This window comes from Streptomyces sp. JHA26, assembly GCF_002005565.1.
In the GTDB taxonomy this organism is placed as follows: Bacteria; Actinomycetota; Actinomycetes; order Streptomycetales; family Streptomycetaceae; genus Streptomyces.
In genome coordinates this window covers 1-56,033 of sequence record NZ_BDJC01000044.1, presented here as the reverse complement: position 1 = coordinate 56,033, position 56,033 = coordinate 1, and the positions used below count along the sequence as shown (strand labels likewise).

Genomic DNA, 56,033 nt, shown 5'->3' with positions numbered 1-56,033 from the left:
GTCCCTCCACAAGGCGATGCCGGAGACGACGAAGGAGACGGCACGGGCCGTCGTCCGCAAGGTCGTCGAGGACCTGGAGAAGCGGCTCGCCACCCGCACCCGGACCGCCCTCACCGGCGCCCTCGACCGCAGCGCGCGGACCGGCCGGCCCCGCCACCACGACATCGACTGGAACCGCACCATCGCGGCCAACCTCAAGCACTACCTGCCCGAGCACCGGACGGTGGTGCCGGAGCGGCTCGTCGGCTACGCGCGGGCGTCGCGCTCGGTGAGGAAGGAGGTCGTCCTCTGCATCGACCAGTCGGGGTCGATGGCGGCGTCCGTCGTCCACGCCTCCGTGTTCGGGGCGGTACTGGCCTCCATGCGGTCGATCGACACCCGACTGGTCGTCTTCGACACGACGGTCGCCGACCTCACCGACCGGCTCGACGATCCGGTGGACGTGCTCTTCGGCGTGCAGCTGGGCGGCGGGACGGACATCAACCGGGCGCTGGCCTACTGCCAGTCGCAGATCACCCGGCCCTCGGAGACGGTGGTCGTGCTGATCAGCGACCTGTACGAGGGAGGCATACGCGACGAGATGCTCAAGCGCGTCGCGGCGATGAAGGCGGCGGGGGTGCAGTTCGTGACGCTGCTGGCCCTGTCCGACGAGGGGGCGCCCGCGTACGACCGGGAGCACGCGGCGGCGCTCGCCGCACTGGACACGCCGGCCTTCGCCTGCACGCCGGACCTCTTCCCGGAGGTGATGGCGGCGGCACTCGAGAAGCGGCCGCTGCCGATACCGGATGCCGGCTGACGACTCGTCGATGCCCGGCGGCTCTTTTCCGTGCAGCAAAACGGACATGACTACCCATCGGTAACAGGGGGCTTGCGCGACCTTGGGAGTGTCGTGCGAGGATCTCGCGTCCGTTCGGTGCACGAAGGAAGCTTCCCCTTGACGTCCTCAGCCGCCCTGCCCGGTGCCGCTCTGCGCGTGATGCGCACCGCGGCCGGGTGGCGTGCGCTGCGGCTGGTGCTGCTGGTGGGTGGGTTGTTCCTGCTCGGCGTGGTCTGCGGGGAGCGTGCGCAGGCGGCCGAGGAAGCGCCGGCGGTGCCGGATGCCGTGGGCAGGGTGCTGGACGTCGTTCCGGTGGAGCGGGTACCGGCGTCCCTGGCCCTCAAGGCGCCGCCCGCCTCTCAGGTGCCGCCCGCCTCCGAGATGCCGCCCGCCTCCGAGGCGTCCCCCGCGGCACCGGACACCCGCCCCGGCCGTGTCGTCGGTCCGTCGGTGCTGGACGCCGTCCGCCCGGTGACGGGTCTCGTCGTCCGCACCGTGACGGACCAGGTCGTGCGGCCGGCCGGTGACGTGGTGGGGACGGTGACCGAGGAGCTCGACGAGGTCGTGCGGGCGGAGGTGCCGCTGCTGGAGGTTCTGCCGCAGCTGCCGACGTCGCTCTCCCTGCCCCCGGTCCCTTCGTCGCCCTCGCTGCCGACGCTGCCCGACGCCTCCGACTTTCCCGGCGCCTCCGACCTGCCGGGTGTCTCCGAGCTGCCCGACGGCTCCGACCTGCCGGAACCGCCCGGTGGGCCGATTCCGGACGACCGGGGGCCCGCCCCCGCGACCGCGACCGCGCCGCCGACCGCTCCGGACGCCGGCGCCTCCGGGGCCACCGGCCCCCGGGCCGTCTCCGGCGGCCCGGCGACCAGGGGTCCGGCGGACGCGGTGACCGTCGCGTACGGGCCGGAACCGGACGGGAACGGCGGGACGCGCCTCACGACGGCGCACGACGACGCCCACGGGGTCACGTCAGGTCCCCCCACTCCCGCACCGGCCCACCACGCGCCCGCCGGCGGCGCCGACGGTGTGCTGGGGAGCGGCACGGGTGCCGACGGCGGCTCGCCGCGCCACGGCGACGCCCACGCGATCGCCCCGCTCCACCAGGTACCGGTCCGGCTCGTGCCCGGCGCCGTGGCGCACTCCGACGCGCCCGAGCCCCGGGAGCGCTACCGGGACATCCCCGTCTCCCCGGCCTAGCACGCGCGTCGCACGTCGCGCGCCATACGCCCGGGCGGCCCTTGCCCGCCGGATGGACGGAAGCACCCGGAGCCGTACCCGGAGCCCCTGACCACCGGTCGTGAGCCGGCCGTCTCCGACGCCCCGACCGCTTCCGGCACCCCGGCCTCTCCACCGACCCGTCCGTGGCGTCGGCTGGTCACCCGGCAGGTCACCTGACCGGTCACCCGACCGGTCGCTCCGGGCCGGGCTCGGGACGCGCGACGAGCAGCCGCACCGCACCGCCTCCGCCCCCTCCGCCCCGCCCCCGCCCGCACGCCGATCCGCCGTGACGGCAGCGGCACCGGGGAACGGCGCTGGGGAACGGCACCGGGGCGGACGAAGACCCCGCGAGGTCTCGGGACCCGGACGGACGGCCGAAAGCCGTCGGCGGTCCGTCCGGGCCGTCACCCCGCGGATGTGCCGGAGGTCCCCATTGGGGTGGGGACCAGCCGGCCCGCGCCCCGCAGGAACCCACACACGGCACCCGCGGAGCGCGACGACGGACCTCACCGGGCCAACCCCAACCCGGTGAGGTCCCCCTCCCCCCTCCCCGGACGACGCCCAGGCCGCACCCCCGTCCACCCCGTCCACCCCGCCCACCCCCCATCCGCACCCCCTCACACACGGCACCCCGTGCCAGTGAGCGCGGCATCATGTGACAGGTATCACCGCTCAGGTGTGACCCGCGATTTAGAGACCCCCCGCAACCGGCGATAACCTGCGAGACGGACATGCCGCGCGCTCGGACACCGTGTGCGCCCCCCTTGTGACTCAGAGCGGACGTCACGTTGCCCTCGCGGCACGCCCACGCATCCAACGAACCGCGAGATCACTGATAGGGACGGAAGCGCGTGGACCTGTTCGAGTACCAGGCGAGGGACCTCTTCGCCAAGCACGATGTACCGGTGCTGGCCGGTGAAGTCATCGACACGCCTGAGGCGGCGCGCGAGATCACCGAGCGTCTGGGCGGCAAGTCCGTCGTCAAGGCTCAGGTGAAGGTCGGTGGCCGCGGCAAGGCCGGTGGCGTGAAGCTCGCCGCCACCCCGGACGAGGCCGTCGCCCGCGCGACGGACATCCTCGGCATGGACATCAAGGGCCACACGGTCCACAAGGTGATGATCGCCGAGACCGCTCCGGAGATCGTCGAGGAGTACTACGTCTCCTTCCTCCTCGACCGTGCCAACCGCACCTTCCTCTCCATCGCCTCCGTCGAGGGCGGCATGGAGATCGAGGAGGTGGCCGCCACCCGTCCGGAGGCCGTCGCCAAGACCCCGATCGACGCGATCGACGGCGTGACGCCCGAGAAGGCGCGCGAGATCGTCGAGGCCGCGAAGTTCCCGGCCGAGGTCGCCGAGAAGGTCGCCGACGTCCTGGTCAAGCTGTGGGACACCTTCATCAAGGAGGACGCCCTCCTGGTCGAGGTCAACCCGCTGGCCAAGGTCGCCTCGGGCGAGGTCATCGCCCTGGACGGCAAGGTGTCGCTCGACGACAACGCCGAGTTCCGTCACCCCGACTTCGAGGCCCTCCACGACAAGGCCGCGGCCAACCCGCTCGAGGCCGCCGCCAAGGAGAAGAACCTCAACTACGTCAAGCTCGACGGCCAGGTCGGCATCATCGGCAACGGCGCGGGTCTCGTCATGAGCACCCTGGACGTCGTCGCGTACGCCGGTGAGAAGCACGGCAACGTCAAGCCCGCCAACTTCCTGGACATCGGTGGCGGTGCCTCCGCCCAGGTCATGGCGAACGGCCTCGAGATCATCCTCGGCGACCCGGACGTCAAGTCCGTCTTCGTCAACGTCTTCGGTGGCATCACCGCCTGCGACGAGGTCGCCAACGGCATCGTCCAGGCGCTGAAGCTCCTGGAGGACCGCGGCGAGAAGGTCGAGAAGCCGCTCGTCGTCCGCCTCGACGGCAACAACGCCGAGCTGGGCCGCAGGATCCTCACCGACGCCGACCACCCGCTGGTCCAGCGCGTCGACACCATGGACGGCGCGGCCGACAAGGCCGCCGAGCTGGCCCACGCCGCCAAGTAAGCACTCAGGACGAGGACACCAACACACCATGGCTATCTGGCTCAACAAGGACAGCAAGGTCATCGTCCAGGGCATGACCGGCGCCACCGGCATGAAGCACACCAAGCTCATGCTCGGCGACGGCACCAACGTCGTGGGCGGCGTCAACCCGCGCAAGGCGGGTCAGTCCGTGGACTTCGACGGCACCGAGGTACCGGTCTTCGGCACCGTCAAGGAGGCCATCGAGAAGACCGGCGCCGACGTCTCCGTCATCTTCGTGCCGGAGAAGTTCACCAAGGACGCCGTCGTCGAGGCCATCGACGCCGAGATCCCGCTGGCCGTCGTGATCACCGAGGGCATCGCCGTGCACGACTCGGCGTCGTTCTGGGCGTACGCCGGCAAGAAGGGCAACAAGACCCGGATCATCGGCCCGAACTGCCCCGGCATCATCACCCCGGGCCAGTCGAACGTCGGCATCATCCCGGGCGACATCACCAAGCCGGGCCGCATCGGCCTGGTCTCGAAGTCCGGCACGCTGACGTACCAGATGATGTACGAGCTGCGTGACATCGGCTTCTCGACCGCCGTCGGCATCGGTGGCGACCCGATCATCGGCACCACGCACATCGACGCGCTCGCCGCGTTCGAGGCCGACCCCGAGACCGACCTGATCGTCATGATCGGCGAGATCGGCGGCGACGCCGAGGAGCGCGCGGCCGAGTTCATCAAGGCCAACGTGACCAAGCCGGTCGTCGGCTACGTCGCGGGCTTCACCGCGCCCGAGGGCAAGACCATGGGCCACGCCGGCGCCATCGTCTCCGGTTCGTCCGGCACCGCCCAGGCGAAGAAGGAGGCCCTGGAGGCCGCCGGCGTCAAGGTCGGCAAGACGCCGACCGAGACGGCCAAGCTCGCCCGCGAGATCCTCGCCGGCTGAGCGACCCGCACCGCACGAGTGGGCCCGCCCCCCGCACAAGGGGGCGGGCCCACTCGGCGTTCCGGCCGGTCTCACCCCGCTCGGTCTCACCCCGGCAGGTCTCATCCCGGCCGGTCTCACCCCGGCCGGGGCACCAGCCTCTCCGGCCCGTCCTGCAACTGGTCCCGCAGCTTCCGGCGCAGCTCCAGCTCCCGGTCCGACAGCGCGCCCGGCGCCACCCGGGTCGGCACGCCGCGTACCGCCTGTCCCGAGGGCACGGACGGTTCGTAGTGCGTGGGAGCCGTGCGCAGCGTCAGGGCCGTGGTGCCGATCAGGGCGGCCGTGAAGGCGATCGCCGCCCGCGTCCAGAGCCGTGCCCGGCGTTCGCCGCCCGTCCGCACCGTCGGCGGCCGGGACGCCCGCAGCCGCTCGGTGGACGCCAGTTCGGCCAGTCGCCGGTGCAGCGCCTGCGGGTCGCCCAGCTCGGGCAGCCGGTCCGCGACGGCCTCACGGGCGCGCAGCAGCCGGCCGGCCGCCGTCGGGGTGCTCGCCTCCGTCTCCGCGGCCGTCTCGGGCAGGCCGAGGCCGACGCCGTCGTACAGAAGGAGCGTGCGGCGGCGCGGCGGGGGGAGACTCAGCAGGACGTTCAGCAGGGTGCGGTCGCCGGGCTCGGCGGGCGGCGGCTCCGGCTGCCGGTGCCGCCGCCGGAACCGGTGCCAGGGGGAGAGGGCGTACTCGTGCGCCGTCGCCCGCACCCAGCCCACCGGGTCCCGGTCCCGGGCCACCTCGGGCCAGTGTTCCCAGGCGAGTTGGAAGGCCCGCTCCACCGACTCGCGCGCCAGCTCGCGGCGGCCGGTCAGCAGGTACGTCTGGCGGACGAGAGCGGGGGCGCCGAACTCGTACAGCGCGTCGAAGGCCTGAGCGGGCGTCAGCGCGGCGGTCTCGCGCGGGTGCCGGTGCGCCGCGGGAGGAGGGGGCGGGGGCGCGGCGCTCCTCTTCACAGGACACCCTTTCGTACGAAAAAGTACATAAACATATATTGAACGACACAACGGTGCTTTGCCCGTTACGCCGCGAAAGCGCGTGTCGTTGGGAGCATGGCGGGCGTGATCCAGACGACCGCTCGCCGAGCCCCGCTGTCCCTGCTCCGCACCCGGTGGCACGACCGGGCGCCCGGGATGGCCGCCGGCCTCCTGGGCGGTGCGTTCGCGGCGGCCCTGGGACTGGCCGCGATCGCGGTGCTGGTGACGGTGCTGTGGATCAGCTCGCCGTACCCCGACCGCGGGCCCGGCGACGCCCTGCACGTCGCCGCGGCGCTGTGGGTGCTGGCGCACGGCGCCGAACTGATCCGCACCGACACGCTCTCCGGCGTCCCCGCGCCCGTGGGCGTCACCCCGCTGCTGCTGCTCGTGCCGCCCGTGTGGCTGGTGCACCGGGCGGCACGGGACGCCACGGACCCCGGGGACGGCGTGGGGGTGGCCGTGGGGGCGGGCGCGAAGGCGGGTGTCGGCGTGCGCCTGGGCGGCGCCGGGGGGCGGGACGACGGGCCGCACCCCCTCTCCGCGCGCCTCGCCTGGGCGGGGGTCGTCGTGGGCTACCTCTCCGTCGCCGCGCCCGTCGTGCTGTACGCGGCGGGCGGCGGACTGCGGCCCTCCCTGGGCCGGACCGCGGTGTGCCTGCCGCTGGTCACCATGGCGGCGGCGGGCGCGGGCGCCTGGACGGCGTTCGGCCGCCCCGGCGGGCCGGTGGGACGGGCGTTGCGCGTGCTGCCCCGGAACCTGCGGGACCTGCTCGTGGAACCGGACACCCGCCTGGGCGTCGCGACGCGCGCCGCGGCCGCGGGGGTGGCGACGCTCGTCGGGGGCGGGGCGCTGCTGCTCGCGATCTCGCTGGTGTGGCACGGCGGCGCCGCCCGCGGGGCGTTCCTGCGGCTGAGCGAGGGGTGGTCGGGGCAGTTCGCCGTGCTGCTGCTCTGTCTGACGCTGGTGCCGAACGCGGCCGTCTGGGCCGCGGCGTACGGCCTCGGACCGGGCTTCGTGCTCGGCACCGGGCACGTGGTGGGGCCCCTGTCCTCCGCGCCGGCTCCGCTGCTGCCGCCGTTCCCGCTGCTGGCGGCGGTCCCGGAGGCGGGGGTCGGTACGCCGCTGCACTGGGCGGCGGGGGTGGTGCCGCTGGCGGCGGGAGCGGCGGTGGGGTGGTTCACGGCGCGGGTCGCCGCGGCGGGGGGCGGGCCGTCGGGGTTCGCGACGACGCAATTCGTGACGGCGGGGTTCGCCACGACGGGGACGGGCCGGGAGAGGTCCCGGGACGGCGGCGGGGAGGGCGGCGGGGACGCGGGCGACGACGGTGCCGGCGAGCCGTGGACCGTGCGACGGACCGCTGTCGCGGCCTGGACGGCCGCGCTCCTGTGCGGGGGGACGGTCGCCCTGCTGGCCGCGTGGGCGGGCGGGCCGCTCGGGAGCGCGGGGCTGGCGCGGTTCGGGCCGGTGTGGTGGCAGGCCGGGGGCGCGGCGGTGGCGTGGGTGGGGGTGGTCGCCCTACCGGTGGCGGTGCTGGGACGGTGGTGGCTGTGCCGGGGGGGCGGGGGCGGTCGCGTCCTCGAGCGCTGGACGGGCTGGTGGGAACGGGCGGTCGCGTCCTCGAGCGCTCGACGGGCTGGTGGGGTCGGGGGCGGTCGCGTCCTCGGGCTCCTCCGGCGGAACACCCCCGGGACAGGGCGGTGAGGGGGGTCAGTCCTCCGTGCCCAGGACGTCGCGCAGGGGTTCCGGGAGCAGCTTGCCGCAGGTCTGCTCCGCCTCGTGGGTCAGGGCGTCGTCCTGGCAGGTGTAGTAGTCGCTGTAGACCAGCTGCGCGGTGAAGGACGTGGCGACGAAGAGGAGGGCCAGGGAGGACGTGACCAGGCCGCTGATCGCGGCGGTCCGCTGGGGGCGGGTGTCCTGGGGGGCGGCCGGGGCCGGGGTGTCCGGGTCGGTGGCCGTGCGGGGCTTGGCGCGCAGGGAGCTGATGCCCCAGTACAGGGCGAGGGCGCCGAGCAGCAGGGCCACGTACTGCCAGGTGAAGAGCGCGAAGAACAGGGCCCACATGCCGCACAGCAGGGCGTAGCGGGCGCGTCGCTGGGCGGGGTCCGTCGGGTCCCAGCGCGGGCCCCCGCCGCCCCCCGGGCCCTCGGGGCCGGAGCCGCCGGGCCGCTCGCCGAAGCCGCCGGAGGAGCGCCCCGGCTGGCGGTCGCTCCACTGACGGCCCCACGAGGAGTGCCCGCCGCCCTGCGGACCCTGCGCGCCGTCGCCGCCCGACGGGTGCCGCGGCTGCCAGGGGCGGTCCGGCGAGCCCTCCGGGGGCGGGGCGAAGGGATTGTCGTCCTGGGGGGTGCCGTCGCCCTGCCCGTCGCCGTTCTTCCGGTCCGAGGGCGCGTCGGACGGCGTGGAAGGGCGTTCCCGCAGCAACACGGAGCTGCGCTGGTCTGGCTGCGCCGACTGCTGGGGGAGCGTGAGCAGTCGCAGGCTGCGGTCCGGCATCAAGTGAGCGTCTTCCCCTTGGCGATAACGAACGGGCGGCAACGGAGCGGAGGGCACGAACGGGACGGTACGACCGGTGAACGTGCGGCACGTGGATCCCGTTCCCCGTCCGGCTCCCCGCAGACGCTACCTGTCGGCCCGGCCCCCGTCCCGAGGGGGCCGTCCGGTGTGCCGGTATCGTTGCTGACGGTCGGCCGCTTCGTAGACTTCCCCGTATCCCGGGGCGCGAAGCATTCGTAGGTTCGTATGAACCGGCGGATGCGGGGCCGACCGCACAGACCCGCTCCCCCGAGAAAGGCCCCCACCGTGGCCGCCAAGCCCGTGGCCCAGCGAGCCAAGCGCCTCGTCGTGCTGGTCTCCGGATCCGGTACGAACCTGCAGGCGCTCCTCGACGAGATCGCCGCCACCGGCGTCGAGGCCTACGGAGCCGAGATCGTGGCCGTCGGCGCCGACCGCGACGGCATCGAGGGCCTCGCGCGCGCCGAGCGCGCCGGGCTGCCGACCTTCGTGCGGAGGGTCAAGGACTACGGGACCAGGGAGGAGTGGGACGCGGCGCTCGCCGAGGCCGTCGCCGCCCACGAGCCGGACCTCGTCGTCTCGGCCGGGTTCATGAAGATCGTGGGGAAGGAGTTCCTCGCGCGGTTCGGCGGGCGGTTCGTCAACACCCACCCCGCCCTCCTCCCCAGCTTCCCGGGAGCCCACGGCGTGCGGGACGCGCTCGCGTACGGCGCCAGGGTCACCGGCTGCACCGTCCACTTCGTCGACGACGGCGTCGACACCGGGCCGATCATCGCGCAGGGCGTGGTGGAGATCCGGGACGAGGACGACGAGAGCGCTCTGCACGAGCGCATCAAGGAAGTCGAGCGAAGGCTGCTCGTCGATGTCGTGGGGCGGCTCGCCCGCAACGGCTATCGCATTGAGGGACGAAAGGTAGTTATCCAGTGACCGCCACCGCCGAGAGCAACAAGCGGGCCATCCGTCGCGCGCTCGTGAGCGTCTACGACAAGACCGGGCTCGAGGACCTCGCCCGCGGGCTCCACGAGGCCGGCGTCGAACTCGTCTCCACCGGCTCCACCGCCGGCCGCATCTCCGCCGCCGGCGTCCCCGTCACCAAGGTCGAGGACCTCACCGGCTTCCCCGAGTGCCTGGACGGCCGGGTCAAGACCCTGCACCCGAAGGTGCACGCGGGCATCCTCGCCGACCTGCGCCTGGAGAGCCACCGCCAGCAGCTCGACGAGCTGGGCGTGGCGCCGTTCGACCTGGTCGTGGTGAACCTCTACCCGTTCCGCGAGACCGTCGCCTCGGGCGCCACGGCCGACGAGTGCGTCGAGCAGATCGACATCGGCGGCCCCTCCATGGTGCGCGCCGCCGCCAAGAACCACCCCTCCGTCGCGGTCGTCACCAGCCCCGACCGGTACGCGGACGTGCTCTCGGCGGTCAAGGACGGCGGCTTCGACCTGGCCGCCCGCAAGCGGCTGGCCGCCGAGGCGTTCCGGCACACCGCCGAGTACGACATCGCCGTCTCCTCCTGGTTCGCCTCGTCCTACGCGCCCGCCGACGACTCGCAGTTCCCGGAGTACCTCGCCACCAGCCTGGAGCGCGCCCACACCCTGCGCTACGGCGAGAACCCGCACCAGCCCGCCGCCCTCTACACCGCCGGCACGGGCGGCCTGGCCGCGGCCGAGCAGCTGCACGGCAAGGAGATGTCGTACAACAACTACACGGACACGGACGCCGCCCGCCGTGCCGCGTACGACCACGCCGAGCCCTGCGTCGCGATCATCAAGCACGCCAACCCGTGCGGCATCGCGATCGGCGCGGACGTCGCCGAGGCGCACCGCAAGGCGCACGCCTGCGACCCGCTGTCCGCCTTCGGCGGCGTGATCGCCGTCAACCGCCCGGTCTCCAGGGAGATGGCCGAGCAGGTCGCCGAGATCTTCACCGAGGTCATCGTCGCGCCGGACTACGAGGACGGCGCCCTCGAAGCCCTCACCAAGAAGAAGAACATCCGCGTCCTGCGCTGCCCCGAGGGCCCGTCGCACCCCGTCGACGTCAAGCCCATCGACGGCGGCGCCCTCCTCCAGGTCACCGACCGCCTCCAGGCCGAGGGCGACGACCCCGCCACCTGGACGCTGGCCACCGGCGAGGCCCTGTCCGAGGCGGAGCTGGCCGAGCTGGCCTTCGCCTGGAAGGCCTGCCGGGCCGTCAAGTCCAACGCCATCCTCCTCGCCAAGGACGGCGCCTCGGTCGGCGTCGGCATGGGCCAGGTCAACCGCGTCGACTCCGCGAAGCTCGCGGTGGAGCGGGCGGGCGCCGAGCGCGCGCAGGGGGCGTACGCCGCCTCCGACGCCTTCTTCCCCTTCCCGGACGGCCTGGAGATCCTCACCGCGGCCGGCGTGAAGGCCGTGGTCCAGCCCGGCGGCTCGGTCCGCGACGAACTGGTCGTGGAGGCCGCGAAGAAGGCCGGTGTGACGATGTACTTCACCGGGACGCGGCACTTCTTCCACTGAGCGGCGGCACGAGGGGCCCGTCGGCGTCGGCCGACGGGCCCCTCGTCCGTGTCGTGCGGCGGGTGGCTTCGGCGGCCGCCCACGCCGTACGAGGGCGACGCGCCAGGGCCGTGTCCCCCTCGTACGGGTGGGACACGGCCCTGGGAAGTGGTCGGCGCGGACGGTTCGGCCGCCGCACGGCCTTCAGTAGCGCGGGCGGCTGAACCAGGCCGTGCCGCTGGAGACCACCGGCGCGGCGGTGATGATGGCGCCGAAGACCACCCAGATGAGCGGGAAGATCACCATGCTGGCCAGCCCGGAGTCCAGGCCGACGAAGAGCAGGAGCAGGCCGGCGATGGTGCCGAGAGCGCCGTAGACGACGGTGGTGATCCGCACGCCCTGGCCGCCGCGGCCGAACTTGACGCCGAGCGTGATGGACAGGGCGGCCAGGCCGAGGGCGATCAGGGCCAGGATCACGAAGGCGCCGGTCGCTATGTCACTGCCGTCGCTGAACGCGCTGAACGGGTCGTCGGAGGAGGAGCTCAGGTCGTCGGCGGCGTCCGAGACGTCGCTGGCGAACGCCGCGAGGTACAGGTAGACCAGGCCGAAGAGGATCTGGACGGCCGAGATGATGAAGAGGAAGACCCGGGCCGTCACCAGCAGCCCCGGCATCGACTGCGGCAGCATCGGGTTGCCACCCGGGTAGCCCGGGTAGGCCGGCTGCTGAGGGAAGCCGTAGCCCGGCTGGGGAGCGGCGGGCGGCTGCTGGGGGAAACCGTAGCCCGGCTGGGGAGCGGCGGGCGGTTGTGCGGGCGGGGGCCCGTAGGGATTGTTCGGGTCGCCGAAACTCATGGCGGTCCTTCCTCCGATGTGCTCCGTGTGCGGGGACGCGCGGCACGGCTGGGAGGAATTTCTCCAGATGGTTGCGGTCCGTCCCCCCGGTACTGCCCGCGGCACTGTGCCGCACCATCGTTCTCGACCGTCACGGGCTTGTCCAGCCGGATTCGCCAGGCGTTGTGCAAGTGCAACATCGCTGATCAAGGCCGGACACGGCGGGGCCCGTCCCCCGTGTCCGGAGTCCTGCGGCAGGCGCCCGCGGGCCGGACGGATTGGAACCGGGGGCCGGTCATCCGCGAGGATGGGGGCATGACCGCCCAGATTCTCGATGGCAAGGCCACCGCAGCCGCGATCAAGTCCGAACTGGCCGCCCGTGTGGCGGCGCTGAAGGAGAAGGGCGTCACGCCCGGCCTCGGCACCGTCCTGGTCGGCGACGATCCCGGCAGCCAGAAGTACGTCGCGGGCAAGCACCGCGACTGCGCCCAGGTCGGCATCGCCTCCATCCAGCGCGAACTGCCCGGCACGGCGACCCAGGAGGAGATCGAGGCGGTCGTCCGCGAGCTGAACGAGGACCCGGCCTGCACCGGCTACATCGTCCAGCTGCCGCTGCCCAAGGGCATCGACGAGAACCGCATCCTCGAACTGATGGACCCGGACAAGGACGCCGACGGCCTCCACCCGATGAACCTCGGGCGCCTCGTCCTCAACGAGCCCGCCCCGCTGCCCTGCACCCCCAACGGCATCCTCACCCTGCTGCGCCGCTACGGCGTGGAGATCAAGGGCGCCGAGGTCGTGGTCGTCGGCCGCGGCGTCACCATCGGCCGCCCGATGCCGCTGCTGCTCACCCGGCGCAGCGAGAACGCCACCGTGACCCAGTGCCACACCGGCACCCGCGACCTGTCCGCCCACCTCAAGCGCGCGGACATCATCGTCGCCGCGGCCGGCTCCCCGCACCTGGTGCGCGCCGAGGACGTCAAGCCCGGCGCGGCCGTCCTCGACGTCGGTGTCTCGCGCAACGCCGAGGGCAAGATCGTCGGCGACGTCCACCCGGACGTGGCCGAGGTCGCCGCCTGGATCTCCCCGAACCCCGGCGGCGTCGGCCCGATGACCAGGGCCCAGCTGCTCGTCAACGTGGTCGAGGCGGCGGAGCGCAGTGCCGGCTGAGGGACGCAGCGCGGTGCCGGCCGAGGAGAGGAAGGGGACCGGGGGCGACGACGGGCGTCCGGAGGACGAGCTCACCGTCCGGGACCCCGTCAGCGCGCCCGACGCCGAAGGCAGGCCGCGGCGCGTCACCCGGCGGTTCCCGCTCTTCACGCGGGACACCGCGCGTCCCGAGGGCGGCGGCCGGGCCGCGCCCCGTGACGCCCCGGCGCCCGCCCGGCAGTGGCCGGTGCTCACCGTGGTGGGCCTCGTCGGGATCGGCCTGCTGCTGACCGCGCTGGACGTGTTCCGCTGGGGGACGCTGCTGATCGGCGTCGCGCTGCTGGTCGGCGCCGCGCTGCGCTGGGCGGTGCCCGACGTCGGCATGCTGGCGGTGCGTTCACGCTTCACGGACATCGCCACCTGTACCGTCCTCGGTCTCGCCATCGCCCTGCTGGCGTTGATGGCACAGCCCGATCCGGTGCTGCAGATCCCGTTCCTGAAGGACGCCCTGCACTTCACGGTCAGCCGGTAACCGGCCCGCGTACGGCGGCCCGTCCTCCACCCCCGTGGGAGAAAGGGCCGCCGTCGTGATCAACCCTCCTGCACGCGGAACGCCCTGTTCAACGCCTGGCGGGACGCTGTGGCACGGAAGTGACCGTTCCGCTACGGAGTACGTGAAAGACGGGACCCTCGTGCCCGGCGTGACCGCACATGTGCGTTCCGTGTGCCGAAGTGTCGACAAATTCGCGGATGTGCCCCAAGCCGTGCGACGACGGGGCTAGCGTGGCCGAACGGGTCGATCCGGGCGTTCCGTACGACGGCCGGGGTGTCCCGTGCGGCGGCCGGGGGGTGTTCCGCGCGGCGATCGGGGGCGTTCCGTACGACGCTGGGCGTTCCGTACGGCGGCGGGGGTTCCGTTCGATGCACGGGAACGCCGATGGGACACTGGACCGCGGACCAGCGCGTGCGACGGTGCGTGTTCGCGACCTCCGTGTTCCTGTGCGCCCCCACCCCGGGAACTGGGATCCTGACCCGGCGCATCCCCGTGGGTAGCCGGAACGGGGACGCGCCGCGGGACGCCGCGCGCGAGGACCACGGGGACCGAGCGGGGAAAGAAACAGCACGTCACCGGGGGAAGAGGGGGGAAGTGATGCCTCGTTGGAAGGCTCTGCCGGAGGAACTCGATCCGCAGATCGGGGAGTTCGTCGGCCAGTTGCGCCGACTCGTGGACCGCAGCGAGCTGAGCATCGCGTCGCTGGCCGACGCGACGGGCTACAGCAAGACGTCCTGGGAGCGCTATCTGAACGGCCGGCTGCTCGCGCCCAAGGGCGCGATCGTGGCCCTGGCGGAGGTCACGAGGACCAACCCCGTCCACCTGACCACCCTGTGGGAACTGGCCGAGCGCGCCTGGAGCCGCTCGGAGATGCGTCATGACATGACCATGGAGGCCATCCGGATCTCGCAGGCGCGTGCCGCGCTCGGCGAGCTGGGCGCGCCCGCGACCGGTTCCAAGGGCGGCCGGGGCGGCAAGTCGGGCCGGCACGGCGGCGGTGCGGCGCCCAAGCCGGGGATCGCCGGGCCGGGCGGTGTGGCGCCCACGCTGCCGCCGGCGTCGGTCCCCGCGCAGCCGACGGCCGCCGACAGCCCCGACTCGGCCGCCGGCCCGGTCCGGGGCGGCGGTGCGCCCGGCGGGCCCCCGGCCACGTCCTCCGGCGGGCCCTCCGACGGCAACTCGTGGGGGCTCGCGGGATACCGGGGGCCGTCGCCGACCGGCGAGCGCGCGGCGCGCCAGGGCGCCGGGACCGGAGCGGGGGCGTACGCGGGCGGCGGGGCCGCCACCGCGCCGGTGCCGGAGCGGCACGGCGCCGCGGACGCGTACGGCCTGCCCCCGCGGGGCGGTTCCGGGACGCGGAACGGCGCCCCGGGGGGCGGCAAGCGGATGGGGACGTTCGTCGCGGGTGCCGTCGGCGTGCTCGTCGTGGCCGCCGGCGCGTTCTTCCTCCTGAACGGCGGCGACGACAAGGAGACCGAGAGCGCCAAGCCGTCCCCGTCGCCCACCGTCAGCGCCAGCACCCAGCTGCCGCCCGGGGTGAAGTGCGCCGGGGACCAGTGCACCGGCAAGGACCCCGAGGCCATGGGCTGCGGCGGCGACCTGGTGACCACCGCCGCGAAGGCCACCGTCGGCACGGCGTCCGTCGAGGTCCGCTACAGCAAGACCTGCGGCACCGCGTGGGCCCGCGTCACCCAGGCCGGCCAGGGCGACGAGGTCCACGTCAGCGCGGGCGGCGGGAACGAGCAGACGGGCAGGATCACCGGCGCCGGCGTCACGGCCGCGTACACCCCGATGGTGGCGGTGAGAACCGCGGACGAGGCCAAGGCGTGCGTGACCCTGGCGGCGGGCGGCCGGGGCTGCACGGACTGAGGCACCGGCCCCGCCGGAGCCCCGACCACCCGGAGGCGGAGCCCCGACCGCCCCGAGGTGGCCCCCCTGGGACCGGAGCGGGGACGCCGGCGGTGCACCCACCCGACGACGGCCGGGTACCCCGCGCCGCGGTCGCGCCGGGATCCGCCGACACCGTCGGGCCGGGCGCGGCAGGCGCCGGACCGCGGCGCGCGCGGCGAGGCGTTGGGCCGTTCGGTGGAGATCGCGAAGATGCGGAAGAAAAACTTCCCGGCACAGGCATGGCCGACGCCCCCGGGGGCACGCGACAGATGTCCCCCCACGGGAGTCCGGCAACGGTCCCCGAACGGCGGTCGCCCCAGTCCCTCCCTCTCCCGGACGGGCGGCCGCCTCTCCCTGTCCGTACCGGCGTGCGGCCCGTGCCCCCTCCGGACGACGGACGACCGGACCACCGGACGCCGCCCTGTGGGCCGGGCCACACCGACCCGGACGTGCCGGACACCGCGGGCGCGATAGCCTGACCGCTGGATCTCTCTTGACGCCAAGAGATCGATCATCCGTCGGTGATCCATCCGTACCGGCGATCGATCATCACGGCGGTCCGGTCACGAGCCGGAGCGGGATCCCGCACCCCGGGGCAGGGACGCCCCACCGCCAGCTGTCATACGGAGAACGCCATGACCCGCACTCCCGTGAACGTCACCGTCACCGGCGCGGCCGGCCAGATCGGTTACGCCCTGCTCTTCCGCATCGCCTCCGGCCAGCTGCTCGGCGCGGACGTGCCGGTCAAGCTGCGCCTCCTGGAGATCACTCCGGCGCTCAAGGCCGCCGAGGGCACCGCGATGGAGCTGGACGACTGCGCGTTCCCGCTCCTGCAGGGCATCGAGATCACCGACGACCCGAACGTGGCCTTCGACGGCGCCAACGTCGCCCTCCTCGTCGGCGCCCGCCCCCGCACCAAGGGCATGGAGCGCGGTGACCTCCTCGAGGCCAACGGCGGCATCTTCAAGCCGCAGGGCAAGGCCATCAACGACCACGCCGCGGACGACATCAAGGTCCTCGTCGTCGGCAACCCGGCCAACACCAACGCCCTGATCGCCCAGGCCGCCGCCCCGGACGTCCCGGCCGAGCGCTTCACCGCGATGACCCGCCTCGACCACAACCGCGCGCTGACCCAGCTCGCGAAGAAGACGGGCTCCACGGTCGCCGACATCAAGCGCCTGACCATCTGGGGCAACCACTCCGCCACCCAGTACCCGGACATCTTCCACGCCACGATCGCCGGCAAGAACGCCGCCGAGGTCGTCAACGACGAGAAGTGGCTGGCCGACGACTTCATCCCGACCGTCGCCAAGCGCGGCGCGGCCATCATCGAGGCCCGCGGCGCGTCCTCCGCCGCCTCCGCCGCCAACGCCGCCATCGACCACGTGTACACGTGGGTCAACGGCACCGCCGAGGGCGACTGGACCTCCATGGGCATCCCGTCCGACGGTTCCTACGGCGTCCCGGAGGGCCTGATCTCCTCCTTCCCGGTCACCTGCAAGGACGGCTCGTACGAGATCGTCCAGGGCCTGGACGTCAACGAGTTCTCCCGCGCCCGCATCGACGCCTCCGTCAAGGAGCTGTCGGACGAGCGCGAGGCGGTCCGCGGTCTCGGCCTCCTCTGATCCGACCTGGTGTGCCCGGCGCCGGTGCGCTACAGTTGATCACGCACCGGCCGCCGGAGAACGGCACCAGGTGATGCGTTGGTGGTCCAAGGAAAGACGCCCCGCTTCCTGCGGGGAAATGCAGGTGCAAGGCCTGCCCGGCGCTCCAGCACGAGGCCCGTCCCGCTCACGCGGGGCGGGCCTCGTCCCGTTCCACGGGCCCGTCGACCGGACGCGGTGTCTTCCGCTCCCCGGGCCGGAACTCGGCACCGTCCGCCGCGTCCCGGCCGGAGGCGTCGGTGTGTCCCGGTCGGGCGGAGGTCAGGCCGCCGGTTCCTTCACCGGTGGCGCGGGCGTGCCGGGAGCCGGGGCGCCGGGGGCGGGGCGGCCGGCGCCGCGGTGGCCCGCCACCACGACCGCCGTCGCGACCAGCACCGTCAGACCGACCGTGCGCAGGGCCGGGCCCATGCCGGTCGCGAACCCGGTGTGACCCGCCAGGGCCGTGCCCGCCACGGCGACGCCCAGGGCCGCGCCGATCTCGCGGGCCGCGGTGCCGAGGCCGGAGCCCAGCCCCGCCTGGTGCGGCGGAAGGGACACCACCACGCCCAGGGTGAGCGCCGGCATCGCCAGGCCCGTCCCCGCCGAGATGACCAGCAGCCAGCACGCCCACAGCGGGTAGGGCGTGCCCGCGTCCGCCGTGGACGCGGCCAGCAGACCCAGTCCGATCAGCGCGAGCCCGGCGCCGACGACCGGACGGGGACGCGCCGACCAGCGGGCCGCGAACTTCGGGACCAGGGCCATGCCGGCGATCAGCGGGACGATCGCCACGCCCGTCACCGCCGGGGCGAACCCCTTCACCTCCTGCAGGTACTGCGAGTTGACGTAGAACAGCGCGAACAGCCCGAAGAAACCCGTCGCCAGGCCCAGCGTGGTGGCCCGCAGCCCGCCGGAGCGGAACACCCGCGGGTCGAACAACGGGGCACGGGAGCGCAGGGCGTGGACCGCGAAGCCGGCCACCAGCAGGAGGCCGGCGCCGAACGCCGACAGGATGCGCGGCGAGGTCCAGCCGTGACCGGGGCCCTCGATGATGCCGAAGAGCACGGCGACCAGTCCCGCGGTGAGCAGCGCCGTGCCCAGCGGATCCGGACTGCCGGTCGTGGAACGGGCCGTGCGCGGGGTCGTGAGCGACACCGCCACGGCGAGCACGGCCGCCAGCGGCACCATCACCCAGAACAGGGCCCGCCAGGACAGGAACTGGCCGGCCAGGCCGCCGCCCAGATTGCCCGCCAGGCCGCCCACGCCGATGGCCAGCGTCCAGGACGCCATGGCCTGGGCGCGGCGTTCGGGCCCCGCCAGGTGGACCAGGATCGACATCGTCGCCGGGGTGATCAGCGCGGCCCCGGCGCCGGACACCCCCCGGCCGGCGATCAGCAGCGCCGGGGCGGACGCGAGCGCACTGGTCGCGGCGCCCGCGGCGAAGAGGGCCAGCCCGGCGAGCAGGGCGCCCTTGCGGCCGTGCCGGTCGCCGAGCGCGCCCGCCGGAACGAGCAGACCCGCGAAGACGATGACGTAGGCGTCGACCGTCCACAGGACCTCGGTGCGCGAGGGGTGCAGGGACGACGAACCCAGTTGCGGGATGAGGAGGTTGACGGCGGCGACCATGCTCTGCGCGACCAGTACGCAGGCGCACAGGGTCAGCAGGGTCGAGCGTTTCAGGGCGTGCGCGGGCACGGCTCCTCCCGGGAGCTGGAAGACGAGTGGGATGCGCATGCTGGGATGCGCTGTCACCGTAGGCTCGGGGCCGTCCTGTACTCCAGTGCAACCTTCGCAAGGAATGAATGCGCGTGACGCAATCCGCGGGGATCGACCTCAACCTGCTGCTCGCCCTGGACGTGCTGCTGGAGGAGCAGAGCGTCCAGGGCGCCGCCCGCCGACTGCACCTGTCCGAACCCGCGATGAGCCGCACGCTCGGCCGTATCCGCAAGGCGCTCGGCGACCCGGTGCTGGTGCGGGCCGGGCGGCGGATGGTGCCGACGCCGCGCGCCCTCGCCGTGCGCGCCGAGGTGAGCGCCGTGGTGGAGCGGGCGCGGGCGCTGTTCGCGCCGGCCGCCGACACCGACCTGCGGACCGTCAGCCGTACGTTCACGATCCTGTGCCACGACACCCTGCCCGCCGCCCGGGGCGCGGTCCTCTTCGCCCGCGCGGCCGAGGAGGCGCCCGGCATCCGGCTGCGCTTCCTCAACGAGAGCCACGTGGACGCACCGTTCCTGCGCGAGGGCACCGCCGATCTGGAGGTCGGGATGGTCGACTCCACCGCGCCCGAGGTGCACGTGGAGATCGTGCGCGAGGACCGGATGATGGGGGTCGTGCGCGCCGGGCACCCGCTGCTGGCGGGGGAGTTGACCGTCGAGCGGTTCGCGGCCGCCGATCACCTCATCGTCTCGCGGCGCGGAAGGCTGCAGGGCCCCATCGACACCGCCCTCGCCGAGCGCGGGCTGCGGCGTCGGGTGACGGGCACCGTCGGCACCTTCCCGTCCTCGCTGTTCGTGCTGCGGGAGACGGACCTGGTGGGGCTGATCACCTCCTGGAGCATGCCGCTGGCCGACACGCTGGGCCTCGTGCCCTTCGAGATCCCGCTGCCCCTGCCGCCGCTGCGGCTCGGCCTGGCCTGGCACCCCCGCCACGACGCGGACCCGGCGCACGCCTGGCTCCGCGCGACGGTGGGCGACCTGCTGTCCCCCTGAGCGGCGTCCGTCGCCCGAGACCCGGCTCCGCCCGGCGCACCGGCGCCGTCGCGCCCCGTTTGTCCGTTGATATCCCCGATTTCCGTGAGGCAGCGCACTTTCGGTGACGGATTCCGCATGGCTCTGGGGGGTACGGGCATGCGCTCACGGTCCCCGTGGGTGACACGGATGTGACACACGGGCACCGAACGGAACGGAAGGCACATACCGATCATGGCGGACCACACACAGCAGTACGCGGGGCGGACCCACCACGTGGGAGGGGAATGGCGGGGCGCCGTCTCGGGGGCCACGCGCGAGATCCTCGACCCCGCGGACGGCTGGCCGTTCGCCGTGGTCGCGGAGGGCGACGAGAAGGACACCGACCTCGCGGTGGCCGCCGCACGGCGCGCCTTCGACGCCGGCGACTGGCCGCGCACCCCGGTCGCCGAACGCGCCGCCCTGCTGCGCCGCGTCGCCGACCTCCTCGTCCGCGACCGCGAGGAACTCGGCCTGCTGGAGAGCCGCGACGCGGGCAAGACCGTCGAGGAGGGCCGGGTCGACATCGACTGCGTCGCCGACGCCTTCCGCTACTTCGCGGACCTGGTCGCCGGCGAGGCCCCCGGCCGGGTCGTCGACGCGGGCTCACCCGAGATCCACAGCGTCGTCGTGCACGAGCCGGTCGGCGTCTGCGCGATGATCACGCCCTGGAACTACCCGCTCCTCCAGGCCAGTTGGAAGATCGCGCCCGCGCTCGCCGCCGGCAACACCTTCGTGATCAAGCCCAGCGAGATCACCCCGCTCACCACCGTCGCCCTGATCGACCTGCTGGTCGAGGCCGGACTGCCCGCAGGCGTCGCCAACATCGTCACCGGCCCCGGCCACACCGTCGGCGCCCGGCTCGCCGAGCACCCCGACGTCGACCTGGTCTCCTTCACCGGCGGCCTGGTCAGCGGCACCAAGGTCGCGCGGGCCGCCGCCGTCACCGTCAAGAAGGTCGCCCTGGAACTCGGCGGCAAGAACCCGAACGTCGTCTTCGCCGACGCCTGCGAGACCGAGGAGGGCTTCGACACCGCCGTCGACCAGGCCCTCAACGCCGCCTTCATCCACAGCGGCCAGGTCTGCTCCGCCGGCGGGCGCCTCATCGTCGAGGAGTCGGTGCGCGAACGCTTCGTCGCCGAACTCGCCCGCCGCGCCGCGCGGATCCGCCTGGGCCGCGGCACCGTGGACGGCGTCGAGTGCGGTCCGCTGGTCTCCGAGCAGCAGCGCGCCAGGACGGAGGACTTCGTCGCCTCCGCCCTCGCCGAGGGTGCCGTGCTGCGCTGCGGCGGCAAGCGCCCCGAGCCGTCCCCCGAGCGGCCCGAGGGCGGCTACTTCTACGAGCCGACCGTCCTCGACCAGTGCCACCGCGAGATGCGGGTCGTGCGGGAGGAGGTCTTCGGGCCGGTCCTCACCGTGGAGACCTTCCGCACCGAGGACGAGGCCGTCGCCCTCGCCAACGACACCGAGTACGGGCTCGCCGGCGCCGTCTGGACCGCCGACGCGGGCCGCGCCCGCCGGGTCGCCGGCCGGCTGCGCCACGGCACCGTCTGGATCAACGACTTCCACCCCTACCTGCCGCAGGCGGAGTGGGGCGGCTTCGGCAAGAGCGGCGTCGGCCGCGAACTGGGCCCCGCGGGCCTGGCCGAGTACCGCGAGACCAAGCACGTCTACCAGAACCTCGCACCGAAGCCCGTCCGCTGGTTCGCCGGCTGACCCTTCCGCACCACCCGTCGCATTCCGTCCCCACGCCCCACTGGAGTACCTCCATGCCCGAAACCACCCAGGTCTACGACTACGTCGTCATCGGCGGCGGCACCGCGGGCTCCGTGATCGCCGCCCGCCTCACCGAGAACCCGGACGTCACCGTCGCCGTCATCGAGGGCGGTCCCAGCGACGTCGGCCGCGACGACGTGCTGACCCTGCGCCGCTGGATGGGCCTGCTCGGCGGCGAACTGGACTACGACTACCCCACCACCGAGCAGCCACGCGGCAACTCCCACATCCGGCACAGCCGCGCCCGCGTCCTCGGCGGCTGCTCCTCCCACAACACCCTCATCGCCTTCAAGCCGCTGCCGTCCGACTGGGACGAGTGGGAGGCCGCCGGCGCGAAGGGGTGGGGCGCGGTGCAGATGGAGGCGTACTTCGCCCGGCTGGAGAACAACATCGTCCCGGTCGACGAGAAGGACCGCAACGCCATCGCCCGCGACTTCGTCGACGCCGCGCAGAAGGCCCTCCAGGTCCCCCGGATCGAGGGCTTCAACCAGAAGCCGTTCACCGAGGGCGTCGGCTTCTTCGACCTCGCCTACCACCCCGAGGACAACAAGCGCTCGTCGGCCTCGGTGGCGTACCTGCACCCGGTGATGGACGAGCGGCCCAACCTCACGATCATGCTGGAGACGTGGGCGTACAGGCTCCGGTTCGACGGCACCCGCGCCGAGGGCGTCCACGTCCGCACCAAGGACGGCGAGGAGATCCTGGTCCAGGCCCGCAACGAGGTCGTGCTGTGCGCGGGCGCCGTCGACTCGCCGCGCCTGCTGCTGCACTCCGGCATCGGCCCCCGCGAGGACCTCGAGGCCCTCGGCATACCCGTGGTGCACGACCTGCCCGGCGTCGGCGAGAACCTGCTCGACCACCCCGAGTCGGTGATCGTGTGGGAGACGAACGGCCCCATCCCGGAGAACTCCGCGATGGACTCCGACGCCGGTCTGTTCGTGCGCCGCGACCCCGAACACGCGGGCCCCGACCTGATGTTCCACTTCTACCAGATCCCGTTCACGGACAATCCGGAGCGACTGGGCTACGAGCGGCCGGAGTTCGGCGTCTCCATGACCCCGAACATCCCCAAGCCCAGGAGCCGCGGCCGCCTCTACCTCACCAGCGCCGACCCGTCCGTGAAGCCCGCCCTGGACTTCCGCTACTTCACCGACGAGGACGATTACGACGGCCGCACCCTCGTCGACGGCATCCGCATCGCCCGCGAGATCGCCCGGACCGAGCCGCTCGCGACCTGGCTCAGGCGCGAGGTCTGCCCCGGCCCGGACGTCACCGGCGACGAGGAGCTGAGCGAGTACGCCCGCAAGGTCGCCCACACCGTCTACCACCCGGCGGGCACCTGCAAGATGGGCGCCGCCGACGACGAGACGGCCGTCGTCGACCCCGAGCTGCGCATCCGCGGCCTGGACGGCATCCGCATCGCCGACGCCTCCGTCTTCCCGACCATGCCCGCCGTGAACCCGATGATCGGCGTCCTCATGGTCGGGGAACGCGCCGTCGAGCTGATCGGCGGTGATGCCCGATGACCGCCACCACCGCCACCGCCACCGTCGACGGCGCCGCGGCCGAGCGTCCCCCGGTCTTCTCCGTGGACGGCCTGTGGAAGGTCTTCGGCCCGAAGGCCGCCCGCGTCCCCGCCGACCCCGAGCTGACCGCCCTGACCCCGGCCGAGCTGCGCTCCCGCACCGGCTGCACGGCCGCCGTCCGCGACGTCTCCTTCGACGTCCGCAAGGGCGAGGTCTTCGTCGTCATGGGCCTGTCCGGCTCCGGCAAGTCCACGCTGGTGCGCTGCCTGACCCGGCTGATCGAGCCGACCGCGGGCACCATCGCCATCGACGGCGAGGACGTCCGCGCCATGGACGGGTCCCGGCTGCGCGAACTGCGCCGCCACCGCGCCGCGATGGTCTTCCAGCACTTCGGCCTGCTCCCGCACCGCACCGTCCTCGACAACGTGGCGTACGGCCTGGAGGTCCAGGGCGTGGGCCGCGCCGAGCGCCGCGAGCGCGCCGCCGCGATCGTCGCCAAGGTCGGCCTGGAGGGCCTGGAGCAGCGCCGCCCCGGCCAGCTCTCCGGCGGTCAGCGCCAGCGCGTCGGCCTCGCCCGCGCCCTCGCCGTCGACCCCGAGGTGCTGCTGTTCGACGAGCCGTTCAGCGCGCTCGACCCGCTGATCCGGCGGGACATGCAGGAGGAGGTCGTCCGGCTGCACCGCGAGGAGGGCCGCACGATGGTCTTCATCACCCACGACCTCCAGGAGGCCCTGAAGCTGGGCGACCGCATCGCCCTGATGCGCGACGGCCGCGTCGTGCAGCTCGGCACCCCGGAGGAGATCGTCGGCTCGCCCGCCGACGACTACGTCCGCGCGTTCGTCCGCGACGTCCCGCGCGAGCAGGTCCTCACCGTCCGCACCGCGATGCGCCCCGCCGCCTCCGCCGACGAGGCGGGCACCGGCCCGGCGATCCGCCCCGAGGCCACGGTCGCCGAGGCCATCGAGGCCGTGGCGCGAGCGCATTCCCCGGCCCGCGTGATGGACGACGGCCGCTGCCTGGGCGTCGTGGACGCGACCGACCTGCTGTCGGTGGTGGCGGGCACGGCCGAGGCCCCCGCCCCGGCCACGGCGGACGATGCCGCCACAGCCGGCTCGGCCGCGGGCAGTCGTGCCGCTGGGGCGGCACGGGTGGGCGCGGCACCGGCCCAGCGCCGTGAGCCGACCACCCCGCCCCCCGCCCCCACCGAGGAGCCGGCGTAATGGCAACGATCACCGCACCGACGTCGCGTAAGGCCGCCCCGCCGGGCATCCTCACCCACCCCGCGACCCGCAAGCTCCTCGCCCTGGCCCTCGCGGCAGCGATCCTCGCCCCCATGGCCGCCACGCAGTGGCCCGGCACCACCTGGCCCACCGCCCTCACCGTCGACGTCTCCGCCCCCCTCGGCAGCGCCAGCGACTGGATCATCGACAACCGCGACAGCCACCCCCTCTTCCTCTACTTCTTCGGCCACGTCAGCAACGCCGTCACCATCGCCGTACGCGCCGTCTACCTCGCCCTCCTCGCCGTCGGCTGGGCCGGGGTCACCGCGATCGGCGCCCTGGTCGCCTGGCGGGCGGCCGGCGCGAAGCTCGCGCTCGGCACCGCCGCCGCGTTCCTCGCCTGCGGCCTGCTCGGCATGTGGGTGCCGACGATGCAGACCCTCGCCCTGATGGTCGTCGCCGTCCTCGCGTCGGTCGCCGTGGGCGCCCTGCTGGGCCTCGCCGCCGGCCTGTCCGACCGGATGGACCGCGTCCTGCGCCCGGTGCTCGACACCATGCAGGTGCTGCCCGCCTTCGCCTACCTCCTCCCCGTCGTCCTGGTCTTCGGCATCGGCGTCCCCGCCGCCGTCCTGGCCACCGTCGTCTACGCCGCCCCTCCCATGGCCCGGCTCACCGCCCTCGGCCTGCGCGGCGCCGACAAGGAGGTGCTGGAGGCCGTCGAGTCCCTCGGCACCACCGCCCGCCAGCGGCTGCTGACCGCGCGCATCCCGCTGGCCCGCAAGGAACTCCTCCTCGGCGTCAACCAGACGATCATGATGGCGCTGTCCATGGCCGTCATCGCCTCCGTCATCGGCGCCGGCGGCCTGGGCGACCGCGTCTACCAGGCGCTCGCCTCCGTCGACGTCGGCGCCGCCCTCGCCGCCGGCATCCCGATCGTGCTGCTCGCCGTCGTCCTGGACCGCGTGACCGGCGCGGCGGGGGAGCGGCTCGGCGAGGCCGGGAAGTCCCCGGTGACCTGGCTGTACGTCGCGGCTACCGCCGTCGCGGTGGCGCTCGCCGGACGTCTCGCCGGCCTCCTCGACTGGCCCGAGGCGTGGGAGGTGGACATCGCCGAGCCCGTCAACCGGGCCGTCGACTGGATGACCGCCCACCTCTACTCCGGCGTCCCCGTCGTCGGCGGCACCGCCGACTGGGCCGCCCACTTCACCAGCTGGGTCCTCAACCCGCTGCGGGACGGCCTCCAGTGGCTGCCCTGGTGGTCGGTGCTCCTGATCGTCGCCGCCCTGGCCTGGCTGATCGGCACCTGGCGCACCGCGCTGACCGCCGTCCTCGCCATGGCCGCGATCGGCGTGCTCGGTGTGTGGAAACCGTCCCTGGACACGCTCTCCCAGGTGCTGGCGGCCGTCGCCGTCACCCTGGTCATCGGCTTCGCGACCGGCGTCGCCGCCGCCCGCAGCGACCGCTTCGACCGTCTGCTGCGGCCCGTCCTGGACGTCTGCCAGACGATGCCGCAGTTCGTGTACCTGATCCCGGTCGTCGCCCTGTTCGGCGTCGGCCGCGCCCCCGCGGTCGCCGCCGCGGTCGTCTACGCCCTCCCGGCCGTCGTCCGCATCACCGCGCAGGGGCTGCGCCAGGTCGACCCGGCCGCGCTGGAGTCGGCCCGTTCGCTCGGCGCGACCAGCGGGCAGCAGCTGCGCCAGGTCCAGCTCCCGCTGGCCCGCCGGTCCCTGCTGCTCGCCGTCAACCAGGGCGTCGTCCTCGTCCTCGCCGTCGTCATCATCGGCGGCCTGGTCGGCGGCGGCGCGCTCGGCTACCAGGTCGTCTTCGGTCTCGCGCAGGGCGACCTGGCGACCGGTCTGGTGGCGGGAGCCGCCATCGTCTGCCTCGGCCTGATGCTCGACCGGGTCACCCAGCCGACCGGACGCCATACGAGGAAGGGAGCCTGAGATGTCCCGCAAGCGGATCACGGCGGCCGCCGCCGTGCTGGTGCTGGCCACCGGCTGCGGCGCCGCCGACATGACCAAGCAGGCGTCCCCGTTCGCGAACGCCCGGGGCGCGAAGACCGTCACCCTGTCCGTGCAGTCCTGGGTCGGCGCCCAGGCCGACGTGGCCGTCGCCCGGTACCTGCTGGAGCACGAGCTCGGCTACCGCGTCGACACCGTCCAGGTCGACGAGGTCCCCGCCTGGGACGCGCTCAGCCAGGGCCGGGTCGACGCCATCCTGGAGGACTGGGGCCACCCCGAGCAGGAACAGCGCTACGTCGCGGACAAGAAGACCATCGTCCCCGGCGGCGACCTCGGCGTCACCGGGCACATCGGCTGGTTCGTCCCGACGTACTTCGCGGAGAAACACCCGGACGTCACGGACTGGAAGAACCTGAACAAGTACGCCGAGCTGCTGCGCACCGCCGAGAGCGGCGGCAAGGGCCAGCTGATGGACGGCTCCCCGTCCTACGTCACCAACGACAAGGCGCTGGTGAAGAACCTCGGCCTGGACTACCAGGTCGTCTTCGCCGGCTCCGAGGCCGCCCAAATCACCCAGATCAAGCAGTTCGCCAAGGAGAAGAAGCCCTTCCTGACCTACTGGTACACGCCCCAGTGGCTGTTCGAGAAGGTCCCGATGACCGAGGTGAAGCTGCCGCCGCACCAGGAGGGCTGCGACGCCGACCCGGCGAAGGTCGACTGCGCCTACCCGGTCACCCCGCTGCAGAAGTACCTCAACGCCGGCTTCGCGAAGAACGGCGGCGAGGCGGCGGAGTTCCTCGAGAACTTCCGCTGGACGACCGAGGACCAGAACCAGGTCTCCCTGATGATCGCCGAGCAGAAGATGCGGCCCGAGGAGGCGGCGGAGAAGTGGGTGGACAGCCACGAGTCCGTCTGGAAGGAGTGGCTGCCCTGAGCCTCACTCCGCCAGTTCCGCCGCGATCTCCCGCAGCGCGCTCTCCGCGCGCCGCTGGAGGCCCGGCCCGAACGTGATCCGGGTGGCCCCGAGTGCGCCGAGCTCGGCGGGCGAGGGGCCCTCCCCGGGCCGGGCGAGGACGTTCACCGGCCCCTGGACGCCGGACCGCAGCAGCGGCACCACGTCCACGGGGGCGCCGATCGGGTACACGCAGTCGGCGCCCGCGGCGACGTACAGCGCGGCCCGCTCCAGAGCCCGGTCCGGGTCGGCGACGCCCCTGACGAACGTGTCGACGCGGGCGTTGACGAACAGCCGGTCCCCGGCCGCCGCCCGCACCTCGGCCAGCCACGCGGCGTGCTCGTGCGGGTCCTTGAGCACCCCGCCCGTGGAGTCCTCCAGGTTGCAGCCCACGGCACCCGCCGCGAGCAGCCGCTCCACCAGCTCCCCGGGGGCCAGCCCGTACCCGTCCTCCACGTCCGCCGACACCGGGACGTCGACGGCCCGGGCGATCCGTGCGACCGCCGCGAACATCTCGTCGGCCGGGGTCCGCCCGTCCTCGTACCCCAGGGAGGCGGCGACCCCGGCGCTGGGCGTCGCCAGCGCCGGGAACCCGGCCCGCGCGAACACGCGGGCGCTCGCCGCGTCCCAGGGACCGGGCAGGACGAGGGGGTCGTCCGGGGCCCGGCCGTGGTGCAGGGCGCGGAAGACACCTACCTTGCTCACGGCGTGTACCCCCCTGGTGGGATGCGGCGGGCGACCATCAGCCGGTTCCAGCCGTTGATGACGGCGATCAACCCCACCAGGTGGGCCAGCTCGCCGGCCGGGAAGTGCGCCGCGGCCCGCTCGTACACGGCGTCGGGCACGAAGCCCTCCGTCAGGACCGTCACCGCCTCGGTCAGCGCGAGCGCGGCCCGCTCCCGCTCGCTGTAGAGCTCCCCGGCCTCCTCCCAGGCGTCGAGCAGACCGAGCCGCTGCTCGTCCTCCCCGTTCTTCCGGGCGAGGGTGAGGTGCATGTCCAGGCAGAACGCGCAGTGGTTGAGCTGCGAGGCCCGGATCATCACCAGCTCGGCGAGCGCGGGATCGCCGAGCCCCTTCTTCGCCGCCGCGCTGAGCGCGGACATGGCCTGCGCGACCTCCCCGTCCAGGAGTCGCGTGCGGGCCGTCATCCGTGCTGCCCCGGCCGGTAGTGCCCCGGGGTCATACGGCAGGTCACGCCGAAGCGGTTCCAGGCGTTGATCACCGTGATGACGGCGATCAGCTGCGCCAGCTCCGGCTCGTCGAAGTGCTCCGCGGCCCGCTCGTAGACCTCGTCGGGGACGAAACCGTCCGTCAGCACGGTCACGGCCTCCGTCAGCTCCAGCGCCGCGAGCTCCTTCTCGGTGTAGAAGTGCCGCGACTCCTCCCAGGCGCTGAGCTGGATGATCCGCTCCACGCTCTCCCCGGCCGCGAGGGCGTCCTTGCTGTGCATGTCGATGCACAGGGCGCAGCGGTTGATCTGGGAGGCGCGGATCTTCACCAGCTCGAACAGCGTCGGGTCCACCCCCCGCCGGGCGGCCGTGTCCAGCCGGATCATCGCCTTGTAGACCTCGGGCGCGTGCTTGGCCCACTCCAGCCGTACGGGCAGTTCGGAGGCGTGCTCCGCGGTCGTCGTGTCATCGGTGTGCGTCGTCATGCCCTCGACCCTAGGAACGAAGCAGCCCAGGGGTATGGTCCATTGCCATGGCGAAACCCTGGGCCACTTACGGCGTCGACCTGCACCTGGAACCGGCCGGGCCGGGCCTGCGCCGCGGCCTGACCGACGCCCTGCGCGAGGCCGTCCGCACCGGCCGCCTGGCCGCCGGCACCCGGCTGCCCTCCTCCCGCGCCCTCGCCGCCGACCTCGGCATCGCCCGCAACACCGTCGCCGACGCCTACGCCGACCTCGTCGCCGAGGGCTGGCTCACCGCGCGCCAGGGCTCCGGCACCCGCGTCGCGGACCGCGCCGTCGTCCCGCCCGCGGGCTCGGCCCCGCGCCCCCGCACCCCCACCCGCCCCGCCCACGACCTCCGCCCGGGCACGCCCGACCTGGCCTCCTTCCCGCGCGCGGAGTGGCTCAAGGCGGCCCGCCGCGCCCTCGCCGCCGCCCCCCACGACGCCCTCGGCTACGGCGACCCCCGCGGGCGCCCGGAGCTGCGCACCGCGCTGGCCGGCTACCTCGCCCGGGTCCGCGGCGTGCGCGCCGACCCCGAACGCCTGCTGGTCCTCGGCGGGTTCGCGCAGGGCCTGGCCCTGCTCGCCGCCGTGCTGAAGGCGCGCGGCGCGCACACCGTCGCCGTCGAGTCGTACGGCCTCCACGTGCACCGCGACCTGCTGACCGCCGCCGGACTGCGCACCGTCCCGCTGCCCTTCGACGCGCGCGGCACCGACCCCGTCGGACCGGACGGCGCGGGCGCCGTGCTGCTCACCCCCGCCCACCAGTTCCCGATGGGCGTCCCCCTGCACCCCGACCGGCGGGCCACCGTCGTCGACTGGGCGCGGCGCACCGGCGGACTGGTCCTGGAGGACGACTACGACGGCGAGTTCCGCTACGACCGCCAGCCCGTCGGCGCCCTCCAGGGCCTGGACCCCGACCGCGTCGTCTACCTCGGCACCGCCAGCAAGTCCCTCGCCCCCGGCCTGCGGCTGGCCTGGGCCGTGCTCCCGCCGGGTCTCGCCGACGACCTCACGGCGGCCCGCGGGGGCCTCGACACCACCGGCGTCCTGGACCAGCTCACCCTGGCCGAGTTCCTCACCTCCGGCGCCTACGACCGCCACGTCCGCTCCGCCCGCCTGCGCTACCGGCGCCGCCGGGACGCCCTGGTCGCGGCGCTCGCCGACCGCGCGCCCGAGGTGCGGGTCACCGGGATCGCGGCCGGTCTGCACGCCGTCCTCGGGCTGCCGCCCGGCACCGAGCGGCAGGTGGTCCGGGCGGCGGCCTGGCAGGGCCTCGCCGTGCACGGCCTGTCCCTCTTCCGCCACCCCGAGGCCGTCACCGCACCGCGGGACGCCGTGGTCGTCGGCTACGGCACCCCGCCCGACCACGCCTGGGAGGGGGCCCTGGACGCGCTGTGCCGGGCGCTGCCGTAGAGTCCACCGGCGGCGCGGTCCGTACACTCGAACGGCCCAAGTGTCGTACACCCGAACGAACAACGGGGAGACAAGGACATGGCGGAGACCCGGCGACGACTGCGGTCGAGCACGGTGGTGCTCGGCGGCATGGGAGTGCTCGCGGCGGCCCTCAGCGCGTGCGGCTCGGACCCCGACCGCCGCTGCGTGGACCGCGACAGCTACGACTACTTCCTCGGCTACAAGGTCGTCGCCGACAAGAACTGCACGTCGGTTTCGTCGGGCAGCTCCTCCCACAAGGGCCGCAAGACCGCGAGCGCCACGGACGCCGACTGGTACTACGACGCCGACGTCAGCGACGGCTGGGCCGACGACGGCACCTTCAGCCGGTCCGAGGCCGTCGACCGCGGCGGCTTCGGCTGCTCGGGCTCCGGCAGCGGCGGCGGCTGAGCCCCGTGGAACGCCGCACCATCGCCCCCCGCCCCGGCTGGCAGCAGACCGTCGAGGAACAGGGCCTCATCTACCCCCTCACCCGCTACCCCGACGACTCCCTGCGCCCCTACTGGGACGAGAGCGCCTACTACGTCTTCTCCCTGCCCGAGGTCGAGGCGCTGGAGGAGGTCGTCGAGGAACTGCACCGCATGTGCCTGGCGGCGGCCGAGCACATCGTCACCGCCGGCCGCTTCGCCGACCTCGGCATCACCGACCCGCGCGTCGTCCACGCGGTCACCGAGGCCTGGCACCGCCGCGCCGAACTCCCCTCCGTCTACGCCCGCTTCGACCTGCGCTACGACGGCACGGGCCCGGCCAAGCTCCTGGAGTACAACGCGGACACCCCGACCTCCCTCGTCGAGGCCGCGTCCCCGCAGTGGTTCTGGATGGAGGACCGCTTCCCCGGCGCCGACCAGTGGAACAGCCTCCACGAACGCCTCGTCGACGCCTGGAGGAAGCAGGCCGCGCTCCTGCCGCCCGGCAACCCGCTGTACTTCGCCCACTCCTCGGACGACGAACTCGGCGAGGACCTGATGACGGTCGCCTACCTCAAGGAGACCGCCGAGCAGGCCGGCCTGGCCACCGACTGGATCTCCATGGAGGAGATCGGCTGGGACCGCCTCTCCGGCCGCTTCGTCGACAACAAGCTCCGCTTCATCCGCAGCATCTTCAAGCTCTACCCCTGGGAGTGGCTCACCACCGACCGCTTCGCCGGCCACGTCCTGGACACCCTCGACAACGGCGGCGGCACCGGCACCACCCTGTGGATCGAACCCGCCTGGAAGATGCTGCTCAGCAACAAGGCCCTGCTGGCGATCCTGTGGGAGCTCCACCCCGGCCACCCCAACCTCCTCCCGGCCCACCTGGACGGCCCGCGCGAGCTGGCCGGCACCACGGGCTGGGTCGCCAAGCCCCTCCTGGGCCGCGAGGGCGCCGGCGTCACGGTCCACGCCCCCGGCACCGACCCGGCACCCCGGGACGAACCCTGCTGCTACCAGGAGCTCGCCCCCCTGCCCGACTTCGACGGCAACCACGTCGTCCTGGGCGCCTGGGTGGTGGAGAACGAGTCGGCGGGCCTGGGCATCAGGGAGTCGTCGGGCCTGGTGACGGACGAGTACGCCCGCTTCCTGCCCCACGTGATCCTGTGACCGGCCCCGCGGGGGCCGCCCGTCAGGGGCGTGGGGAGAACCGCTCGCGACCGGCCACGACGCACCCGCACCCCGCGACGACCGACGACCCCGCGCACGCTCCCGCATCCCGGACACCGAAGGCACCGCCACACCACACCCGGTACCCTGACCGTGGGCCGTGACTGGCGCGCTGGGATGGGTCCAACCATCAGGGAGCGGCCCGAGAAGAACGAGTGCCGAGCGCCTGGGCCGACCTGAACGCTGATTCCCACGTCCGGAGGCCCCCTCGTGTCCGCAGACCCGACCCCCGAGTCCATCGCCTACCGCGCCGCCCTCGACGTCATCCGGACGGTCGAGCCCCGCGTCGCCGACGCCATCGGCCAGGAGGTCGCCGACCAGCGCGAGATGCTCAAGCTGATCGCCTCCGAGAACTACGCCTCCCCGGCCACCCTGCTGACCATGGGCAACTGGTTCAGCGACAAGTACGCCGAGGGCACCGTCGGCCGCCGCTTCTACGCCGGCTGCCGCAACGTCGACACCGTCGAGTCCCTCGCCGCCGAGCACGCCCGCGAACTGTTCGGCGCCCGCCACGCCTACGTCCAGCCGCACTCCGGCATCGACGCCAACCTGGTCGCCTTCTGGGCCGTCCTCGCCGACCGCGTCGAGGTGCCCTTCCTGGAGAAGACCGGCGCCCGCCAGATCAACGACCTCTCCGAGGCCGACTGGGCCGAGCTGCGCCAGGCCTTCGGCAACCAGCGCATGCTCGGCATGTCCCTCGACGCGGGCGGCCACCTCACCCACGGCTTCCGCCCGAACATCAGCGGCAAGATGTTCGACCAGCGCTCCTACGGCACCGACCCCGCGACCGGCCTGATCGACTACGAGGCCCTGCGCGCCCAGGCCCGCGCGTTCAAGCCGCTGATCCTCGTCGCCGGCTACTCCGCGTACCCGCGCCTGGTGAACTTCCGGATCATGCGCGAGATCGCCGACGAGGTCGGCGCGACCCTCATGGTCGACATGGCGCACTTCGCGGGCCTCGTCGCGGGCAAGGTCCTCACCGGCGACTTCGACCCGGTCCCGCACGCCCAGATCGTCACCACGACGACCCACAAGTCGCTGCGCGGCCCGCGCGGCGGCATGGTGCTGTGCGACGACTCCCTCAAGGACCAGGTCGACCGCGGCTGCCCGATGGTCCTCGGCGGCCCGCTCCCGCACGTCATGGCGGCGAAGGCGGTCGCCCTGGCGGAGGCGCGGCAGCCGTCCTTCCAGGACTACGCCCAGCGGATCGTCGACAACTCCCGCGCCCTCGCCGAGGGCCTGATGCGCCGCGGCGCCACCCTGGTGACGGGCGGCACGGACAACCACCTGAACCTGATCGACGTGGCCTCCTCCTACGGCCTCACCGGCCGCCAGGCCGAGCAGGCCCTGCTGGACTCCGGCATCGTCACCAACCGCAACGCGATCCCGGCCGACCCGAACGGCGCCTGGTACACCTCCGGCATCCGCGTCGGCACCCCGGCGCTGACCACGCGGGGCCTCGGCACCGCCGAGATGGACGAGGTCGCGGGCCTCATCGACCGCGTCCTGACGGCCGCCGAGCCCGGCACCACCAAGTCGGGCGCCCCCTCCAAGGCGTCCCACGTCCTGGACGGGAAGATCGCCGACGAGATCTCCCGCCGCGCGACGGACCTGGTCGCCGGCTTCCCGCTGTACCCGGAGATCGACCTGGGCTGAGCGGCCGGCGGCGTTCAGAGGTCGATCAGCTCCTGACGCGGCTCGCCGCGCGGCGGTCCGGCACCGTGCCGGGCCGCCGCGCGGCGTACCAACAGGGTCGCGGCGACCCCCGCCGCGAGCCCCGCGGCGCCCCACCGCACCCCGCCCCACGGTCCGCCGCCACCGCCGTCACCGGCGTCGGCGGGTTCCTCGCCGAGGAATCCCTCGGCGGCCAGCCGGTCGTACACCCGCCGCGGGGCCCGGCGCCAGCGGATGTCGTCGTCCGCGACGTCCGGCGCGGGATCCGTACGCACCCACGGAGTGCCGTCCTCGGCCACCAGCAACTGGTCCTGGCGCAGCATCGCCACGTCACCGCCGGGCGCCCGCCGCGTCTGCGGCCAGCCACCCACCCCCGTCATCCCCCACAGGACGGTGAGCCGCACGGGGGGCGCACCGCCCGCCGTCCAGGACCCGGGGACCCGCTCCGTGTCCGGGTGATCCTGCTCCAGCAGGTCCCGCAGCCGGTCGAAGTCGGGCTCCCCGGCGTGCCAGGACGCGGTACGCCCGGTGCCGGACCACACGACCACCGCCACGTCGGGCTGGTCGAGCGGCGCGCCCTCCGCCGCAGCGGCCCCCGGCCCGCCCCCGAGCAGCACCGCCGCCGCCGCGGCCACCGCACACGCCAGCCGTCGCATGACGCCCCCTCCCGCCCCGTCCTCCCTCGTTGCACCACCGTCCTTGTTACATCACAGCGGACGGCCGGGAACACCTCCGTACCGGACCAGTGCCCGACCGCCCGCCCCGGCCTGAGAGAATGGCTGGCATGGTGAATGACCGTCCCCGCGTGCTCTCCGGTATCCAGCCGACCTCCGGCTCGTTCCACCTCGGCAACTACCTCGGTGCCGTCCGTCAGTGGGTCGACATGCAGAACACCCACGACGCGTTCTACATGGTCGTCGACCTGCACGCGATCACGGTCCCGCAGGACCCGAAGGTGCTCCGGGAGAACACCCGCGTCGCCGCCGCCCAGCTCCTCGCGGCCGGTCTCGACCCGGAGCGCTGCACGTTGTTCGTGCAGAGCCACGTGCCCGAGCACGCCCAGCTCGGCTGGCTGATGAACTGCATCACCGGCTTCGGCGAGGCCTCCCGGATGACCCAGTTCAAGGACAAGTCCGCCAAGCAGGGCAGCGACCGCACCACCGTCGGCCTGTTCACGTACCCGATGCTGATGGTCGCCGACATCCTGCTCTACCAGGCCGACCAGGTCCCCGTCGGCGAGGACCAGCGCCAGCACCTGGAGCTGACCCGCGACCTCGCCGACCGGTTCAACCAGACCTACGGCGACACCTTCACCGTGCCGAGCGCGTACATCCTCAAGGAGACGGCGAAGATCTACGACCTTCAGGACCCGACCGCCAAGATGAGCAAGTCGGCGGCCACCCCGAAGGGCCTGATCAACCTGCTCGACGAGCCCAAGGTCACCGCGAAGAAGGTCAAGAGCGCGGTCACCGACACCGACACGGTGATCCGCTTCGACCGCGAGCACAAGCCCGGCGTCAGCAACCTGCTGACGATCCACTCCACGCTCACCGGCACGTCGATCCCCGAGTTGGAGCAGCAGTACGAGGGCAAGGGCTACGGCGCGCTGAAGACGGACCTCGCCGAGATCATGGTCGAGTTCGTGTCGCCCTTCCGGGAGCGCACCCAGCAGTACCTGGACGACCCGGAGACCCTCGACGCGGTGCTGGCCAAGGGTGCCGAGAAGGCCCGTTCCGTCGCCGCGGAGACCCTCTCCCGGGCCTACGACGGCATGGGCTTCCTGCCCGCCAAGCACTGACCGGCGGCAGGACCCCGAGCGCCCGGTACGCCACCGTAGCGCTGCACATCACTCCGGTTGCGCCTGCCCGGGGCGCGGTCGTGGCCGTACAGTCGATATCCGGGTGGCCGCATCGGCGGCCACCGCCGCGCGCCGGTGGGCGGGCGGCACCGACAGAACGACAGGGAGACGACGTGGGGACCGTAACGATCGGCGTGTCGATCGCGGTCCCGGAGCCTCACGGCAGCCGGCTTCAGCAGCTGCGCGCGGGCTTCGGCGACGCCGCGGCACACGGCATCCCCACGCACGTCACCCTGCTGCCGCCGACCGAGATCGACGGCGCGGCGCTGCCCGCCGTCGAGTCGCACCTGGCGGAGGTGGCGGCCCGCGGCCGGCCCTTCCCGATGCGGCTGTCCGGCACCGGGACCTTCCGCCCGCTGTCGCCCGTGGTCTACGTCCAGGTCGTCGAGGGCGCCGCGGCCTGCTCCTGGCTCCAGAAGCGGATCCGCGACTCCTCCGGGCCGCTCCCGCGCGAACTGCCGTTCCCGTACCACCCGCACGTCACCGTCGCGCACGGCATCGACGAGGCCGCGATGGACCGCGCCTACGAGGAGCTGGCCGACTACGAGGCCCAGTGGCCGTGCACCGGCTTCGCGCTCTACGAGCAGGGCCCCGACGGGGTGTGGCGCAAGCTGCGCGAGTTCCCCTTCGGCAGCGCGGTCGTCCCCCCGCAGGCCGGCCGCGTGGAGACCGGCTCCCTGCCGACCCGCTAGGACCTGTTGCGAAAGTGGCCTCTGCCGCGCGACGCCCGGCACGCACTCTCGCCGCACCGCCCGGAAGCCCGGGTACGCCCAGTACGAGGGCTTCCGGGCGGCACGCCGAGAGCACGCACCGGACGCCGCGCGGCCGCCCTTCGGGCGACGAGGCCACTTTCGCACCAGGCCCTAGACCCCTACACCGGCAGCCGCCGGAACAGCGGCCGCGGCAGGTGCCGCAGCGCCGACATCACCACCCGCAGCGCACCCGGCACCCACACCGTCTCCGAGCGGCGCCGCAACCCCAGCTCGATGGCCGACGCGACCGCCTCGGGCGTCGTCGCGAACGGCGCCTCCTCCCTCCCGGCGGTCATCCGCGACCGCACGAACCCGGGGCGTACGACCATGACGTGCACGCCCGTGCCGTGCAGCGCGTCGCCGAGGCCCTGCGCGAAGACGTCCAGGCCGGCCTTGCTGGAACCGTAGATGAAGTTGGCCCGGCGGGCCCGCTCCCCGGCCACCGACGACAGCACCACCAGCGAGCCGTGCCCCTGCGCCTGCAGCGCGCGGGCGCTCACCAGACCGGCCGAGACCGCGCCGGTGTAGTTGGTCTGCGCGACCCGCACGGCGTTCAGCGGCTCGCGCTCGTCGTGCGCCTGGTCGCCGAGGACGCCGAACGCGAGCAGCACCAGGTCGATGTCGCCCTCGGCGAACACCTTGCCCAGCGCCTCCTCGTGGGACTCGGGGGCCAGCGCGTCGAAGGCGACGGTGCGCACCTCGGCGCCGAGCTCCCGCAGCCGCCCGGCCGCCGCGTCCAGCGCGGGGGAGGGCCGGCCGGCCAGCCACACGGTGCGGGTGCGGCGGGCGATCAGCCGGCGCGCGGTGGCCAGCGCGATCTCGGACGTACCGCCGAGGACGAGAAGGGACTGGGGGAGGCCGAAGGCGTCCTTCACGACAGCTCCAGGAAGGGTCACAGGGCGAGGCGCCGGGACAGGTCGGACGTGAACACCCCGCGCGGGTCCAGCTCCGCGCGCAGCGCGCGGAAGTCGTCCAGGCGCGGGTACATCGCGGCGAGCAGGTCGGGCCGCAGCCGGGAGTCCTTGGCGAGGTAGACCCGGCCGCCGGCCGCGGCGACCTCCTCGTCGAGCTCGTCGAGGAAGGCGCCGAGCCCCGGCAGCCCGGCCGGGACGTCCAGCGCGAGGGTCCAGCCGGGCACCGGGAACGACAGCCAGCCCGGGTCGGCCTCGCCGAAGCGCTTGAGGACGGCCAGGAAGGACGGGCAGCGGTGCGCGGAGATGCGCCGCACGATCCGGTGCAGGGTCTCCTCCCGGCCGTGACCGACGACGAACTGGTACTGCACGAAGCCGCCGCGGCCGTAGATCCGGTTCCAGTGGGGCACCCCGTCCAGCGGGTGGAAGAACGTGGAGATCCGCTGGAGCTGCCCGCGGCGCGCACGGGGGGCCCTGCGGTACCAGAACGCGTTGAACAGGCCCACGCTCGTCCGGCTGAGCAGTCCCTCCGGCAGGAAGGCGGGGGCCGCCGGCAGGCGCGGGGTGCGGAAGGCCAGCGGCTCGCGCCGGGCGCGGGCCGGCAGCGCGTCCAGCGGGGCGTGGTCGCCGCGGGTCAGGACCGCGCGGCCGGTCGCCCCGCCGCGCGCCAGCAGGTCGATCCAGGCGACCGAGTAGCGGTAGCGGTGGTCGGTGGCCGTCAGGCGGGCCATGAGGTCGTCGAGGTCGGCGGCGCGCTCGGTGTCGACCGACATCAGCGCGGTCTCGACCGGCTGGAGCCGCACGGTCGCGGTGAGGATCACCCCGGTCAGGCCCATGCCGCCGGCGGTGGCGTCGAACAGCGGCGTGCCCTGCCCCACCGTGCGGACCCGGCCGTCGGCGGTGAGCAGCTCCAGGGACAGCACGTGCCGGGCGAAGGACCCGGACACGTGGTGGTTCTTGCCGTGGATGTCGGCGCCGATCGCCCCGCCGACCGTCACGTAACGGGTGCCGGGCGTCACCGGCACGAACCAGCCGAGCGGCAGCAGGACCTCCATCAGCCGGTGCAGGGAGACGCCCGCGTCGCACAGCACGGTGCCGCCGTCGACGTCGACGGCGTGGATCCGGTCCAGGCCCGTCATGTCGAGCACCGCGCCGCCCGCGTTCTGCGCCGCGTCGCCGTACGCCCGGCCCAGGCCCCGCGGGATGCCGCCGCGCGCCCCGCACTCCCGGACCGCCGCCGCGGCCTCCTCGTACGTCCGCGGACGGACCAGCCGGGCCGCGGTGGGCGCGGTGCGGCCCCAGCCGGTGAGGGGGCTCCATTCGGCGACGGGAACGGTGTCGGCAGACATGCCGGTGACCGTATCCCCCTAGGACGAACCATCGGTTCCGGAACATCCCGGCCCTCCCCGAAACGGGTGATTAATGGTATGTCGCCCGAGGATGCCGGACTTACCACGCCTCCGGCGTGAACAGTGAGTCCCCATGGACGACCTCGACGACATGGACCACCGGATCGTGACGGCGCTCAGAGCCTGCGGCACGGACCCGCGCGTGGCCGCCGCCGCGCGCGCCCTGTCCTGGGCCGGGGAACACGGAGCACTGTGGCTCGCCGCGGGCCTCACCGCGGCCGCCGTGGACGGCCCGCGACGGACGGCCTGGCTGCGCGGCACCGCGCTCACCGCGGGCGCGCACCTGGCCAGCATGGGGGTGAAGCGGGTCGTGCGCCGCCCCCGCCCCGCACACGTCCGGCCCCTGGTGCGCACCGCGAGCCGGCACTCCTTCCCCAGCTCCCACGCCGCCTCCGCCGCGGCCGCCGCCGTCGTCTTCGGCGCGCTCGGCGTGCGCGCGGCCTGGCCGGCGGCCGCCGCCGTGTGCGTGTCCCGGCTGGTCGTCGGCGTCCACTACCCGTCCGACGTGGCGGCGGGCGCGGCCCTCGGCGCGCTCACGGCCCGGCTCGGCGCCGACTGGATGCGCGGAGGGACCCGGTGACCGACACGGCCGTCCTGCGACAGCGCTCGTCCGAACAGCCCCCGCAGCCCGACCCGCCCCGCGGCGGCCTCGTGGGCGGCCTGCTCAGGACCGCGCGCCCCCGCCAGTGGATCAAGAACGTCCTGGTCGTCGCCGCCCCGGCCGCCGCCGGCGAGCTGTTCTCCCGGCACGCCCTGACACAACTCGCCCTCGTTTTCCTCCTGTTCACCGCCTGCGCCGCCGCCGTCTACCTCGTCAACGACGCCCGCGACGCCGAGGCCGACCGCGCCCACCCGGTCAAACGCCACCGCCCCGTCGCCGCCGGACAGGTCCCGGTGCCGGTCGCCTACGCCGTCGGGGGCGCCCTGGGCGTCCTCGCGCCCCTCGTCGCGGCCCGGCTGTGCCCCCCGCCCGTCGCGGCCCTGCTGGTCGCCTACCTCGCGATGCAGGTGGCGTACTGCGTCAGCCTCAAGCACGTCCTGGTCGTCGACCTCGCCGTCGTCACCACCGGCTTCCTGATGCGCGCGATGATCGGCGGGCTGGCGCTGGGCATCCCGCTGTCGCGCTGGTTCCTCATCACCACCGGCTTCGGCGCCCTGTTCATGGTCTCCGCCAAGCGCTACAGCGAGGCCGTGCAGATGGCCGGCAAGCAGGGCGCCACCCGCGCCCTGCTCACCGAGTACACCACCGGCTACCTCCGCTTCGTCTGGCAGCTCGCGGCCGGCGTCGCCGTCCTCGGCTACTGCCTGTGGGCCATGGAGGAGGGCGGAGTCCCGCACACCAGCGTGCTGCCCTGGCGCCAGCTGTCCATGGTCGCCTTCATCCTCGCCGTGCTGCGCTACGCCGTCTTCGCCGACCGCGGCACCGCGGGCGAACCCGAGGACGTCGTCCTGCGCGACCGTGCCCTCGCGCTGATCGGCGTGGTGTGGGTGGCGATGTACGGCCTGGCGGTGGCCAATTGGTAACCGCCCGGCGCGAACTGCTGGGCTTCGCCACCGCCGGACTGCTCGCCTACGCCGTCGACCTCGGTCTCTTCACCGTGCTGCGCGGCCCCGCCGGACTCGGCCCGCTCACCGCCAAGGCCCTGTCCTTCGCCGCCGGCTGCTCGGTGGCCTACGCGGGCAACGCGCTGGGCACCTACCGGCACACCCGCCCCCGCGGCCTGCGCCCGTACGCCGTGTTCTGCGCCGTGAACGCCGCCGGCGCCGCCGTGCAGCTGCTGTGCCTGACCGTCAGCCACTACGGCCTCGGCCTCACCTCGCAGCGCGCCGACACCGTCTCCGGGGCGGGAATCGGCATGGCACTGGCCACCATCCTGCGTTTCTGGGGCACAAGGACACTGGTCTTCCGCTCCGGGGAGACGACCGGCCGCCGGCCGGGATCATGGACCGGGACGACCGGGGGCAGGGTCGGATCATGGACTGGCTGAAGAAGCTCCCCGTGGTGGGGCCGTGGATCGCACGGCTGACGACCACGCACGCGTGGCGGTCGTACGAGCGGCTGGACCGGGTCGCGTGGACGCGGCTGGCCGCCGCGATGACGTTCACCAGTTTCGTCGCGCTCTTCCCCCTGCTCAGCCTCGCCGCCGCCGTCGCCGCCGCCACGCTCGGCAAGGAGCAACAGGACCAGCTCCAGGACAAGGTCGCCGAGCAGGTGCCGGGCATCTCCGACCAGTTGAACATCCAGGGCCTGGTCGACAACGCCGGCACCGTCGGCCTCATCGCCGGCCTGCTGCTGCTCTTCACCGGCATCGGCTGGGTCGACGCCACCCGGGGCTGCCTGCGCGCCGTCTGGGAGGTGCCGGACGAGGAGGAGAACCCGCTCCTGCACCGGGCCAAGGACGCGGGCGTCCTCGTCGGCCTCGGCGGCGCCCTCCTGGTCACCGTCGCCATCTCCACCGTCGCCTCGGCGCTCGTCGGATGGATCGTCCGTCAGCTGGGCATCACCGAGGGCGGCTTCGGCAGCGTCCTGCTGCACGTCGCCGCCCTCGCCGTCGCCGTCCTCGCCGACTTCCTCCTGCTGCTGTACGTGCTGACCCTGCTCCCCGGCGTCCACCCGTCCCGCCGCCGCCTGCTGGTGGCCGCCCTGATCGGCGCGGTCGGCTTCGAACTGCTCAAGCTGCTGCTCAGCGGCTACATGCAGGGCGTCGCCACGAAGAGCATGTACGGCGCCTTCGGTGTCCCCGTCGCCCTGCTGCTGTGGATCAACTTCACCTCGAAGCTGGTGCTGTTCTGCGCCGCCTGGACGGCGACGGGCAGCAAGGCCGAGGAACTCACGGACGGGGACGGCGGCGCACCAGCTCCGGCAGCGGCCAGCGACGGTTGACCAGGAACGCGCCGCCCGCGAGCAGCACCAGCACCCCGGCGGCGATGCCGGCCGCCGTCCCGACGCCGGTGGAGCCGTCCGCGGCCGGGGCGCCCGCCACCGGCTTCGTCCCCGCGGCGGCCTTCCCGTCGCCGCCCCCGGCCTGACCCGAGGCCTCGGGTCCCGGGTTCGCCCGCACCGCGCTCCGCGGCGGCACCAGCTCACCCACCGGCTTCACCTTGCCGGCCGCCTGGAAACCCCAGTCGAGCAGCCGGGCGGTCTCCTTGTAGACCTCGTTGTGCTCACTCTTCGCCGGGTTCATCACGGTGACGAGCAGCACCCTGCCGTTCCGCTCGGCGACACCGGTGAAGGTGGCGCCCGCGTTGGTGGTGTTGCCGTTCTTCACGCCGGCGATGCCGGGGTAGACGTCCACGTCGTAGTCGCCGCGCAGCAGACGGTTGGTGTTCTGGATCTCGAAGGACTTGCGGTAGGTCCTGCCCTTCTTGTCCTTGGCCGTCTCGCCCGGGAACTTGGCGCGGACCGTCGAGGCGTACTCGCGGAAGTCCTTCTTCTGCAGCCCCGAGCGGGCGAACAGCGTCAGGTCGTACGCGGAGGAGACCTGGCGCGGGGCGTCGTAGCCGTCGGGGCTGACCACGGTGGTGTCGAGGGCCTGCAGCTCCTCGGCGTGCTGGTTCATCTCCGCCACGGTCTTGTCGACGCCGCCGTTCATCGCGGCCAGCACGTGCACGGCGTCGTTGCCCGACATCAGGAAGACGCCGCGCCACAGGTCCTCGACCGTGTACGTCTCCTCCTCCTTGACGCCGACCAGGCTGGACCCGGGGCCGACGCCCGCGAGGTCGGACACCGCCACCTTGTGCCGCGTGGTCTTCGGCCACTTCGGCAGCAGCGTGTCGGCGAACAGCATCTTCAGGGTGCTCGCCGGGGCCAGCCGCCAGTGGGCGTTGTGCGCGGCGAGCACGTCGCCGGTCTCGGCGTCGGCCACGATCCAGGAGCGGGCGGTGAGGTCCTTGGGCAGGACGGGCGCCCCGCCCGCGAGGTCGACCTGGTTCCCGGGTTGCCCGAGCCGCGTGCCGCCCACGGACGACATCGTCGCCGGGGGAGTGGCCGAGGGGCTCGTCGACGGGCCGGGCGCCGCGTACGCGGCCGGCGTGAGGGTCAGGGCGGTCAGGGCGGCGGAGGTGACCAGCAGGGAGCGCCGGCCGGTCTTCTTGGATGCGGGCACGAGCGAGAACGTACCGCCCGGCGCCGGCGTGCTCCCACCCCGCTCCCCACCCCGGGCACGGAATCGGACGGGCGGCGGTGATACTGGATTCATGAAGCTCAGCCGCCCCGTCTCCTGGTTCCTGCTCGCCTTCGGGGTGTGGAGCTGGATCATCTGGATCACTTTCGTCAAAAACCTGGTCGAGGACGCCAGCGGGCTGGCCTTCGAGGACGGCGACCCCACGGCGTACTTCTGGGTGCACCTGCTGCTCGCGATCGTCTCCTTCCTCCTGGGGACGGCCGTCGGGGTCATCGGGTTGCGCGGAGTGCGCGCACTGCGCCGAACGTCATAACGTCACCGACGACACGACTGAGGGGATCCGACGGCATGGTGGTCGTCTTCGCGCTCGTCGCACTGGCCGTGGTGGCCGTGGTGGTGACGGCCAACTGGTACGTGTGGCGGCGCCTGTTCCGCGACACGACCCGCGGTCCCGGCACCGCGCGCCGCATCGGCGCCGTGGTGATCGCCGGCGGCTGGGCACTGGCCGTCGGCGCCCTGGTCGCCGAGCGCGCCGGCGCCCCCTTCTGGCTGCAGCGCACCCTGGCCTGGCCGGGCTTCCTGTGGCTGGCCCTGGCGCTCTACCTGCTGCTGGCGGTGCTGGCGGGCGAGGTCGTACGGCCGCTGCTGCGCCGGTTCCTGGAGCGGCGGGCGGCCGCGCGGCCGGCGGACCCCGGTGAGCTGCCCGCCCCGGCCGCGGACCCGGAGCGCGTACCGGCGGGCACCGCGCCGCCCCGGACACCCCCCGCCGACCCCGAGCCGTCCACCGCGTCCGGCACCACGCCCCCGAGCCCCCTCGCCGTCCCCTCGCGCCGCCTGTTCGTCTCCCGCGTCGTCGCCGGTGCCGCGGCCGCGGCGGCCGTCGGGACGGTCGGGTACGGCACGTACGGCGTGCTGCGCGGCCCGAAGGTGAAGCGGGTCACCGTGCCGCTGGCCAAGCTGCCGCGCGCCGCGCACGGCTTCCGCATCGCCGTGGTCAGCGACATCCACCTCGGCCCGGTGCTCGGCCGGGGCTTCGCGCAGACGGTCGTCGACACGATCAACTCCACGCAGCCCGACCTCATCGCCGTCGTCGGCGACCTGGTGGACGGCAGCGTGAAGGACCTCGGCCCGGCGGCGGCGCCCCTGTCCCGGCTCGGGGCCCGGCACGGCGCGTACTTCGTCACCGGCAACCACGAGTACTTCTCCGGCGCCGAGCAGTGGGTGGCCGAGGTACGCCGCCTCGGCCTGGTCCCGCTGGAGAACGCCCGCACCGAGCTGCCCCACTTCGACCTGGCCGGCGTCAACGACGTGGCGGGCGAGGACGAGGGCCAGGGCCCCGACTACGTCAAGGCCCTCGGCGACCGTGACCGGGACCGCGCCTGCGTGCTGCTCGCCCACCAGCCGGTGCAGATCCACGACGCCGTCGAGCACGGCGTCGACCTCCAGCTCTCCGGCCACACCCACGGCGGCCAGCTCTGGCCGGGCAGCCTCGTCGCGGGCGCCGCCAACCCGACGCTGGCGGGCCTGGAGCGCTACGGCGACACCCAGCTGTACGTCAGCCGGGGCGCGGGCGCCTGGGGCCCGCCCACGCGGGTCGGGGCGCCGTCGGACATCACGGTGATCGAGCTGGCGTCCCGTCAGGCCTGACCGGTGGCCTTCCTGGCCGCCGGGTCGGGCAGCGCGCCCGTCATGCCGGGCAGGAAGTCCGTGAACAGCTCGTGCACCTCGCGCACCAGCGGGCGCAGCACCCGGAACCTGGCCAGCGCGACACCCCGCGCGGTGAGCCGGGCCCCGCGCTCGGCCAGCCGGTAGCTGCGCTCGCGGCCCGGGGTGCGGTCGAAGACCCAGTACAGGACCAGCCCCATCTGGGAGAGCCACATCAGCTCGGGCAGGATGTCCCGCAGCTCCTCGGGCACCTTGGTCCTGGTGCCGGCCAGCACCTGCCGGTGGACGCTGATGGCCTCCACGCGCGCGTGCTCCGACTCCGGGGAGAAGGGGCTGAGCGGACTGTCCGGGTCGGCGGCGTTCTTGAAGAACTGCACCGCGAACTCGTGGTACGGCGTCGCGATGTCCAGCCACGCCTTCAGCACGCCGGCGAGCCGCGCCTCCAGGTCGGTCTCCTTCGCCAGCACCTCGCGGACCGCCGCCTGGTGCTCGGCGGCGATCCGGTCGTAGAAGCCCTGGATCAGGTGCTCCTTGCCCGCGAAGTAGTAGTAGGCGTTGCCGACGGAGACGCCGGCCTCCTGGGCGATGGCCCGCATGGTCGTCCGGTCGTAGCCGCGTTCCTGGAACAGCCGCATGGCCGTCTCCAGGATCAGCGCGCGGGTCTGTCCGGACTTGCTGAGGGGGGCTCCGCCGTCGGGGCCGTCGTTGGTCGCAGGCACGAGAAGAGAGCCTAACGAGTGACGCAGGCGCCGTCGTCGCAGCCCGGCCCGGTGTACAGCCACCCCAGCCGCGGCTCGTAGACCCACCCGTCCGCGCGGCGGTACCCGTCGCCGCCCCACCGCCGCTGCCCCTCCCGCCACTTGGCGGCGGCCAGGACGGCGCCCCGGGCCAGCCGGGCGCCGGTGGGCGTGGCGAGCCGGTGGGCGAGGCGGCGGTACCCGCGCAGCGCCCACAGGACGACGATCCAGGCGGCGGCGCCCCGGTAGACCTGCCCGGCGTCGCCGACGGCGGTGACCTCGTCGAGGGAGGCGCCGTGGTCGAGCCCGGGGAAGCACCGCCGGGCCTCGTCCGACCCGGCCGGGACCAGCTCCAGCGGCACCAGCCGGGGCTGGCGCAGCAGCCAGTCCCGCACGTGGGTGCACAGGGAGCACTCGGCGTCGTAGAGGACGGTGAGCCGGCGCACGGGGGCGCCGGCCGCCGTCCCGGGAGCGGGGGCCATCGGCTCAGGCCCCGGCCGTCGGGGCCACCCAGCCCTGCGGCGGGACCGGCGGCACCTGCTCGCGCTCCATCATGCCGCGCCGCCGGATCTTGTTGAGCACGTACACGTTGCCCAGGTGCATCACGCCGAGCACCAGCAGCACCACGCCCAGCTTGGTCGACAGCGCCTCGAAGATGCCGCGGGTGTCGGTGATGGTCTCGTCGTCGCTCAGGTACAGGGCGACGAAGCCGAGGTTGACGAGGTAGAAGCCGACCACCAGGAGGTGGTTGACGGCGTCGGCGAGCTTCTCGTTGCCGTGCAGGACGTCGGCGAGGAAGACCCGCCCGTTGCGGCTGAGCGTGCGGGCCACCCAGACGGTCAGACCGATGCTGACGACCAGGTAGATGACGTAGGCGATGACGGTGCGGTCCATGCCCCACCCCTTCTTGAACGCGTTCAAAACGCTGACAGGGGTGACTGTAGACCTGCTTTTGAACGTGTTCAACTCAAGGGTGGAGTGGTCCGCGTCACGCGACCGGTGGCCGCGTCGGTCCTACGGCCGGCGGCCCAGCTCCGGGCGCTTGGAGTAGTCCGTGAGGCCGATGACGTTGCCCCACGGGTCGGCGAACTCGACGGTCCAGCCGGTGGCGACGGGGAACGGCTCGTCGAGCGGCGCGACGCCCGCCTCGCGCAGCGCCCGGGCCGCCGTGCGGGCGTCGGGGACCTCCAGCCAGACCCGCGCGGAGGGCCACGGGGGCGGGCGCCGCCCGAACTCCTCCTCGGCCCGCAGCAGGACGCCCGGCGTCTCGCCACCGACCTTCAGCAGCGCGATGCCGGCCTCGTCGAGCCGGAAGGCCACGGGGAAGCCGGCCCGCTCGTAGAACCCGACGGCCTCACCGAGGTCCCCGACGGGCAGCAGCACGTTGTCGAACCCGAGCAGTTCGTACGACTCGTCATCTGACATGGCGTCAGGCTAGGACGGTCATCGCCCGGAACGGCTGATTGTCAGCCCTCGTCGGGCGCGGGCTTCGTCCGTCCGGCGGCAAGGATCTCGGCGACGTCCAGCGTGACCTCGGCACCGAGGGAGCCGGGGAGGGTGACGTGCTCACCGGGGGAGTGGACGCGGTGGGTGTAGTAGTCGGCGCAGTCGGGGTCGGTGAGGACGTGGAGCCGCTCGTGCTTGCGGTCGACGATCATGTAGACGGGGACCATGGCGGCGGCGTAGGCGGTGACCTTGGCCCTCAGGTCGTTCTTCCAGTTGCTGGAGGTGACCTCCAGGACGAGACGGAAGCAGACCGGGTCGTAGCAGTTGTTCTCGACGAGGTGGTCGTCGATGTCGGCATCCACGATCGCCAGGTCCGGAATGGCGTAGTCCTCGGCGTCGGTGGGCAGCCAGAGACCGATGCCCTGGTGTACTTCGGTTTCGCCGTCGTCAAGGCCCGCAGCGATGAACGGGCGCATGAGTTTGGTGAGGGCCCGCGAGTGCGGAACGTCGGGGGGCGGGGTCACGAGGAGCTGGCCTCCGATGATCTCGACGCGGTAGCCCGGGTTGCGGTCCATGAGGCGGTTCGCCTCCGCGATCAGCGGAAGGTCGCCGTGGGGCAGCTCTACGGATGCTGCGGACATCGCGTGCCTCCTGGGGGCTGGTGTCGAGAGCATCATCGTAGGCCGGACCGGGCCCGCGGGGTGCTTCATCGGCCCTTCACCCGAACGCGTGGCATATGCCAGAGGGCCCCGCTTCCAGGGGAAACGGGGCCCTCACCGGCCTACGGCGGCGAACCGACGGACGTCAGAAGCGGCGCGTGATCAGCGCCCGCTTCACCTCCGCGATCGCCTTGGTGACCTCGATGCCGCGCGGGCAGGCGTCCGTGCAGTTGAAGGTCGTGCGGCAGCGCCAGACGCCGTCGCGGTCGTTGAGGATCTCCAGCCGCTGCTCCCCGGCCTCGTCACGCGAGTCGAAGATGAAGCGGTGGGCGTTCACGATCGCGGCCGGGCCGAAGTACTGCCCGTCGTTCCAGAACACCGGGCACGAGGACGTGCACGCCGCGCACAGGATGCACTTGGTCGTGTCGTCGAAGCGCTCGCGGTCCTCGGCGGACTGCAGGCGCTCGCGCGTCGGCTCGTTGGTGTCCTTCGTGATCAGGAAGGGCATCACGTCCCGGTACGCCTGGAAGAACGGCTCCATGTCGACCACGAGGTCCTTCAGGACCGTCAGGCCCTTGATGGGCTCGACCGTGATCGGCTTCTCGGGGTTGATGTCCTTGATCAGCGTCTTGCAGGCCAGCCGGTTCTTGCCGTTGATCCGCATGGCGTCGGACCCGCAGATGCCGTGGGCGCAGGAACGGCGGAAGGTCAGCGTGCCGTCCAGGTCCCACTTGATCTTGTGAAGGGCGTCGAGGACGCGCTCCTTCGGGTCGATCTCCAGCTGGAAGTCCTGCCAGGTCGCCTCGGCCGAGACCTCCGGGTTGAACCGGCGGACACGGACCGTGACGGTGATGTAGGGGGAGTCGGCGAAACCGGGCTCGGGGGCCTTGTCGCTCTTCTCCAGGACAGGGGTAGCCATCAGTACTTACGCTCCATCGGCTGGTAGCGGGTCTGGACGACCGGCTTGTAGTCCAGACGGATGGACTCGGTGCCGTCGTCGCCCACCTCGCGGTACGCCATGGTGTGGCGCATGAAGTTGACGTCGTCGCGGTTGGGGTAGTCCTCGCGGTAGTGACCGCCGCGCGACTCCTTGCGGGCGAGCGCGGAGACCGCCATGACCTCGGCCAGGTCGAGCAGGTTGCCCAGCTCGACGGCCTCCAGCAGGTCGGTGTTGAACCGCCGGCCCTTGTCCTGGATGGCCACGTTCTTGTAGCGCTCGCGCAGCTCGGCGATCTTCTCGACGGCCGTCTTGATCGTCTGCTCGGTGCGGAACACCATGACGTTGGCGTCCATGGTCTCCTGCAGCTCGCGGCGCAGCGTCGCCACCCGCTCGGAGCCGGTGGAGGTGCGCAGCCGCTCGATCTGCTCGACGACCAGGGACTCCGGGTTCTCCGGCAGCTCGACGAAGTCCGCCTTCTGCGCGTACTCCGCGGCGGCGATGCCGGCCCGCTTGCCGAAGACGTTGATGTCCAGCAGCGAGTTGGTGCCCAGGCGGTTGGCGCCGTGCACGGACACGCAGGCGACCTCGCCGGCCGCGTACAGGCCCGGCACGACGGTGGTGTTGTCCGCGAGGACCTCACCCTGGACGTTGGTCGGGATGCCGCCCATGGCGTAGTGCGCGGTGGGCTGGATCGGGATCGGGTCCGTGTAGGGCTCGATGCCGAGGTAGGTCCGCGCGAACTCCGTGATGTCGGGCAGCTTGGCGTCCAGCTGCTCCGGCGGGAGGTGGGTGAGGTCGAGGAAGACGTGGTCGCCCTCGGGACCGCAGCCGCGGCCCTCGCGGATCTCCGTGTAGATGGAGCGCGAGACGACGTCACGGGACGCGAGGTCCTTCATGACCGGCGCGTACTTCTCCATGAAGCGCTCGCCGTCCTTGTTGCGGAGGATGCCGCCCTCACCGCGGGCGCCCTCCGTCAGCAGGATGCCCATGCGCCAGATGCCGGTCGGGTGGAACTGGAAGAACTCCATGTCCTCCAGCGGCAGCCCGCGCCGGTACACGGCGGCCTGACCGTCACCGGTCAGCGTGTGCGCGTTCGACGTCACCTTGAAGAACTTGCCGGTGCCGCCGGAGGCGTAGATCACGGACTTCGCCTGGAAGACGTGGATCTCGCCGGTCGCCAGCTCGTACGCCACCACGCCGGCGGACTTCTTGACGCCGTCGACCTCGGTGATCAGCTGGTCCAGGACGTAGAACTCGTTGAAGAACTCCACGCCCTCCTTGACGCAGTTCTGGTACAGCGTCTGGAGGATCATGTGGCCGGTGCGGTCCGCGGCGTAGCAGGACCGGCGGACCGGGGCCTCGCCGTGGTTGCGGGAGTGACCGCCGAAGCGGCGCTGGTCGATGGTGCCGTTCGGCGTCCGGTTGAACGGCAGGCCCATCTTCTCCAGGTCGAGGACGGAGTCGATGGCCTCCTTGGCCAGGATCTCGGCGGCGTCCTGGTCGACCAGGTAGTCACCGCCCTTGACCGTGTCGAAGGTGTGCCACTCCCAGTTGTCCTCCTCCACGTTGGCCAGCGCGGCGGCCATGCCGCCCTGCGCGGCGCCCGTGTGGGAGCGGGTGGGGTAGAGCTTGGTCAGGACGGCGGTGCGGCTGCGCTTGGTCGACTCGATGGCCGCGCGCATGCCGGCGCCACCGGCGCCGACGATGACGGTGTCGTACTTGTGGATCTTCATGATTCTCGCAGCCCCGTGCCTAGCGGATGTTCGGGTCGAAGGTGAAGATCACCAGCGTGCCCAGCAGGATGGTGAACACCGTGGCGGTGTAGAGCAGGCCCTTGAGCCACAGCCGGGTGTTCGGCCGCTCCGCGTAGTCGTTGATGACCGTGCGCAGGCCGTTGGCGCCGTGCAGCATCGCCAGCCACAGCATCAGCAGGTCCCAGACCTGCCAGAACGGCGAGGCCCAGCGGCCGGCCACGAAGGCGAAGCCGATCTTCGAGACGCCGCCGTCCAGCACGAGCTGGATGAGCAGGTGCCCGAGGACCAGGACGACCAGCACCACGCCGGACAGGCGCATGAAGAGCCAGGCGACCATCTCGAAGTTGCCCCGGGTGGACTTCGGGGTCTTCTTGGTCCGGACGCGGGGGGCTTCGATCAGCGGTGCCGGGTTGTCGACCGTGTAGACGGAGGCGCCCTCGACGGGGCCGATCCCGGAAGCGGTGGATTCAGAGGTGGACATGCGCGTCAGCTCCCGAACAGTTCACGAGCGGCGTGGCCGAGGACGGGGTAGATCGCCCCGAGCATCAGCACGACCCAGACGGCGACGACGGCCCAGAGCATCTGCTTCTGGTAGCGGGCGCCCTTGATCCAGAAGTCGACGGCGATGACACGCAGACCGTTGAGCGCGTGGAACAGGATGGCGGCGACGAGGCCGTACTCCAGCAGCGCGACGATCGGGTTCTTGTACGTGGCCACGACGGTGTCGTAGGCCTCGGGGGACACGCGGACGAGCGCGGTGTCCAGCACGTGAACGAACAGGAAGAAGAAGATGAGGACGCCGGTGACTCGGTGAGCCACCCAGGACCACATTCCTTCCCGGCCGCGGTACAGCGTTCCAGCCGGCACGGAAATTTCCTCCGGGAGCGGGGATTGGGGCCGCGCCGGCTTTCCTTGTCGGTCGGGCCCGGCCGGGTACGGTCCACCGGCCCCCAGCATGGTAGCGACGTGTTCCTGTGCTGCTTACGGGGGGCCTGCCTATGTGATCAAAGTTGCACTCAAAGGAGCAGTCGGCCGACTGCGGACGGCTACCGGAACGGCATGGTTCGCCCGGATTCCGGGATGCGGGCCGCCGGCGGTCGCTCGCGACCGCGCGGCGGAGCCGCCGACGTCATGGCCCCGTGTCCCCGAAGGTGCAGGTCAGGCGCGTCTCCGCCAGGCGCCGGAGCTCTTCGGCCGCCACCAGCCGTTCCTCGTCCGGATCGTTCGTCAATCGTGACCGGATGGCCGCCAGGGCGTGGTCCAGCGCCTCGTTCGGCGGCATGCCGTCCAGGCAGATGGCGAACGCGTGTCCGAAGCGGCTCTCGTAGGCCGCCGTCGCCGCGCTCAGGGCCGTGTGGGCCACCGCGTACATGTCCTCCGGCAGGGCGGGCAGGGCCTCGGCCGCCAGCGCCTCCGCCAGGTCCCGCGGGGTCAGGTCGTACGTCGCCTCGTCGGCCGCCGCCAGCAGCGCCGGCAGGTCCGGGTAGGGCCGGTGGGAGACGAGGAGCCGGGCCCAGTGGCGGCTGTTCAGGCAGGCGAGCAGGGTCCGGACGGCCTCGTCGGCGGGGACGGTGTTGAAGTGCTCCAGCGGGGAGCCGACGGCCGGCGCGGCGCGGGTTTGCGGCGGCACCGGTATGGCGACTCGGCCGGGGAGGTCTGGGAGGCGGTGCACAGGCGGCGTGGGTCCTTGTGGGCGTCACGTGTGTGTCGGCAGGGGATTGTGCGAAAGATGTGCCGACACGTTATCGAGCAAGGACATCACCTGTCCGTACGCTGCCCGAATTTCACCCGAACGGAAGAGTTTCGGAACATGTGGTGGACGCGTTGTGGAGCGGGCGGACTTAGGTTGGCGATGTGAGCCAGCACGGACGCCGGACACCGGCGCACAAGGTCAGGCAGCGGGCGGTGATCGCCGGCGCGGCGGTCGCGGCGCTCGGCGTGGGAGTCGGCCTGTGGGCCACCGACGGCGACGGGAGCGCCGGGCCCGCGGGCTCCGCGGCACGGTCCTCCGACGAGGCGGCCGCCCCCTCCACCCCGCCCGCTCCCAGCCGCTCCTACGCCCTGTCCCAGGAGCCACGGACCATACCGGCCGTACGGCAGCACACCCCGGCCCGCGGCCCCGGCTGGCGGCCCGGCCCCGGTCACCGGGTCGTCGTCGCCGACGCGTCCCTCGCCGACGAGGGGCGCCTGGTGGCCGGCGAGCTGGGGATGGCGTACGCCGGCGAGAAGGACGACGCGCGCGCCGGGGACCTGCGGCTGGAGATCGAGGCCGACGAGGGCGCGAACCCCGAGTCGTACACCATGACCGTGCGCGACGGCCGCGTCACCGTCAGCGGGCCGGCCGAGGCGGGCGTCTTCTACGGCACCCGCACCCTGAAGCAGGCGGTGGACGGCGGCGGCACCGCGCCGGAGGGCGTGGTGAGGGACGAGCCGGCCAAGCCCAAGCGGGGCTTCATGCTCGACATCGCCCGCAAGCACTACGACGCCGACTGGATCAAGGACCGGGTCCGCGAGCTGGGCGACCTGAAGTACAACGAGCTGGGCCTGCACTTCTCCGACGACCAGGCCTTCCGCATCGAGTCCGACTCGCACCCGGAGATCGTCTCCCAGGACCACCTGACCAAGGCCGAGGTCAAGGAGATAACCGACCTCGCCGCCTCCCGGCACATCACCGTCGTCCCCGAGATCGACTCGCCGGGACACCTCGGCGCGGTGATCGCCGCCCACCCCGACCTCCAGCTGCGCAACGCCCGGGGCACGGCCACGCGCGGCGCGATCGACATCTCCAAGCCGGAGGCCGGCGAGATCGTCGACGACCTGCTGAACGAGTACGCCGCCCTCTTCCCCGGCTCCCAGTTCCACCTGGGCGCCGACGAGTACCAGGCGCTCGTGGTGCCCGACCCCGAGGCGTCCTACCCGACGCTGGCCGCCGCCGCCCGCAGGGCCTACGGTTCCGGCGGCACCGTCGCCGACCTCACCACCGGCTGGCTCAACGACCGCGCCAAGACCGTCCTGGCCGACGACCGCACCCCGCGCGCCTGGAACGACGGCTTCTTCAAGGACACCTCCGTCGAGCCCCTGAAGGACATCAAGGTCGCCTACTGGACCGGCAAGGAGATCGGCGCCCGGCCGCCCGCGGAGTACCTGGGCGCGGGCCGCGAGGTCCTCAACTACAACGACGAGTTCCTCTACTACGTGCTCGGCGAGCCGCAGACCTTCGTCTACCCGACCGGCGAGCGCATCTACGAGCAGTGGACCCCGCGCGTCCTGCGGGGCACCACGGCCGTCGACGCGAAGTACGACGACCAGATACTCGGCGGCAGCTTCGCGGTCTGGGGCGACATCCCGAACGCCCAGACCCCGGCCCAGGTCGCCGCCGGCATCCGGCTGCCGCTGGCGGCGACGGTCCAGAAGCTGTGGGACCCGGACAGGCCCGAGCTGTCCTGGACCGACTTCAAGACGCTGGCCGACCGGCTCGACTGACCGGCTCGACCGACCGGGGCGCGGGCCGGTCGCGCCGTATCGTCCGATCCGGCTGCGCACTCCCGTGCGACTGTGGTGATGTGTGGGCGAGCCGAACCGACACGCCGGGGGGAGCCGGGACATGGGCTACTGGGGATATTTCGTCGTGGGCCGCGCCGAGCGGCCGCTCGTGGAGCTGGACGCGCTGGCGGGCGCCGCGGACATGGACCTGCGGGCGTCCGCGCCGGGCGGCTGGCAGCTGTGGGAGTACCCGGGCGGCGAGGGCGACGTCGGCAACATGAACGACCTGGCCGCGCAGACCGGCGCGCCCGCGCTGTTCGGGTACGTCATGGACAGCGCCTGCGTGGTCGTGGAGGCGGCGGCGCCCGGGGGCGGGGCGTGGACGACCTGCCTGGCGCGGACCGCGATGGCCCAGTACCTCGGCGCCGAGAACGAGGGGCTCACCCTGGAGGACTACTTCCTCGAGCCCCGTGACGCCGCCGAGCGTGCCGTCGCCTGGGCCGCCGAGGCCGGGCGCACCGCGGACGCCGGGGAACTGACCGACGTGCTGGCGGCGGAGCCGGGGGACGGCGCGGTCCCCGGCCCGGGCTCCGCGTCCGGGGCGGCCCCGACGGCCGAGGACCTGTTCTTCCGCTTCCTCGACCGGCTGGGCGTGGTGCCGCTGTGACACTCGCGGGCCGTCGCGCGCAGTAGGGGGAAGTGCGGGGTCCGCGGCGGAGCGCGGGCCGGGGCGGTAGGGACGAGGAGGCGCCGGATGAGTCTGGTGGAACTGATCGCGCAGGCCGACGCACGCGGGCTCGCCGCGAGCGGACTCGCCTGTCTGGACCGCTGCCTGCCGTTGCTGGACGGCGACGACGACGTGCTGCGGCCCTTGTGGGCGACCCTCGCCGACGGGGACGCGACCGGGGGCGGGCCCGCCTGGGCACCGGGGTGGGAGCAGGTGCGCGGCGAGCTCGCCGGGCCCGACGCGGCCGGTGAGGACGAGGCCGTCCTGCTGGCCCGGCGGATGCTGGCCGCCGCCCCGGCCGGGTGCTCGGCCGCCGAGGTGCGGGCCTGGGCCGACGCCTGCTCCGTGGCCTCGCTGCGGATCCACCGGCTCCTCGACCCCGCGACGGTGGCCGCCGGTGGCGCCGACACCGGCGGCGAGGAGTCCGCGTGGGGGACGTCGCCGCTGGTCGTCGCCGAACTGCGCCGCCAGGTCACCGTCCTGGAACTGCTCGCGGGCCACGGCCCGGCAGGGCTGCGCGGCGCCCTGGACGTGTCCGTCGAGGGGCGCCGGGTGCTGCGGGCGGTGGTGTCCCGCAGGGCGCGCGGACGGGGTTGACGCCCGCCGGGCCGTGACCGCCCCGCGGGGACGCAGGCAAGGGAAGAAGGCGGGCCGGGGCCGCGGCGGGTGGCCCCGCGCCGGAGGCGACGGCGGTGGCCGGGGCGACGGCCGGAGCCGCCACCCCCCACAGGAGAGGCCCCGGCCGTCGCGCGGCACGGGTCGCGCGGCGGCCCGCACTCCCTACAGCGTCGCCTTCGCGTTTTCTGTCACACCTCACCGAGTCACGGCTTAGTTGCGTCTTGTACGGCAATGCGATGAGGACATGGACGAGCGGCGGTTTCAAGACGTAACGTGCCTTTCGCGCCGACCAGCGGGGGAGCTTCCTCCCGCATCACACCAGCGGTGGACCACCGCAACCACTCCATGTGGAACCACGACGGCGAGCACCCGGTCCGCGAGAGCGGTACCGGCTCAGGCGCAGAGAGAGGCGCGTTCGGTGCTGGGGGACGACGCGGAGCTGACCGCCGCGGTGCGTGCGGCACAGGACGGGGACGAGACCGCGTTCCGGACGGTGTACCGGGCGGTGCACCCGCGGTTGCTCGCGTACGTGCGGACGCTGGTCGGTGATCCGGACGCCGAGGACGTGGCATCCGAGGCGTGGCTCCAGATCGCCCGTGACCTGGAGCGTTTCGACGGTGACGCGGACCGGTTCCGCGGCTGGGCCGCCCGCATCGCCCGCAACCGCGCGCTGGACCACATCCGTCTGCGCGGACGCCGGCCCGCGATCGGCGGCGACGAGACCGAGCTGGCCGGCCGGGCCGCCGATTCCGACACCGCCGGTGAGGCCATCGAGGCCCTGGCCACCGACAGCGCCCTCTCCCTCATCGCACGGCTGCCCCAGGACCAGGCCGAGGCGGTCGTCCTGCGGGTGGTCGTCGGCCTGGACGCCAAGAGCGCGGCCCGGACGCTGGGCAAGCGTCCCGGCGCCGTCCGCACGGCGGCGCACCGCGGGCTCAAGCGCCTGGCCGAACTGCTCGGCGGCGATCCGGAATCCATCGGGGCGCTCCACGCCGTGCCGCCCCAGCGAGAACCGCGCGGCCGTGCGGTGACGTCCGCGACTGTGACGCATACGCGTGCGCGGACGCAGAAGGACATGTGATGGCGGACGAGCAGGACGGGTGGCTGGACCGTGAAACGGCGGAGGTCCTGCTGCGCGGGGAGTCGCTGAAGGCCGTCGACCCCGCGGTCCGGGACCGGGCCGAACGGCTCGCCGGGGCCCTGGAGGCCCTCGCGGCGCACCCCGCCCCGACCAGCGGCGAACTGCCCGGTGAGGCCGCCGCGCTGGCCGCCTTCCGCAAGGCGCGCGACGAGCGCGCGGGGGAGCGGGCCGACGTGCC

General features: G+C 73.3%; 54 protein-coding genes, 1 pseudogene and 1 riboswitch (1 of these 56 running past the window's edge). Of the genes and pseudogenes, 34 read left to right on the top strand and 21 right to left on the bottom strand.

The features are described 5' to 3' along the window. From JHAT_RS24380 to sucD, 4 genes are all read left to right on the top strand, one after another. A protein-coding gene (locus tag JHAT_RS24380; protein WP_077800392.1) for a VWA domain-containing protein crosses the window boundary here: on the top strand, positions 1-796 show its 3' portion. It extends 374 nt beyond the left edge of the window; 796 of the gene's 1,170 nt are visible here — the last part of the coding sequence; its start codon lies off the left edge, out of view; the stop codon is at positions 794-796. A 138-nt stretch (positions 797-934) separates the two neighbouring features. Beyond that, complete coding sequence (locus JHAT_RS24375) at positions 935-2,014, top strand: hypothetical protein (RefSeq protein ID WP_077800391.1); 1,080 nt, start codon at positions 935-937, stop codon at positions 2,012-2,014. 872 nt (positions 2,015-2,886) lie between these two features. Beyond that, a complete protein-coding gene (gene sucC, locus JHAT_RS24370) occupies positions 2,887-4,068 on the top strand; it encodes an ADP-forming succinate--CoA ligase subunit beta (RefSeq protein WP_077800390.1) in 1,182 nt (393 codons plus the stop codon). Between the two features lie 28 nt (positions 4,069-4,096). Next, a complete protein-coding gene (gene sucD / locus JHAT_RS24365; protein ID WP_077800389.1) occupies positions 4,097-4,981 on the top strand; it encodes a succinate--CoA ligase subunit alpha in 885 nt (294 codons plus the stop codon). A gap of 116 nt (positions 4,982-5,097) precedes the next feature. Here sucD and JHAT_RS24360 read toward each other — a convergent pair whose 3' ends face one another. After that, positions 5,098-6,123, bottom strand: coding sequence for an RNA polymerase sigma factor (locus JHAT_RS24360; protein WP_375603587.1), 1,026 nt, complete (start codon positions 6,121-6,123; stop codon positions 5,098-5,100). On the opposite strand from JHAT_RS24360, the gene JHAT_RS24355 reads away from it, so the two are divergent. Beyond that, positions 6,058-7,683 (top strand): DUF6350 family protein, encoded by a 1,626-nt coding sequence (locus JHAT_RS24355; RefSeq protein ID WP_253195589.1) that lies wholly within the window; start codon positions 6,058-6,060, stop codon positions 7,681-7,683. The genes JHAT_RS24360 and JHAT_RS24355 overlap by 66 nt on opposite strands. Positions 7,684-7,689: 6 nt before the next feature. Here the strand turns inward: JHAT_RS24355 and JHAT_RS24350 are convergent, their stop codons facing one another. After that, positions 7,690-8,475, bottom strand: coding sequence for a hypothetical protein (locus JHAT_RS24350; protein WP_077800387.1), 786 nt, complete (start codon positions 8,473-8,475; stop codon positions 7,690-7,692). 306 nt (positions 8,476-8,781) lie between these two features. On the opposite strand from JHAT_RS24350, the gene purN reads away from it, so the two are divergent. After that, positions 8,782-9,420 (top strand): phosphoribosylglycinamide formyltransferase, encoded by a 639-nt coding sequence (gene purN / locus JHAT_RS24345; protein WP_077800386.1) that lies wholly within the window; start codon positions 8,782-8,784, stop codon positions 9,418-9,420. Continuing rightward, the gene (purH, locus tag JHAT_RS24340; RefSeq protein ID WP_077800385.1) at positions 9,417-10,985 is read left to right on the top strand and encodes a bifunctional phosphoribosylaminoimidazolecarboxamide formyltransferase/IMP cyclohydrolase; all 1,569 of its coding nucleotides are present in this window, start codon (positions 9,417-9,419) and stop codon (positions 10,983-10,985) included. Before purN ends, purH begins: the two co-directional genes overlap by 4 nt. Before the next feature lie 183 nt (positions 10,986-11,168). Here the strand turns inward: purH and JHAT_RS24335 are convergent, their stop codons facing one another. Further along, positions 11,169-11,816, bottom strand: a complete 648-nt coding sequence (locus JHAT_RS24335; protein ID WP_077800384.1) for a hypothetical protein — start codon at positions 11,814-11,816, stop codon at positions 11,169-11,171. Positions 11,817-12,110: 294 nt separating this feature from the next. On the opposite strand from JHAT_RS24335, the gene JHAT_RS24330 reads away from it, so the two are divergent. The 4 genes from JHAT_RS24330 to JHAT_RS24315 all read left to right on the top strand — a co-directional run bounded on the left by JHAT_RS24330 (position 12,111) and on the right by JHAT_RS24315 (position 17,012). Then, complete coding sequence (locus JHAT_RS24330) at positions 12,111-12,965, top strand: bifunctional methylenetetrahydrofolate dehydrogenase/methenyltetrahydrofolate cyclohydrolase (protein WP_077800383.1); 855 nt, start codon at positions 12,111-12,113, stop codon at positions 12,963-12,965. A gap of 13 nt (positions 12,966-12,978) precedes the next feature. Next, positions 12,979-13,476 carry a DUF3017 domain-containing protein gene (locus JHAT_RS24325; RefSeq protein ID WP_253195592.1) on the top strand — a complete coding sequence of 166 codons (498 nt, stop codon included), beginning with the start codon at positions 12,979-12,981 and terminating at the stop codon, positions 13,474-13,476. A 618-nt stretch (positions 13,477-14,094) separates the two neighbouring features. Further along, positions 14,095-15,366 (top strand): XRE family transcriptional regulator, encoded by a 1,272-nt coding sequence (locus JHAT_RS24320; RefSeq protein WP_077800381.1) that lies wholly within the window; start codon positions 14,095-14,097, stop codon positions 15,364-15,366. Positions 15,367-16,022: 656 nt separating this feature from the next. After that, a complete protein-coding gene (locus JHAT_RS24315) occupies positions 16,023-17,012 on the top strand; it encodes a malate dehydrogenase (RefSeq protein ID WP_077800380.1) in 990 nt (329 codons plus the stop codon). Between the two features lie 300 nt (positions 17,013-17,312). Here the strand turns inward: JHAT_RS24315 and JHAT_RS24310 are convergent, their stop codons facing one another. Next, positions 17,313-18,722 carry an MFS transporter gene (locus JHAT_RS24310; protein ID WP_077800396.1) on the bottom strand — a complete coding sequence of 470 codons (1,410 nt, stop codon included), beginning with the start codon at positions 18,720-18,722 and terminating at the stop codon, positions 17,313-17,315. A gap of 107 nt (positions 18,723-18,829) precedes the next feature. Here JHAT_RS24310 and JHAT_RS24305 point away from each other — a divergent pair, with 107 nt between their 5' ends. From JHAT_RS24305 to JHAT_RS24280, 6 genes are all read left to right on the top strand, one after another. Continuing rightward, positions 18,830-19,735 (top strand): LysR family transcriptional regulator, encoded by a 906-nt coding sequence (locus JHAT_RS24305; protein ID WP_077800379.1) that lies wholly within the window; start codon positions 18,830-18,832, stop codon positions 19,733-19,735. A gap of 213 nt (positions 19,736-19,948) precedes the next feature. After that, entirely contained in the window at positions 19,949-21,469 is a 1,521-nt protein-coding gene (locus JHAT_RS24300; RefSeq protein WP_077800378.1) for an aldehyde dehydrogenase family protein, read from the top strand. 53 nt (positions 21,470-21,522) lie between these two features. Then, positions 21,523-23,055, top strand: a complete 1,533-nt coding sequence (locus JHAT_RS24295; protein ID WP_077800377.1) for a GMC family oxidoreductase — start codon at positions 21,523-21,525, stop codon at positions 23,053-23,055. Continuing rightward, on the top strand, positions 23,052-24,275 hold the full coding sequence (locus JHAT_RS24290; RefSeq protein ID WP_077800376.1) for a glycine betaine/L-proline ABC transporter ATP-binding protein: 1,224 nt from the start codon (positions 23,052-23,054) through the stop codon (positions 24,273-24,275). The genes JHAT_RS24295 and JHAT_RS24290 overlap by 4 nt, the downstream gene beginning before the upstream one ends. Beyond that, a complete protein-coding gene (locus tag JHAT_RS24285; RefSeq protein ID WP_077800375.1) occupies positions 24,275-26,221 on the top strand; it encodes a proline/glycine betaine ABC transporter permease in 1,947 nt (648 codons plus the stop codon). The genes JHAT_RS24290 and JHAT_RS24285 overlap by 1 nt, the downstream gene beginning before the upstream one ends. A gap of 1 nt (position 26,222) precedes the next feature. Then, positions 26,223-27,173 (top strand): ABC transporter substrate-binding protein, encoded by a 951-nt coding sequence (locus JHAT_RS24280; RefSeq protein ID WP_077800374.1) that lies wholly within the window; start codon positions 26,223-26,225, stop codon positions 27,171-27,173. A gap of 3 nt (positions 27,174-27,176) precedes the next feature. On the opposite strand, the gene JHAT_RS24275 is transcribed toward JHAT_RS24280, so the two are convergent. Genes JHAT_RS24275 through JHAT_RS24265 form a run of 3 tightly spaced genes read right to left on the bottom strand, consistent with a single transcriptional unit; the run spans position 27,177 to position 28,845 of the window. Further along, complete coding sequence (locus tag JHAT_RS24275) at positions 27,177-27,896, bottom strand: isocitrate lyase/phosphoenolpyruvate mutase family protein (protein ID WP_077800373.1); 720 nt, start codon at positions 27,894-27,896, stop codon at positions 27,177-27,179. Further along, positions 27,893-28,339 (bottom strand): carboxymuconolactone decarboxylase family protein, encoded by a 447-nt coding sequence (locus JHAT_RS24270; protein WP_077800372.1) that lies wholly within the window; start codon positions 28,337-28,339, stop codon positions 27,893-27,895. Before JHAT_RS24270 ends, JHAT_RS24275 begins: the two co-directional genes overlap by 4 nt. After that, entirely contained in the window at positions 28,336-28,845 is a 510-nt protein-coding gene (locus JHAT_RS24265; protein WP_077800371.1) for a carboxymuconolactone decarboxylase family protein, read from the bottom strand. Before JHAT_RS24265 ends, JHAT_RS24270 begins: the two co-directional genes overlap by 4 nt. A 47-nt stretch (positions 28,846-28,892) precedes the next feature. On the opposite strand from JHAT_RS24265, the gene JHAT_RS24260 reads away from it, so the two are divergent. The 4 genes from JHAT_RS24260 (at position 28,893) to JHAT_RS24245 (ending at position 33,613) form a co-directional block, all read left to right on the top strand. Then, positions 28,893-30,278 (top strand): PLP-dependent aminotransferase family protein, encoded by a 1,386-nt coding sequence (locus tag JHAT_RS24260; protein ID WP_077800370.1) that lies wholly within the window; start codon positions 28,893-28,895, stop codon positions 30,276-30,278. Positions 30,279-30,356: 78 nt separating this feature from the next. Further along, positions 30,357-30,707 (top strand): hypothetical protein, encoded by a 351-nt coding sequence (locus JHAT_RS24255; protein ID WP_077800369.1) that lies wholly within the window; start codon positions 30,357-30,359, stop codon positions 30,705-30,707. Positions 30,708-30,712: 5 nt separating this feature from the next. Then, positions 30,713-31,897, top strand: a complete 1,185-nt coding sequence (locus JHAT_RS24250) for a glutathionylspermidine synthase family protein (protein ID WP_077800368.1) — start codon at positions 30,713-30,715, stop codon at positions 31,895-31,897. A gap of 150 nt (positions 31,898-32,047) precedes the next feature. After that, positions 32,048-32,136: riboswitch (ZMP/ZTP riboswitch) on the top strand. A gap of 31 nt (positions 32,137-32,167) precedes the next feature. Next, a complete protein-coding gene (locus tag JHAT_RS24245) occupies positions 32,168-33,613 on the top strand; it encodes a glycine hydroxymethyltransferase (protein WP_077800367.1) in 1,446 nt (481 codons plus the stop codon). Positions 33,614-33,627: 14 nt separating this feature from the next. Here the strand turns inward: JHAT_RS24245 and JHAT_RS24240 are convergent, their stop codons facing one another. Next, positions 33,628-34,287 (bottom strand): hypothetical protein, encoded by a 660-nt coding sequence (locus tag JHAT_RS24240; RefSeq protein WP_077800366.1) that lies wholly within the window; start codon positions 34,285-34,287, stop codon positions 33,628-33,630. A 128-nt stretch (positions 34,288-34,415) separates the two neighbouring features. Here JHAT_RS24240 and trpS point away from each other — a divergent pair, with 128 nt between their 5' ends. Next, entirely contained in the window at positions 34,416-35,429 is a 1,014-nt protein-coding gene (gene trpS / locus JHAT_RS24235) for a tryptophan--tRNA ligase (RefSeq protein ID WP_077800365.1), read from the top strand. A 173-nt stretch (positions 35,430-35,602) separates the two neighbouring features. Continuing rightward, positions 35,603-36,181, top strand: coding sequence for a 2'-5' RNA ligase family protein (locus tag JHAT_RS24230; RefSeq protein ID WP_077800364.1), 579 nt, complete (start codon positions 35,603-35,605; stop codon positions 36,179-36,181). A gap of 179 nt (positions 36,182-36,360) precedes the next feature. On the opposite strand, the gene JHAT_RS24225 is transcribed toward JHAT_RS24230, so the two are convergent. Together JHAT_RS24225 and JHAT_RS24220 are read right to left on the bottom strand one after the other, a co-directional pair. Continuing rightward, positions 36,361-37,116, bottom strand: coding sequence for a decaprenylphospho-beta-D-erythro-pentofuranosid-2-ulose 2-reductase (locus JHAT_RS24225; protein ID WP_077800363.1), 756 nt, complete (start codon positions 37,114-37,116; stop codon positions 36,361-36,363). 17 nt (positions 37,117-37,133) lie between these two features. Next, complete coding sequence (locus JHAT_RS24220) at positions 37,134-38,501, bottom strand: FAD-binding protein (RefSeq protein ID WP_077800362.1); 1,368 nt, start codon at positions 38,499-38,501, stop codon at positions 37,134-37,136. Positions 38,502-38,634: 133 nt separating this feature from the next. Between JHAT_RS24220 and JHAT_RS24215 the strand changes: the two genes are divergently transcribed. The 4 genes from JHAT_RS24215 to JHAT_RS24200 are packed head-to-tail and all read left to right on the top strand — an operon-like array spanning position 38,635 to position 41,445. Beyond that, positions 38,635-39,141 carry a phosphatase PAP2 family protein gene (locus JHAT_RS24215; RefSeq protein WP_077800361.1) on the top strand — a complete coding sequence of 169 codons (507 nt, stop codon included), beginning with the start codon at positions 38,635-38,637 and terminating at the stop codon, positions 39,139-39,141. Beyond that, positions 39,138-40,085: a decaprenyl-phosphate phosphoribosyltransferase gene (locus JHAT_RS24210; RefSeq protein ID WP_077800360.1), complete on the top strand. Its 948-nt coding sequence runs from the start codon at positions 39,138-39,140 to the stop codon at positions 40,083-40,085. The genes JHAT_RS24215 and JHAT_RS24210 overlap by 4 nt, the downstream gene beginning before the upstream one ends. Beyond that, positions 40,079-40,549: a GtrA family protein gene (locus JHAT_RS24205; RefSeq protein WP_077800359.1), complete on the top strand. Its 471-nt coding sequence runs from the start codon at positions 40,079-40,081 to the stop codon at positions 40,547-40,549. The genes JHAT_RS24210 and JHAT_RS24205 overlap by 7 nt, the downstream gene beginning before the upstream one ends. After that, positions 40,537-41,445 (top strand): YihY/virulence factor BrkB family protein, encoded by a 909-nt coding sequence (locus JHAT_RS24200; RefSeq protein WP_253195588.1) that lies wholly within the window; start codon positions 40,537-40,539, stop codon positions 41,443-41,445. Before JHAT_RS24205 ends, JHAT_RS24200 begins: the two co-directional genes overlap by 13 nt. On the opposite strand, the gene JHAT_RS24195 is transcribed toward JHAT_RS24200, so the two are convergent. Then, the gene (locus tag JHAT_RS24195; protein ID WP_375603586.1) at positions 41,393-42,667 is read right to left on the bottom strand and encodes a D-alanyl-D-alanine carboxypeptidase family protein; all 1,275 of its coding nucleotides are present in this window, start codon (positions 42,665-42,667) and stop codon (positions 41,393-41,395) included. The two genes, JHAT_RS24200 and JHAT_RS24195, sit on opposite strands and share 53 nt — an antisense overlap. 91 nt (positions 42,668-42,758) lie before the next feature. Here JHAT_RS24195 and JHAT_RS24190 point away from each other — a divergent pair, with 91 nt between their 5' ends. Further along, a complete protein-coding gene (locus JHAT_RS24190; RefSeq protein WP_077800395.1) occupies positions 42,759-42,998 on the top strand; it encodes an SCO4848 family membrane protein in 240 nt (79 codons plus the stop codon). A 35-nt stretch (positions 42,999-43,033) separates the two neighbouring features. After that, on the top strand, positions 43,034-44,332 hold the full coding sequence (locus JHAT_RS24185) for a metallophosphoesterase (RefSeq protein ID WP_077800356.1): 1,299 nt from the start codon (positions 43,034-43,036) through the stop codon (positions 44,330-44,332). Here the strand turns inward: JHAT_RS24185 and JHAT_RS24180 are convergent. From JHAT_RS24180 to JHAT_RS24135, 10 genes are all read right to left on the bottom strand, one after another. Beyond that, a complete protein-coding gene (locus JHAT_RS24180; protein ID WP_077800355.1) occupies positions 44,323-45,069 on the bottom strand; it encodes a TetR/AcrR family transcriptional regulator in 747 nt (248 codons plus the stop codon). The genes JHAT_RS24185 and JHAT_RS24180 overlap by 10 nt on opposite strands. Positions 45,070-45,080: 11 nt before the next feature. After that, the gene (locus tag JHAT_RS24175; protein WP_077800354.1) at positions 45,081-45,569 is read right to left on the bottom strand and encodes a thiol-disulfide oxidoreductase DCC family protein; all 489 of its coding nucleotides are present in this window, start codon (positions 45,567-45,569) and stop codon (positions 45,081-45,083) included. A gap of 4 nt (positions 45,570-45,573) precedes the next feature. Then, positions 45,574-45,981 (bottom strand): hypothetical protein, encoded by a 408-nt coding sequence (locus tag JHAT_RS24170; protein ID WP_077800353.1) that lies wholly within the window; start codon positions 45,979-45,981, stop codon positions 45,574-45,576. Positions 45,982-46,101: 120 nt separating this feature from the next. Next, the gene (locus JHAT_RS24165; protein ID WP_077800352.1) at positions 46,102-46,512 is read right to left on the bottom strand and encodes a VOC family protein; all 411 of its coding nucleotides are present in this window, start codon (positions 46,510-46,512) and stop codon (positions 46,102-46,104) included. 41 nt (positions 46,513-46,553) lie between these two features. Beyond that, the gene (locus tag JHAT_RS24160; RefSeq protein WP_077800351.1) at positions 46,554-47,174 is read right to left on the bottom strand and encodes a Uma2 family endonuclease; all 621 of its coding nucleotides are present in this window, start codon (positions 47,172-47,174) and stop codon (positions 46,554-46,556) included. 163 nt (positions 47,175-47,337) lie between these two features. Next, positions 47,338-48,111, bottom strand: a complete 774-nt coding sequence (locus JHAT_RS24155; protein WP_077800350.1) for a succinate dehydrogenase iron-sulfur subunit — start codon at positions 48,109-48,111, stop codon at positions 47,338-47,340. Continuing rightward, entirely contained in the window at positions 48,111-49,865 is a 1,755-nt protein-coding gene (sdhA, locus tag JHAT_RS24150; protein WP_077800349.1) for a succinate dehydrogenase flavoprotein subunit, read from the bottom strand. The genes JHAT_RS24155 and sdhA overlap by 1 nt, the downstream gene beginning before the upstream one ends. A 19-nt stretch (positions 49,866-49,884) precedes the next feature. Continuing rightward, positions 49,885-50,367, bottom strand: a complete 483-nt coding sequence (locus JHAT_RS24145) for a succinate dehydrogenase hydrophobic membrane anchor subunit (RefSeq protein WP_077800348.1) — start codon at positions 50,365-50,367, stop codon at positions 49,885-49,887. Positions 50,368-50,372: 5 nt separating this feature from the next. Then, the gene (gene sdhC / locus JHAT_RS24140; protein ID WP_077800347.1) at positions 50,373-50,753 is read right to left on the bottom strand and encodes a succinate dehydrogenase, cytochrome b556 subunit; all 381 of its coding nucleotides are present in this window, start codon (positions 50,751-50,753) and stop codon (positions 50,373-50,375) included. 262 nt (positions 50,754-51,015) lie between these two features. Next, positions 51,016-51,516, bottom strand: coding sequence for a 2-oxo-4-hydroxy-4-carboxy-5-ureidoimidazoline decarboxylase (locus tag JHAT_RS24135; protein ID WP_077800346.1), 501 nt, complete (start codon positions 51,514-51,516; stop codon positions 51,016-51,018). A 224-nt stretch (positions 51,517-51,740) separates the two neighbouring features. Between JHAT_RS24135 and JHAT_RS24130 the strand changes: the two genes are divergently transcribed. From JHAT_RS24130 to JHAT_RS24110, 5 genes and pseudogenes are all read left to right on the top strand, one after another. Then, complete coding sequence (locus JHAT_RS24130) at positions 51,741-53,369, top strand: glycoside hydrolase family 20 protein (RefSeq protein ID WP_375603585.1); 1,629 nt, start codon at positions 51,741-51,743, stop codon at positions 53,367-53,369. Positions 53,370-53,490: 121 nt separating this feature from the next. Beyond that, the gene (locus JHAT_RS24125; protein ID WP_077800345.1) at positions 53,491-54,036 is read left to right on the top strand and encodes a hypothetical protein; all 546 of its coding nucleotides are present in this window, start codon (positions 53,491-53,493) and stop codon (positions 54,034-54,036) included. An 87-nt stretch (positions 54,037-54,123) separates the two neighbouring features. Then, entirely contained in the window at positions 54,124-54,693 is a 570-nt protein-coding gene (locus JHAT_RS24120; RefSeq protein ID WP_077800344.1) for a hypothetical protein, read from the top strand. A gap of 439 nt (positions 54,694-55,132) precedes the next feature. Continuing rightward, positions 55,133-55,795: an RNA polymerase sigma factor gene (locus JHAT_RS24115; RefSeq protein WP_077800343.1), complete on the top strand. Its 663-nt coding sequence runs from the start codon at positions 55,133-55,135 to the stop codon at positions 55,793-55,795. Then, positions 55,795-56,033: pseudogene (locus JHAT_RS24110) on the top strand (hypothetical protein); the annotation flags it as partial. The gene JHAT_RS24115 and the pseudogene JHAT_RS24110, both read left to right, overlap by 1 nt.

What these genes read in the sequence shown, in the direction of transcription:
- sucD (WP_077800389.1), top strand. Translation starts at nt 4,097, where the DNA reads ATGGCTATCTGGCTCAACAAGGACAGCAAGGTCATCGTCCAGGGCATG.
- JHAT_RS24355 (WP_253195589.1), top strand. Translation starts at nt 6,058, where the DNA reads ATGGCGGGCGTGATCCAGACGACCGCTCGCCGAGCCCCGCTGTCCCTG.
- JHAT_RS24350 (WP_077800387.1), bottom strand. Translation starts at nt 8,475, where the DNA reads ATGCCGGACCGCAGCCTGCGACTGCTCACGCTCCCCCAGCAGTCGGCG.
- JHAT_RS24335 (WP_077800384.1), bottom strand. Translation starts at nt 11,816, where the DNA reads ATGAGTTTCGGCGACCCGAACAATCCCTACGGGCCCCCGCCCGCACAA.
- JHAT_RS24330 (WP_077800383.1), top strand. Translation starts at nt 12,111, where the DNA reads ATGACCGCCCAGATTCTCGATGGCAAGGCCACCGCAGCCGCGATCAAG.
- JHAT_RS24320 (WP_077800381.1), top strand. Translation starts at nt 14,095, where the DNA reads ATGCCTCGTTGGAAGGCTCTGCCGGAGGAACTCGATCCGCAGATCGGG.
- JHAT_RS24315 (WP_077800380.1), top strand. Translation starts at nt 16,023, where the DNA reads ATGACCCGCACTCCCGTGAACGTCACCGTCACCGGCGCGGCCGGCCAG.
- JHAT_RS24305 (WP_077800379.1), top strand. Translation starts at nt 18,830, where the DNA reads ATGCGCGTGACGCAATCCGCGGGGATCGACCTCAACCTGCTGCTCGCC.
- JHAT_RS24300 (WP_077800378.1), top strand. Translation starts at nt 19,949, where the DNA reads ATGGCGGACCACACACAGCAGTACGCGGGGCGGACCCACCACGTGGGA.
- JHAT_RS24295 (WP_077800377.1), top strand. Translation starts at nt 21,523, where the DNA reads ATGCCCGAAACCACCCAGGTCTACGACTACGTCGTCATCGGCGGCGGC.
- JHAT_RS24290 (WP_077800376.1), top strand. Translation starts at nt 23,052, where the DNA reads ATGACCGCCACCACCGCCACCGCCACCGTCGACGGCGCCGCGGCCGAG.
- JHAT_RS24285 (WP_077800375.1), top strand. Translation starts at nt 24,275, where the DNA reads ATGGCAACGATCACCGCACCGACGTCGCGTAAGGCCGCCCCGCCGGGC.
- JHAT_RS24280 (WP_077800374.1), top strand. Translation starts at nt 26,223, where the DNA reads ATGTCCCGCAAGCGGATCACGGCGGCCGCCGCCGTGCTGGTGCTGGCC.
- JHAT_RS24270 (WP_077800372.1), bottom strand. Translation starts at nt 28,339, where the DNA reads ATGACGGCCCGCACGCGACTCCTGGACGGGGAGGTCGCGCAGGCCATG.
- JHAT_RS24265 (WP_077800371.1), bottom strand. Translation starts at nt 28,845, where the DNA reads ATGACGACGCACACCGATGACACGACGACCGCGGAGCACGCCTCCGAA.
- JHAT_RS24260 (WP_077800370.1), top strand. Translation starts at nt 28,893, where the DNA reads ATGGCGAAACCCTGGGCCACTTACGGCGTCGACCTGCACCTGGAACCG.
- JHAT_RS24255 (WP_077800369.1), top strand. Translation starts at nt 30,357, where the DNA reads ATGGCGGAGACCCGGCGACGACTGCGGTCGAGCACGGTGGTGCTCGGC.
- JHAT_RS24240 (WP_077800366.1), bottom strand. Translation starts at nt 34,287, where the DNA reads ATGCGACGGCTGGCGTGTGCGGTGGCCGCGGCGGCGGCGGTGCTGCTC.
- trpS (WP_077800365.1), top strand. Translation starts at nt 34,416, where the DNA reads ATGGTGAATGACCGTCCCCGCGTGCTCTCCGGTATCCAGCCGACCTCC.
- JHAT_RS24220 (WP_077800362.1), bottom strand. Translation starts at nt 38,501, where the DNA reads ATGTCTGCCGACACCGTTCCCGTCGCCGAATGGAGCCCCCTCACCGGC.
- JHAT_RS24215 (WP_077800361.1), top strand. Translation starts at nt 38,635, where the DNA reads ATGGACGACCTCGACGACATGGACCACCGGATCGTGACGGCGCTCAGA.
- JHAT_RS24200 (WP_253195588.1), top strand. Translation starts at nt 40,537, where the DNA reads ATGGACTGGCTGAAGAAGCTCCCCGTGGTGGGGCCGTGGATCGCACGG.
- JHAT_RS24190 (WP_077800395.1), top strand. Translation starts at nt 42,759, where the DNA reads ATGAAGCTCAGCCGCCCCGTCTCCTGGTTCCTGCTCGCCTTCGGGGTG.
- JHAT_RS24185 (WP_077800356.1), top strand. Translation starts at nt 43,034, where the DNA reads ATGGTGGTCGTCTTCGCGCTCGTCGCACTGGCCGTGGTGGCCGTGGTG.
- JHAT_RS24175 (WP_077800354.1), bottom strand. Translation starts at nt 45,569, where the DNA reads ATGGCCCCCGCTCCCGGGACGGCGGCCGGCGCCCCCGTGCGCCGGCTC.
- JHAT_RS24170 (WP_077800353.1), bottom strand. Translation starts at nt 45,981, where the DNA reads ATGGACCGCACCGTCATCGCCTACGTCATCTACCTGGTCGTCAGCATC.
- JHAT_RS24165 (WP_077800352.1), bottom strand. Translation starts at nt 46,512, where the DNA reads ATGTCAGATGACGAGTCGTACGAACTGCTCGGGTTCGACAACGTGCTG.
- JHAT_RS24160 (WP_077800351.1), bottom strand. Translation starts at nt 47,174, where the DNA reads ATGTCCGCAGCATCCGTAGAGCTGCCCCACGGCGACCTTCCGCTGATC.
- JHAT_RS24155 (WP_077800350.1), bottom strand. Translation starts at nt 48,111, where the DNA reads ATGGCTACCCCTGTCCTGGAGAAGAGCGACAAGGCCCCCGAGCCCGGT.
- sdhA (WP_077800349.1), bottom strand. Translation starts at nt 49,865, where the DNA reads ATGAAGATCCACAAGTACGACACCGTCATCGTCGGCGCCGGTGGCGCC.
- JHAT_RS24145 (WP_077800348.1), bottom strand. Translation starts at nt 50,367, where the DNA reads ATGTCCACCTCTGAATCCACCGCTTCCGGGATCGGCCCCGTCGAGGGC.
- JHAT_RS24125 (WP_077800345.1), top strand. Translation starts at nt 53,491, where the DNA reads ATGGGCTACTGGGGATATTTCGTCGTGGGCCGCGCCGAGCGGCCGCTC.
- JHAT_RS24120 (WP_077800344.1), top strand. Translation starts at nt 54,124, where the DNA reads ATGAGTCTGGTGGAACTGATCGCGCAGGCCGACGCACGCGGGCTCGCC.